The organism is Caballeronia sp. M1242, from assembly GCF_017220215.1.
Lineage (GTDB): Bacteria > Pseudomonadota > Gammaproteobacteria > Burkholderiales > Burkholderiaceae > Caballeronia.
Map to the genome: position 1 here is coordinate 1,079,396 of NZ_CP071130.1, position 57,671 is coordinate 1,137,066.

A 57,671-nucleotide genomic window follows, 5' to 3' on the forward strand; every position below is an offset into this window, starting at 1 on the left:
TTCGAACGGATTCTCCGTGCTTTCGCCGACCTGTGCCAGCGACGTGTACATCCACGACACGATCACGCTGAACGGCACGGCGAGCCAGACCATATTGCCGTGCATCGGCCCGCTCACGACGTCGTTGAGTCTGTCGAACTCCTGCAACAAGCCGAACGGAAACAACAAACAGAAAAACCGCACGAACAGCGCGCTGATTGTTGCGTACTGACGGGGGTAAGGATAGTTCTTCAGCCGTTCAGCGTTCGCCTGCAGTTCGATGAATTCCCCGATTCCGCGCTGTAGCTCGAGATAGAACGACACATTAAGCTGGCCGGCATCATGCAGCCCCTTCAGGTAATGACTCTGCATGCTGATGATCGCGGCCGTTGATGATGACGACGCAAGCGCGCAGGCCGTTTCCGACGGAGATAGATATCGTGCCAGTACCTCGTCGAGCGCTTGTTCCCATTCGGGCACATGATATCGGCGCCGGTACTCCAGATTGAAGGATCGGCTCATGCCTTCCCACATTCGGGGACTGCGCAGTTGATAGCGCAACGCGGTGAGCCAGGCGAGATGCCGGAAAATGAGATCCCTGCCGACATCTCGCTCATTCGGAAGCGTGCATGCTATTTGGCCCCACCGGCGGCTCGCTCCCACGATGCTCGTCCAGACCATCTGCGCATCCTGCGCGCGGTTATATGTCTGCACGTTCTTGAAGCCGACGATAAATGACGTCGCTGTTCCCAACAGCACGACTATGGTGAGCGGCACCGACAGCCACGTCATCGACGCATACTTGTAGAGAATCACCGGCAGCGAGCCGCACACGAGCAGCGCATAGATCTGCCTGCGCGTCCAGAAGAGGAACTCCGTTAGCCGATAGGATCTGCCTAGATGCATAGCGCGTGCTTTCGTAGGGCTCGTATGAGTCATCGGTCAAAGACCGTGTTGTCTCCTCTAAGACGTGCGACGACCGCCATCTGTGACACGGACGATAAATTTTTTTCTTCGCACGAAACCGGCGCCTGTCCTTCAACGAAGGAGCGATGCGCCGAATGGCGGGATGTCGAAGAGCGACGTCCCGCCACTTTCGCGCTTACTCAGCCGATCGGCGATAGCGCGCCACATAGTGCGCCTCGCCGATGACTTTGCCGTGCATCTGATAGGCGACGAGTGCCGGACTGGACTTCGCGTCGACGCCGAGGCTGGGCACCGCCAATGCAGACGCCGTCACGATGTAGCGATGCGATTCGCCTTGCGGCGGGCACGGGCCGCCATAAGCGGAGGCACCGAAATCGGTCAGCGTCTCGACGGCGCCTGCCGGAAGCAAATCGACATGGCCCGAAGCACCCTTCTCGATCGATGTTTGCGAAGGCGCGATGTTCACGACCTGCCAGTGTCTCCAGCCGAGGCCGCCCGTGGGCGCGTCCGGGTCGTGTAGCGTGATGACGATGCTCTTGGTTCCTGGCGGAACATGAGTCCACGAGATACGGGGCGACACGTTTTCACCGTGACAGCCGAATCCACCATACACCTGTTCGTTTTCGAACCGGCCGCGTTCGAGGCCATCGACGCGAACAGCGAACGGAGCCGCCGCTGCGACGGCGGGCAGCATGGCCAACAGTGACATGCAGCAGACGGCTCGCAGGAGAGCGTTGAGTTTCATATCGAATCCATCGTGTAGAACCGGAGGAGCAGACGCTCGTTACGAGCGCCCGAAGGTCTCGTCGTCGTTCAGCCTCAATAGTCCCACTGAACGGGCACGAAACGGAAACCGTCATTGGTCTTGGCAACGTGACCGATGGAGGGGAATGCGACATGGGCCGCAGCCAGCAGCGCGCCACTCTCGGCGGCTTCGTTCAACAGCGCGAGCCGCACATCGACGGCCGCTTCGGGATCGTGCTCGAAGCCGTTTTGCCAATCGGGATTGTCGAAATTGACTTCGAACACGGCATCGCCGACGAACGTCAGCTTCTCCCCATTCGATGCGACATCCACCACGCAATGTCCCGGCGTATGGCCACCGGTGACGCGTGCGGAGACGCCGGTTGCGACTTCCACCTCTCGGTCGAACTTCACGATGTTGTCTCCGTAAAGCTCCATGAACGTCGCTGCTGCCTTGCGCAGCGCGGGAGGCACCGCTTCGGGCATCACGGTCTTGCTGAAGTCGGGGCTTTTCCAAAACGCCACTTCGGCGGCTGACACGTGAATGCGCACGTCGCGGCGCAGCTTGGCCTTCACTCCATCCACGTTCAGCCCGCCGACGTGATCCATGTGCATGTGCGTGATGACGATATCCGTTATAGCGGCCAAGTCGATGCCCGCCGACTCCAGACGCATGACCGACTTACCGGCACGCGAGAAGTACTCGAAACCGTCGCCTACGCCCGAGTCGATGAGGATCAATCGTTCGCCGCTGCGCACGAGCGCGATGTTGAGCGCCCAATCGAACATGTCGCGCTGCAGGAAACGTCCGTCGAACCATTCGTTGCGCTGCGCTTCGCTCACATTGGTCGACATGGTCGATGTCGGCAGGGGCAAGACGCCGTCGCTGATCAGCACGACGTCGACATCGCCCACGCGCACGGCGTAACGGGAAGGCACGAGCTCACCGGAACCCCTCTTGCCGATCGCTTGAGTAACGGGCTGCACGTTGCGGATTATTGCGCTCATCTTGGATGTCCTGGTGATTGAGAGAGATTGGGCCGCGCTAAGCGGCGCGGTTCGCTAGCACCATCACGATGCCGCACGCTTCGTTCTGCTTTCGTTTTTACGACGCGTCTCGCGGATTGTAGTCAGGGCTCGAGGACACCAGTAGCGTCGCGGAGGCGTACACCGTGTTGTCTGTCTGGCGACACTCGGCGATGCAGAAGGGATGGAAATGGATGAGCGGGAACCCAGTCGAACGTGATTGGAATAGCCGATGTCTTCACGTAACGAGTCAGCTCGCCCGCCACCAACCGAGTCGAATCGCGCATACGTGGCGCGGCTCCGTCTTGTTTGGATTGATCGCGCGGCTGTTGAATTGCTGCCCCGGCGTATGAGGACAGAGAGCGCAAGCAAATTGAGCGGCTGTTAAGAAGCGGAAGGTAATCGTTCTGTATGTGGAAATGCCGGGCGGCCTCGGCAAACTCATACCGCTCTCGCCGAAAATGGTTTGCGACGTATCGCCGGCACGAGGCGCTTAGCGATACATCTTCAATGCCGATCAAGAGTCCAACGCACCAGCCCGAGCGCGGCGATCGCGATACTCGGACAGCGGCAGTCTGCCTTGTCCAATGTCATCGATCTTTGCCGATCTTGTTAGAAAGCAGGTCGGCGATCCCTTTGTACACGGCCGCCTTCTGTTTGCGAGTCGTGCGCTCTGCGCCGGGAGTGGTGCCATCACGGGTCACTAGGATGTTCACAATCGGCATACGGTGCTCTCCTGATAAGGGAGGCGCCTCACGCGCCTCCTCGCAACTCAACGCCCGGCAATGAGGCCGCCATCGACGTGAAGAATTTCGCCCGTCGAAAACACAGCGTCCTCCAGATAGAGCACCGCGCGAACAATGTCCTCCACCTCGCCCAGCTTGTTCATGGGATGGAACGCCGCTAGCTTTTCCACCATATCCGGATCGTGCATGGGCGTCCGGATGACGCCCGGAGCCACTGCGTTCACGCGGATACCGCGGGCGGCGTACTCGATCGCCATGCTCTTGGTTGCAGAGTTCATCCCGCCCTTCGTCAGCATGGCGATGAACGCTGGAGAACGCGAGCTGGCGAACTCCGCCGTAGAGGCCGTGATCTGGATAACGTGTCCGCTGCCCTGCTTCAGCATGACTGGAATGACCTGCTGTGTAGTAAAGAAGAAGCCGTCGAGGTTCGTCTTCATCTTGAGCCGATAGTCCTCTTCGGTATAGTCGGTGAACGGCTTGCCGATGAAGATGCCCGCGTTATTCACCAGCGTGTCGATGCGACCGAACTTGTCGAGGGCTGCGGCGACGAGACGCTTGCCTGTCTCCGGGTCGCCGATATCGCCGGCGATGGTCAGAACGTCCGGATCGGCTGACGGCTGAATGGAGCGCGACGTGGCAACAACGCCATAGCCCCGAGCGCGAAAACCGTTGACGATGCCCTCTCCCATGCCCTGCGAAGCGCCGGTGACAATTGCGACCTTTCTTTGACTCATGACATCTCTCCTGGCTATTGGTTGCGCCCGAGTGCCGTTGGCATCTCGTGGCATGGACAACAGGTTATCGTTGGAGAGTGGGAAAGAGGAGTCGCTTTCCTTGCACAGCGGCTGATGAAAAATGCACAGAGCGCGACTGATAGCAGATGCGGGTCTGTTCACCCGCGGCCGCCTTCTTAGCTTGCTCGGGAAGGGAACGCACAACGACTCATCGGTCAGTTCGCCGCTGTCCTTGGGAGCGATCGAGCAGACGAAGGGCCCGCTCGCGGGCGGCAGCCGCTCGTCTCGAGCAGGGGCAAACTGCAAAGCGTCGAGCGGCTGCCGCAGTGCGGTTAAGCACGAACGCCAATGCCTGATCGAGCAGTATGAGCGAGGCTCGCCTTAACCGTCGTCACTGCCGCTTTTCGCAGCCTGGCCCCGGACCCTGATAAACGTCGACAGCAGACGTCTCGTCGAATAGCTTAACCTTCTGTTCGCCCTGCACAACGCCCAAGCGGACGTTATCGCTTCTGAGCCGTTCCCGTATATATCGCAACGTCACGTTGGCGCCGGGCAGAGCAGGCAGCTTCTTCGAAAGCGGGACGAAAAAGTTGTCCCAGTGTACCGGGATAACGAGCGAGGGCCGCGTGCAGCCGATCACGTTGTCGTAGTAGCGCTGGTGATAGTCGATGCTTCGCGTGCCGATAGCCCCGATGGAGAGAAACACGACCTCGGCGTGAACGCAATGTAGCGCACCTCGCTCATAGTTCGCCGATGGCACCACTAAAATGCGATGGCCGCGATGCGTGATCAGAAGGTTATACGTTCCTCCTTCGACATACGCTCGTTCTCGCTGCGGTTGCGGTAGAGGCGCGCAGATCTTCTCGCCTAGGTTGTCATTCACGAACGGAAATGGCGGAGAATGCTTAGAAGGAATAGGCGTCACTTCGAATTCGCCCAGCTTGACCGGTTGCCGCGGTGCGAAGAGCTTGATCTGGTCGTCCCGAAGCTTCGCACCGAGGCCGATATAGCGCGTACTTTCCGTGCCGTAAAGCGGCGCTTTGGTCCACTGCGCGATGAAGCCCGCGTCGAACGCATGGTCGTAGTGCGAGTGCGTGACGAAAATACCTTTGACGCGGTCGGCCCTCGCTTCTTTCAGAATACGAATGACTTCCTTGCGGTCCGTCTTGATCCGCGCGAACCTCACTTTTGTGATCGGCAGTCGCGAAAGAAAGGCATCCACGAGAATCTGCGTAGTGCCGTCGTCGAAAAGTAGAGTCGTGGTGCCGAGATAGGTGACGGTGATCGTGCCGGGCGGGGTATCGCCAGCGAACATCGGAAGACGCTCATTCTCAAAAGCGCCGAGCGATATCGCTTGCGCACCCGCGCAATAGATCACGGACGCGAACATTCCGGTCATCAGCGGAAACTTCATCGGCGCCTCCAAGACCGTCGTCGCCAGGTCCTGTCGACGTCCTGCCGCAAGAATCGCTGTCTACATCCGCGGCGCGTGGAACTCTCGTCTAAGGCCTGGCCACCAATCCAGAAAAAGCGTAGGCACTCCCGAGAGCCCACACAAGCGTTCCTTAAGCGTAGTAGATCTATCTAAAAGTACACGCTTCGCGTTTCTACTGATTGCGAGCGGAATGCCCGGCTCTCTCTTCAGAGGTTTCATTCGATGAACGCGATGTTGAACGGGCTCTCCAGAAACTCCGCGGAATGTGGGGTATCGCACGCTTGAGCCTTTTGCCCGAGTGCCGACCATAGCGCTTAGGGGTTGAAACCAGGCTTTCCGCCTCCTATGATCTAGCAGATCACAGCGCGAGGTATCGCTGATGTCGAAAGGCCCGTCATCTGCATCCGCGTCCCAATGCGTCGGACTGCATAAGGAGTTGACATGTCGCGGTCACTACAGCATTCCTCGTTCTGCACCCTCCTCGCCATGCGATGGGTCCGCAAGCTGCGTCTGCGACAGTTCTCCCTCCCAGCCTGACTTGATCTAGCCCGGCGCCTCTCGCGCCAGCTGATTCGTTTCGACCCATTCCTCGTCTGCGAGCGGCCTCGCCGCGCGCCTCGGCGTCGACATCGACATTGAATTGAGATTCCGATGGGAGGCGCCCATGTTCGTCAAGCCGCGTCACGAGGAAAGGCCGAAGCGCGAATTCGATGCGCCGAAAGCGCTCGCGCACTGGATCAGCAAATCGCCGCGCGATCCGCTGGATGTAGTCGCATCGAAGGTCCGGGGCGCCAAGGTTCGCCACTCGAAAGCCAGGTCCGGGTTCCGGCTTCGGTATTTGTTCGTCGAATTCAGCGAAAAAATGCAACTGCGCGACGGCTGCGTGTACATCGGCAGGGGCTATGCGTTAGCCTCGAAACGGCGAGTCACCGAATTCGTCCGGCACTGCTACAAAGATGATTATCGGTCGCACCTCATCCGCGCACTGAGCAATTGGGATGCGCTTAAAGACTCAAAGACGCCAGGCGCGGCAGATCAGTTCACGGTGACGGAAACCGAATTCGGTTCTTTCCTCGAAGTTCACCTCCAGCGACTGGAGAGGTGCGTGAAGACTTGGTTCCGCCCACGCCGCAACGCACCTGGCATACAGACCAACCCCAAGATCTCGGTGTATGCAGGCCTGCCCGACGACATCAAGCTAATCGTCCTGTACCTCGCCTTTCGTCTCCAGCCGAGCTACTGGCGCGGACTGCGAGATCTGGTGTGCACGCTGGACTGGCAACATTTTGCCCGCGTGCTTAGAAATCCCGCGCACGTCCCCGCGTGCCGCCCCAACGAGAAACGCACGGTAGACGAGTTGCGGCAGGTGCTCGCACGGCCAGTTCGTATTCACGTCTGCAGATTCTTTCAGCAACAGCCGATGGTGGCACACCGCGCGCTTGCGCAGGAGTACGAATACATCACGGGCTGTAAGCTCGGCCTGAAGCCATCCGGCTCTATTCAGGATAAGATGCTGGGCCACAAGGACGGGACGGGCTCAGGCCTGAGCGCGATCTGTTTGTCCGGCGGCGGCATCCGAAGCGCATCGTTCTGTCTGGGCGCCATTCAGGCACTTTGCTGCAAAGAAAAGTTTGGCAGTTTCCATTACATGTCGACGGTATCGGGCGGTGGTTATATCGGCACCGCGCTGATCCGCTGGATGGCCGCCAAAGTACGTGACGATGGGACGACGCCTCAACGCGCAGTGGACTTCGCGCAGACGGAACTTGCGAACCTGCGCTGTGCGGACTACGTCCAGCACCGCATGACCGGGATCGACTTCGAGCAGGAAGGCCCGCTCACATGGCTTCGCATGAACAGCAACTATCTGGCGCGCCAGCTTTCGCTCTTTTCCGCCGATGCTTGGACGGTCGTGGCCACGTACCTCAGAAACCTCGTCATCGTTTGGACAATCTTCTTCCCGTGGATCGCTGTCTACGTCATGCTGCCCTGGACGGCGGTATGGCTCGGGCAGTTTCAATTGATTCAGTTCGGCCCCGTCCCTGTTGCCATTGGCGTGGTTGGCAGCGTACTAGGCGTTCTCGGCGCGAGCTATTTCTTTCAAGGGGAACCTGGCGCCGTAGAGAAAATCTACGCCAACCATATTCCCTTCCCTCGCCGCAGCGGCGACGCGCGTGCCGCCTGGGGCGCGCTACTGCTGGTCATGGCGTGCTACAGCCTATCCGTCACCTTATGGTCCGAAACCGACACGCTGAGCGAAGCTGAACGGTCGGCTGCATGGCCCTCGCTGATGCGGTACGGGTACGTGGTTACAGCCATCGTAGTCACGCAGATGACTCTGGCCGAACGCAACATCGACCACAAACGATGGAGCGGACGCGTCATGTTAGGTGCCGCTCTTGTCGGGAGCGTCGTGCAGATAGCGCTTATCGTGTGGATCCGCTGGGGCCTGCATCGCTGGCCACCGATCATTGCGGAGAAGGAGCTCGGCACGCTCATCGATTTGCCCTTATCGGCCATGAGGTGGCGCGCCGAGCGAACCGACGCTTCCTTGCCCAGCCATCTCCTGACGCTTGGCTCGACCATACGCGCGCTCGTCACGCCGCCCTTGCTGCTCGTCGCCCTGCTGCTAGGTGAAGGCATGAAAGCGGCGGTCCGCTCGTTCACTGAAACCCCCGACCGGCGTGAGCACCAGGCGCGTGCGCATGCGTTTTCCTTCATGCTGGCGACCGCATGGATCGCTGGATCGATGCTCGTGATCGGGGTGCCGGCGCTGCTTACCTACTTCGGACCATCGACGCCGGCGGTGACAGCCGCCGGCAGCGCGGTGTCCGTTGCGGCGAGCGCGTGGTTCGGCTATCGCAAGTCGAGTCCCGGCAAGCCCGAAGCGCGCACCCCGATCAGCCTCAGTCTCGTGGGTGCGGCGAGTCTGACGCTGCTTGCGATCTTCGTGTCCATCGGCGCGTGGAAAGTCTTCGAGTTCGTCTCGACCGACAAGGATTGGACCCATCCGGTCCGATGCGAATGCGCGAAACTCGATGCGACGTACAGGCTTGCCCAGACGCCGACGCGAATCAATCGCCCGGGCTTCAGCACGCCGGTCGACGAAAGCATGTGTGCGTTGACGGCCAATCAATGCATTGACCGCACCTTTACCTCGTATTTCGATGACTTTATCAGTGCGTTCAAGTGGACGCGCGTATTGAAAGTGCTTGCAAGTCTCGCGGCAGCGGGCGCGACGCTGTACGGGCTGAGCTTCATCGTCCGCATGAACGAATTCAGCCTGCACGGCTTCTATCGCGACCGATTGATACGCGCCTTTTACGGCGGATTCCGCGCATTCAAGATGCCCCGCGCGCCCGCTCTCTTTACCGGCTTCGACCCGAACGACGACCTGTCTTTCTATAAGGCGCGAGTACTCTATCCGGCATCGTCCAAGAAGATGGCGGGCACCAGTCCGGCGAAACCGCCGTTCCTCGTCGTCAACACCGCACTCAATCTCGTCAAGGGCAACGAGCTCGCCTGGCAGGAGCGCAAAGCGGACAGTTTCACGCTGACCGCCCTTCACGGCGGCAACTACCGGCTGGGCTATCGCCGGATACGCTGTTTCGCGGGCGGCGTGAAGCTCGGCACCGCGATGGCCATTTCGGGGGCGGCCTTCAATCCCAACATGGGCTACAACAGCAGCGCGCCCATGGCGTTCCTCATGTCCGTGCTCAACGTCCGCCTGGGGTGGTGGCTCGGCAATCCCAAGTTCAAGGAGTGGCAGAAGAAGGATCCCTCGTGCTCGAGTTGGCGGCTCCTTCAGGAAGCCGCCGGAGAGACCACCGACACGAGCGACTGGATCCATCTTTCCGATGGCGGCCACTTCGACAACCTGGGTCTCTGGGAAATGGTGCATCGGCGCTGCCGCCGGATCCTGGTTCTCGATGCTAGCCAGGATGGACGCTTCACCATGGAAGACTTCTATTCCGCCATTCGCAAGATTCGCATCGACATGGGTATCGTGATCGAAGAGGGCGACGCCCCGGTTCTGCTCTTCCCGCGCTCGGCTCGCGCGAGCGGCATGTACTTCGCGCGCTTCGTCATCCGGTATTCGCGAGCGAATTGCGGCGCGTCCAGCGCTGAACTGGACGGCGAACTTGTCTATATGAAGCCTTGCATCTACGGCAACGAGCCGCTCGACATCCGCCAATACGCGGAGAAGCATCCGGATTTTCCGCACGAATCGACAGCCGATCAGTTCTTCAACGAGTCCCAGTTCGAGAGCTACCGCAAGCTCGGCGAATGGGAAATGAAGAAACTGCTGTGCGAATGCCCCGACATCTGGAGCGCCCCCCAAGTCGTGAAGAAAACATGAGCGCTGTTCGTCGCTGCGCGGCCGGCATGCTGTTGCGCTTGCTGATGCTGCCACTTTCAATCGCCAGCGGTGCGGCTTGGGCGCAGGCGGCCTCCGATGTCGGCGCGACCCTGCGCTGGCCCCCTGCGTCGTCGCCTAGATGGATCTGCTGGGCCGATCCGCAAGGCCACTGTACCCACTCCGACTGCAAGCGCCGCGGTGACTGCAGGGCGCATTGCACGAGAATCGGATACTGCCGATCGCAGCCCGTTAGTACTGCGATCGATCAATGCGCGAACGGAAAGATGCCGTGCACGCCGCTCATGCTGCATCGCCGACTGAGCAGGCTAGGATGCGATTTTGATCTCGACGCGTTCTGGGTCGGCGACGACGCGAAGCCAGTGCTTGCTTCGCCCAGCGACAACTTCGCCCATACTGCCGAGCCGCTCCCGCCCGGCAGGGCGCCGCTGTCGTGGTCGACGCCCACATGCCGCCTGCACGAGCGCGGTGGCATCGAGGCCGAGGTCAAGAATCTCCCCGGGCACGAACAGTCGCTGGACGCCCGCCATGCTGCCTATGCGGCCTTGCTCGCGCGTGGCTGCAATGTCGATCCGCGAAGGATGGGGCTCGACGGCACGTACGACAGCGTAACGTTCTATTGGCCGGATAAGCCGACACAGGTCGACGAATTCGGCGTGGCGAAGCAGCCTCTGCTGACGATCGAGTTTGTGGGAGGAGAGACGGTTCCGCCCTCGGGGTCCCCACCTGTCGCACCTGTCCCACCTGTCAAACCGTTAAGCGGCGAATGGCCGGCCTGCTCGGCGCTTGCACAGCTGCGCGACGCGAAGCTGCTTGCACTTTGCATCAATGAAAACGCGGGCGGCAATGTGCGCTTTCGTTTCACCGATCCTCGCGTCGAGTCGGACCCGCCCACTCAACGCGTGCTTCTGCTCACGACGGACAACGACGGTCAGCCGCCCCCGGCCCCCGGGCCCGCCGGCCCCCTGCGCCACCGGAGCCGCCCGCGCCGGCTCTTTCCGTTCCCGCCACGGTCGGATCGGTTGGCTTCGGCGCCTTCCTCGCAGCGTTCGCAAAGTGGCTGCTCAGCCGCTTCGCCAAACGGTCGCAAGACGGCTCGGAGGCGGAGTTCGCCGCCCACGAAACGCAGGACGTGCATGTGTCCGTCGGATTCCTCGAACGCCCCAGAGTGCGCCGCCGGTCGCAGCGCCGAGACTGAACATTGGGAGAACAGGACCATGATCACGACGAAGAGTGCCCAAACCCCCGTTCTGCCGCGTCTGATTCCGCCTGAGCCGACGGTGGCGTGGTTCCTGGGTGATCTTATTCCGGACAGGCTGTGGGCGGATTTCGACATTGGCAGCGTGAAAAGCCAGCCGGTCTCCGCGATTCAGACAGCCTTGTTCGCGCACGGCGGCCGGGCCGCGTGGCTCCGCTTCATAGAAGAGACACGTGCCGCCCTGCCTCGACTCTTTCAGGTGTCGCTGTTCGACATGATCTCGCATGCTGTCTACGGAGACACCATATGGCCAAGCGAAATCATGCTGCACTGCCGCCCGGTTGTGGCCGTTCATGCGGGCGGCCGGCCGCTGCGACCTGCCATCGTGCTGAACTGCCACGCGCGCCTGTTATTCGTTTGCTCCGGCCAGACAATCAAGTCGACGAGCGGTTACGTGCTGGCAGACGCCGAATTCGTGCTTCGCCATGAACGTCGCCGCGTGATCGACATGCCGGGCAGACGCTACTACGTGCCCGTGCCGTTCGCGCATGGCCACGGCACTGCGATGCCGCGAGACGCGTTCGCGAGATTTGGCGCGCCGCGCCCCCGGCCACCCGCCGCCCAGCACGCCGCACCGCAAGCTCCAGGCTCGGCCTGAGCACGGCCGAACGCAGTAGCCTCGTGCAGACGTGCATTCTTGCATCGCGTTGAGCCGGGCCATCGAGCCCAATAAGACTGTCCAACATTCAAGCCCAAGGAGAAGTGCGATGACGCCGTCCCGCTACATACTGCTTTTGGCGCTCTTGACGCTCGGCGCCTGTAAATCCGTGGTCGGACCGCAGACCTTTCATGACACCGCAGGCGACACTCAGCTCACCGGTGCAACGGCGGACGTGCGGTTCATTCTCGCGCACCCGGGGAGCAACGTTGATCCGCAGCATGCGAACTCCGACCACGGCCCGAACGGCGGCCATTACAACGTCTGCGCCGAGCCGAGCCCGGACGTCGCCAAGGCCATTTCACAAGCCATTTCCGAGAACGCCCAAGCCACCATCCAGGGCCTGAAGACGTTGGGCGATTCGGCATCGATCACGGGCAAGCAAGCGTTTTCGCTGCAACAAAACTCCGCCGTCGCGGAACTTGGTCGACGGCTCGCAACCACGCAATTGTTGCGCGACGGACTGTATCGGCTGTGCGAAGCCTTCTCCAACGGGGCGATGAACAAGTACGAATACGCACTGGTCTTGAGCCGCTACGGCGACACAATGGTGACTTTGCTGTCGATCGAAGCCCTCTCCGGGATTTCGGCCAATCAGACCGCGGCGAAGCTAGACTGGAATCCTAATCCGCTCGTCAAGGACGTAACGCCGCCGGCCAGCGACACGGCGTCACCGGCAAAAGACGCCGCCAAAAACAGCGCCGGCGATGCGCCGAAGACGAACGCGCACGACGCGACAGATACGGTCGTTGGGAGCAAGCACGTCGGCGGACGCGCGCCGATGTGGCCTCCCGCCGATCTGTTCGCAGGCGGAGTCATGAAAGTCGCCGATCACACCGTTGTTCCAGCCGACGGCAAGCGAGCCGCGCCCGGTCGAGGCTCAAAAGCGAACACCACGGCCGGCGCGACGGCGAGCCGCTCCAACGACGGACCCGATTCGTTGAAGGACGATGCTGCCAAGGCTGTCGTGATGATCCAGCAACGGTACCTGGAACAATCGAGATTCGCGCCGTTTCTCGTGGTCTGCACGGCGGCGCTCAGTGATGCGCAGATGATGGCGATACCGGCGGATTCACAGCGTCCTTCGACCATTGCAGAAGTATGCTCCAGGAACATGGACGCATTGCTGCGGGTCGTTCTTCAGCCCCCCTCGATGTCCGGCACCGCTCGCTGAGAGGTTCAATGGTGCCCTTAGAGGGATTGACGGCCACTCGCTTGCGCTCTTGCCCCAACTCGACCATCTGGCTTTAGGGGCGGCCGAGTCCGCCCCGAGTCGACTGAATTGAGCGCTGGCGTTCAGTTGCTCTGCTTCTTCTGCACTGCTTCGATCGGCGTCAGGAAAGACTTCGAACCGACGTGGATCTTAAGCCGTCCTTCGCAGGCAGAGACGACGGCACATAATGCGCGTCGATGAATCGCGACATCTGCACGATTGCTTCTATTAAGCGCGATCCGTGTTTGAATTTCTTCGCGTCGAGAAAGGCCAGAATCATCGGCGTACTAATGTCGGCAAACTTCTCTCCGTCGGCCGTGTTCCTCATTATGTCTCTCGCTCGACGTTCAAGCGCCGAACGCAGCAGGATCGCGCGTCGAAGCCGGAGGATTTTGTGGTCGATCACGCGGTTGAATCAACCGATTCGCGCGCCTGCGCATTCGGCGGTACCGGGCTGTTGACGTCGAGTGATTCGACGTTTCTAGCGGCGCCCTCGCCTGAGTTGCCCTAGCCTATTTCATTCACACCCGCCACGTCCAGGTGCCCGCGCAACCGGCTAATGAAATCGGAGAGCTTGGCGCCTTTGGCCTCATTCATGAACCAAGCTGCATGCACGCGGCATGCAGGATATCGAGCCGTCGCGCGGCATCCGCGACATACGGATTCGTCTCGTCCCACGCATACCCGGCCAGCACCGCGCTGACCATGCGTCGGATCACGGGCGTCTGATTCGGCGCGAAGATGATGTCCTGCAACTTGCCCGAGTACCAGCGTTCAACGAATGCGCGAAACGTGTCGATGCCACGGCGCAACGGCACGTCATAGTGCGCGTGCCAGTCGATGGCTTCGCCGTTCAGTTGACGGTTCAGAGTGTGGACGGCGAGATGAGCCGAACGCAGCGCAATGGTGACGCCCGAAGAAAACACCGGATCGAGGAATTCACCGGCGTTGCCGAGCAGCGCATACCCCTCGCCGTGCAGCGCTTCGACGTTCGCGGAATAGCCGCCGATATGCCGCACCGGCATCAAGAAAGGCGCATTGCCGATCAAGCGGTTCAGCGTCGGTTCGCTCTGAATCAGCGAACGCAGCTTCTGCTCGCGCTCGGCTTCATCGATGTCGAGAAACGCCGCTTCGGCCACGCAACCCACCGACGACCGCCCATTCGCGAGCGGGATCATCCAGTACCACACGTCGCGATGCTCGGGATGCACGGCCACGGTGATCTTGTTGCGATCGTGCGCCTCGACCGGAATGCCGTCGCGGACATGCGTGAAGATGGCCGCGCGCGTGGCAAGGCGCGTCGGCGCTTCGAGGTTGAGAAGCCGTGGCAGCACGCGTCCGAAGCCGCTTGCGTCGAGCACGAAGCGCGCGTGCACTCGATACTGCGTGCCGGCTTCGTCGACGACATCAAGCACCGGCGCATCGCCCGTCTTCATGGCCAGCACCGTGTGACCAAAGCGCACGTCGGCGCCCTGCTCCATCGCACAGCGGATGAGCAGGTCGTCGAATACGGCTCGTTCGACTTGATACGTCGTGCCCCATCCGTCTGAATGCTTGTCGCGGAAGTCATAAGCCGCGGCCTGATCGCGATACACGAATTGCGCGCCGTTCTTGTACTGAAAGCCCGCTTCGACGACCGCGCGCAGCATGCCCGCCTCCTCGAGATACGCCATGCTTTGCGGCAAGAGACTTTCGCCGATCGAAAAGCGCGGGAAATGCTGGCGTTCGAGTACCAACACGGATCGACCGGCTTTACGCAGCAGCGCGGCAGCGACCGCGCCCGACGGTCCCGCGCCGATGATGGCGACATCGACTACAGCGTTCATCGAACTTTCTTTGTTCATCTTCTACTTCCTTTCGTCGCACGCGGCAACGTATTGCAAACACGACACATGTCCCGCGCATCACCGATTACAATCACGCGCGGACCATCCTTCAATAACACCAAACACTTCTTTACCGGATTCAATCGTGCAGTTGACCGAAACATCGAATGTGCCATTCGTTCCCGAGACTTCTTTCGGCGTCTGGTTTCTGCGCACGCATACGTGGGAGCATCACGTGCTGCGCGTCGCCATCAACGACCTCAAGCGCCTCATCGACTCTCCGTTGCCGGCGGCGCCCGTGATCGTCGATGTCGGCTGCGGTCAGGGCTTGTCGTTCCGTCTGCTTGCGCAGGCGTTCAAACCGCAGCGCATCGTCGGCATTGACTTCCACAAGCCGTCGCTGGCGCTTGCGGCCCAATCCGCGCAAGTGTGCGCGCAGCGCCCCGATACCGCCGCGACGGAAATCGAGTTGCTTCATGGCGATTGCGCGAATCTTCCGCTGCAGGACGCGAGCGCCGATATCGTCTTCTGTCACCAGACGTTTCATCACCTCGTCGAACAAGAACGCGCGCTCGCCGAATTCCGTCGCGTACTCAAGCCAGGCGGCGTGCTGATGTTCGCCGAATCGACCGATGCCTATATCAAGTCCTGGGTCATCCGGCTGCTCTTTCGTCATCCGATGCAAGTACAGAAAAGCGCCGACGGCTATCTCCACATGATCCGCAACGGAGGCTTTAGCTTCGAACCGCACAACGTTTCGCTGCCGTATCTGTGGTGGAGCCGCGCGAAAGACTTTGGCCTGCTCGAACGCATCGGCCTCTACACGCCGAAGCCCGGCAAGCGGCGCGAAACCCTTGTCAACGTCGTCGCAAGAAAGACCACTGATTGACGACATGACGAGCGAGCGGCGCATACATCGAGGCACGCGCCGCTTCTCGCTTTCGCCTCAGTTCTTCAGCTTGACCACTTCGCCCTTCAACGCGACGCCTGCAATCACCGCGCCCGCGCCGCATGTGAACTCCGTCGCGCTCTCGCGCTCCACGTTCTCGTAGTTGCTCTTGATATTGATGACCGCGTCGCCGCCTTCCTTGCGGGCGCGCTCCTGCAACTCCATCACGGCCGAAAGAAATACGTGCTGGCAAGCGTCCTTGTCGCTCTTGCCGAACGCGTTGGTCTTCTTGTTGGTCGCGAACACACCGAGCGATTTCACCACCGCCGGATGCCCTTGCCCCGCGAAATAGAGCGGAATGTCCTTGCCGACCTTGTCGGGTTCGCTGACCAGCGCCGGTGCGACGGGATAGATCCGGATCGTGTTGCGCGCGAACGCTTGGGACGAAAGCAGCATCGTGGCGAGTGCCGCGAAAACGAAGAGACGCTTCATGTTTTCCAAGTTATTGATGATGGCTTATTCGACGTCCAGCTTCACGAGATCGCCGCGCACGGCGAGCGTCGAGCCGTTATTGCTGGAGCCACAGATGAACTCAGTCTCCGACGTGGTCTCGGTGTGCTGGAAGCGCGTCCTCACGTTGATCACGGCGTCCGCGTGTTGCTCGCGCGCATAGTCGCGCAACTGATCCAGCGCCTTGGCGAGCGCGATGTTGCAGGTCGCATCTTGGCCGTCCATCGTGCGGGCCACGCGTACCGCGACTTCCTTCTTGCCGAGCATCGTCTTGACGTTCGCGTGCTTCTGGTCGCCGAAATACAGCGCGACGTCCTTCGCGCTTTGCGTCTGCGTCGCTTGCGGCATCGGCAGCGAGCGGACTTGCGTCGTACAGCCTGCTTGCGTGATGAACGCGCCAGCCATCATCGTCAGAACGATTATTCTTTTCATAGTGCGGTTTCGTTTTTGTGTGGTTATGAATGGGTGCCCGTTATGCGCCGACGGGCAGCGGCTGGAATCTTTCGAACACGAGGCTCGCGGAACTGCCGCCGAAACCGAAGGAGACCGACATCGCGCGCTCGATGCGCGCCTCGCATGTCTCGCGCACGAGCGGCATGCCAAGCGCGAGCGGTTCAGGCGAGCCGGCCGTTCGCGTGCACGCGATGAAACCGTCGCGCATCATCAGCAACGTGTAGATCGCCTCATGCACGCCGCTTGCGCCGAGCGGATGTCCCGTCAGTCCCTTCGTCGACGAGAATGGCGGCACGTTCGCGCCGAACACCGTCTGCAATGCGCGCAGTTCTTCGGCGTCGCCGAGCGGCGTGGAAGGCGCGTGCGTGTTGATGTAATCGGGCGATGCGCCCGCTTGGTCCAGCGCCATGCGTAGCGCCCGCGCGATGCCGTGCGAATGCGGCGACACCATGCCCGCGCCATCCGTGCTCTCGCCGAAGCCTGTCAGTTCCGCGTAGATGCGCGCGCCGCGCGCAAGCGCGTGGTCGAGCGCTTCGAGTACCAGCACGCCGGCGCCCGAGCCGATCACGAAGCCGTCGCGCGCGCTGTCGTAAGGGCGCGAGGCTTGCGAAGGCGTTTCGTTGAAGCCGCGCGACAACGCGTGCATCGCGTCGAACATCAGCGTCATGTTGTCATGCAGGGCCTCGCTGCCGCCCGCGAGCACGATCTGCTGACGTCCGGTCTGGATTAACTGCATGGCTTGTACGATGGCGAGCGCAGATGTCGTGCACGCCGACGAAGGCGAATACGCGACGCCCTCGATCCCGAACGCCTGCGCGACATTCGCGGATGCGGTGCTGCTCATCGCCTTCGGGACCGTGTACGGCGGCGTCCTTTCGATGCCGCGCGTCACCGCGATATTGAGCGCCGCGTCGTACTCGGCCATCGCGCCGACGCCTGAGCCGATCACCGCGCCGACGCTCGGCGAACGCAGCACGGCGTGATCGAGCCGCGCGTCGTCGATGGCTTTGCGCGCGGCGTGGCACGCGAAGCGCGCCGTCTCGCCCATGAAGCGTTCGAGCTTGCGATCGAAGGGCGGCTCATCTGCCACCGACGCCACCGCCGCCACCTGCGAGCCAAAGCCTCGCTCGCGCCACGCATCGATGCGCGTGATGCCGGAACGCCCTTCCCTCAAGGCGGCGCTGACCGTGTCGAGCGCATTGCCCAGACACGATACGATGCCCATGCCCGTCACGACGACGCGCTGCATGCCTCGCGCCCGGTTCATCGAACGCGCCGGAAAATGAGCGACGTATTGATGCCGCCGAACGCAAAGTTGTTGCTCATCACGTATTCGGCGTCGATCGTGCGTGCCGCGCCCGCGATGTAATCGAGCGGCGCGCAGGCGGGATCGACTTCGGTGAGATTGAGTGTCGGCGCGTACCAGTTGCGCTTCATCATTTCGATGGTCCACCACGCTTCCAGCGCACCGCACGCGCCGAGCGTGTGTCCGACGTAGCTCTTGAGCGAACTGATCGGCATGCGCTCGCCGAAGGTCTGCGCGGTCGCATGACTTTCCGCGACGTCGCCGCGATCAGTGGACGTGCCATGCGCGTTCACGTAAGCAATGGCCTGCGGATCGAGCCGCGCGTCGTGCAACGCGAGCTGCATGGCGCGCGCCATCGTGCTGGCAGTCGGCTGCGTCATGTGCGCGCCATCCGAGTTGCAGCCGAAGCCGACGATCTCCGCATGAATGGTCGCGCCGCGCGCCACGGCGTGCTCGTAGTCTTCGAGCACGAGCGTCGCCGCGCCCTCGCCGACAACCAGTCCGTCGCGTTTCGCATCGAACGGACGCGGCGTGAGATGCGGCTCGTCGTTGCGCGTGCTCGTCGCGTAGAGCGTGTCGAACACGGCGACGGCCGGACCCGACAGCTCTTCCGCGCCGCCGGCGAGCATCATCGTCTGCTTGCCCGTGGCGATGGCTTCATACGCGAAGCCGATCGCCTGACTGCCCGACGCACACGCCGACGATGTCGGCAGAATGCGGCCTTTCAGGTCCCAGAAGAGGCCGACGTTCACGGCCGTCGTGTGCGGCATCATCTGCACGTAGCTGTTCGACGTGACATCGGTCATCGAGCCGGTTCGCAGCATGGTGCCGAACGCGCGAATAGGCTCGACCGATCCCGAGGACGATCCGTATGCGACGCCCATGCGTCCGTCGCTGATCGACGCATCGCCGTCGAGGCCCGCATCCGCCAGCGCCAGTTCGCTCGCGCGCACCGCGTACATCGAGACGATGCCCATCGACCGCGTCTTCTTGCGCGGCCAGGCCGACGGCTGCTCGAACGCGGGCAGCGGACACGCGAGGCGCGTATGCAGCCCTTCGAAGAAGTCCCACTCGGGCATGCGGCGCACCGCATTGCGGCCAGTCTTCAGCGCGGCTTCAATTTCATTCCACGAACTGCCGAGCGCGGTGACGCCGCCCATGCCCGTAACAACGACGCGCTTCATCAGATCATCCCGCCATTCACGCCGATCACCTGGCGCGTCACATAAGAAGCCGCATCCGACATGAGGAAGCCGACGACAGAGGCCACTTCGTTCGGCTGCCCGACGCGATTCATCGGCACCGTCTTCAGCGCATGTTCGACGGGAACGTCGTCGAGCATGCCCGTATCGATCAGTCCCGGCGCGACGCAGTTCGCCGTGATGCTGCGCGATGCCAGTTCGACCGCGAGCGCCTTAGTCGCGCCGATGAGACCGGCTTTCGCCGCGCTGTAGTTCACCTGTCCGCGATTGCCCATCACGCCGGATACCGACGCGATCGTCACGATACGGCCGCCCTGTTTCGCGCGCACCATCGGCATGGTGAGCGGATGGATCACGTTGTAGAAGGCGTCGAGCCCCGTTTCGATCACGACGTCCCAGTCTTCGTCACTGAGCGCCGGAAACGCCGCGTCGCGCGTCACGCCCGCGCTGCATACGATGCCGTAATACGCGCCGTGCGCGGCGACGTCGGATTCGAGCGCTTCACGGCACGCGGCGCGGTCGCGCACGTCGAACTGCACGACGCGCGCCGTGCCACCCTGCGCGACGATGCCCGCCGTCACCGCTTCTGCTTCGGCGCGTCCGCTGCGGCAATGCACGGTGACGGCAAACCCGTCAGCCGCCAGTTGATACGCAATCGCCCGGCCAATGCCGCGGCTTGCGCCCGTTACGAGAACTCGCCGGCTCATGAACTGAGGCTCCCTTCGATGAATGTCTGAAAGTCGTGTGGTTGAAAGACCTTGATGACGGCTTCTGCGCAACGGTCGCCGTCATGGTCGATCGTGCATTCGTACGCGCCGTGGCCCTCTTCGCTGCGCAGCACTTCTTCCGCGCGAATAGCGAGCCGCGCATCGCGCGAGAAGGCGCTGACATGCGCACGATAACTACGCGTGCCGAGCAGCACGCCGGGACGCGCGCGGCCGCCCGCGCGCATCGCGACGAGCGCGACATGCGCGGCGACGGCCTGCGCCATCAGTTCGATGCCGATCCATGCGGGCATCGCGCCGTGTTCGTCCGCATACCAGGCGTCGGCGCGCACGGTGGCGAGCGCGGTGAGCGCGGCGTCGCTGCACGTAATCACCTCGTCCACGAGCAGCATCGTGCCGCGATGAGGAATGATCCCTTCGATCGCCGGAAACGGGCCGCCGTGTTCGTTTATTGAGATGTGTCCGGTCATCGTCAACCTGCGAGAACGAGGCTGACATTGCTGCCGCCAAACGCGAAAGAGTTACTCATGACATGGCGCGTGCCCGCTTCGCGCGAGAGGAAGCGCGTTTCCTGCACGAGATCGAGCGCGGGCAGATCCGCGTCCGCCTCGCCATCCCATCGATGCAGTGGCAAGGGCAAACCGGGGCGCGCGAGCGTGAGCCACGCGAAGCCGAGTTCCGTCGCGCCGGCCGCGCCGAGCAGATGCCCCGTCAGCGGCTTCGTGCCGCTCGTCGGCACGCCTTGCGGAAAGACGCGCGCCATCAAATGCGCTTCCATCTCGTCGTTCTTGCGCGTGGCCGTCGCGTGCAGGTTCACGTAGCCGATATCGGCGGGCGCGACGCCGGCATCAGCGAGCGCCGCGCGCAACGCAATCTCGCCGCCGACACCACGCGGGTCCGGCGCGGAAACATGATGCGCGTCGCTGGATTCCCCCACGCCCGCAAGACGCACGTCGCATTCGTCGCGCGTCATCAGAAACACGGCCGCGCCTTCGCCAATGTTGATGCCGTTGCGATTGCGGCTCATCGGATTGGTGCGTTCGATACTCGTGGACTCGAGCGATTCGAAGCCTTGCAACGTGAGCTCGCACAACGTATCGACACCGCCGACGACCACGGCATCGCAAAGCCCGAGCTGCAACAGTCTGCGCGCCGCGGCAAACGCCTTCGCGCTCGACGTGCATGCCGTCGAAATCGTGAACGCCGGGCCTTGCACGTCGAGCGCGGCGGCGGCGAACGGCGCGGCCGTACCGATCTCCATCTGCCGATAGTCGAAGCGCTCCGGCAGGCGGCCCTTTTCTGCGCGATGCAGGAACGCCTCTTCCGCCGCCGATATTCCCGACGTGCTCGTCCCCAACACGACGCCGATTCGCGCGGAGCCGTAGCGCTCGCGCGCCGCTTCGATCTCGGCGCGGATCTGTTCAAGCGCCGCGAGCAGCAGTCGGTTGTTGCGGCAGTCGAAGCGCGCAAGCGGCCCCGTCGGCGCGATGTCGAGCGAAGTCAGCACGCGGCCGACGAACGCATCGCCGCGGCGCGTCGGCATCGGTCCCATGCCCGGCGATTGCGCCGAGGTCATCGCGGACGCGATCGAATCGACGTCGCCGCCGAGCGCATTGACCATGCCGAGCGCATGCAAATAGACGGATGGCAGCGTCATGCGTGATTTCTCCTTTCGTGCGGCATGCTCATCGGCGCGAGCAGCACCGCGACCAGAATGCCGAGCGCGAGCGTCGCGCCGAAGCTCTTCAACGCAGGCATCGCGCTCATGCCGAGCAGGCCGAACGACAACAGCGTCGTCGCTGCGGAGAGCAGCACGCCCGCCCAGACCGCGCCGAGATCGGCGTCGCTGCGCAGGCATCCTTCGCGCAGGAACACGGCGTAGTTCGCGCCGACGCCGAGCACGAGCATCAGCGCGAGGCAGTTGAACAGATTGAACGGCACGCGGGCGTAGCCGAACGCCGCGAGCGTCACGCCGACGGCGAGCAGCACGGGCAGCGTCGTCGCAATGCCGCCGCGCGGACCATAGCGCATCATCATCAGCGCGAGCACGAGCAGCAGCGCGCCACCGAGCCACATGCCGCTATCGACGCGGTACGCGCCGAAGAGCTTCGAGACGCTCGCCGCCTTGTCGACGAACGTGACGCCCTCGATTGCGCGCGCAACCTCGGTCAGCGCGGGCTCGTTCTTCGGCGTCACGCGGCGCGGCATCACGATGGCAGCGTAACCGCGCTGACCGGCCGCATCGTAAGCGCCGAGCCACAGATGCCGATACGGCTGCGACCACGGCGCGGCGAGCCAGCGCTCGACCGACAGCGGCACTGCGTCCGCACGGCCGAACGAAGCCATCCACGCGTCGGCAACGTCATCGCGGAAGCCGGCGCGCGAAAGCGTCGCGCGCAACGCGGCCGGATCGGCAAACACGTGTTGCGCGATGAGCGCGCGCGCTTGCGCCTGAGCCCGGGCGGACGGCACGAATTGCGTGACCGAGCGCCAGCCGTCGACCGATTGGTCGCTCGTCAGCGCATCGAGCCTTTCGCCGAGCGCTTCCGCGCGTTCCAGCACGGCTTGCTCGGACACACCCCGCACCACGAAGAACTGCGCGGTGTCTTCGACGCCGACTGCCGTGCGCACTTCGTTCTCCTGCGCGACAAGCACGGGATCGCGTTGTATCAGCAGATGGATGTCGTCGTCGCTGGTCAGACGCAGCCAGCCCGGCAGGGCGATCGCCACGAGAACGGCCGCGACGAGCCCCGCGCGCTTGCCACCGATCGCGCCGCGCCACCGTGCAAGCAGCGTCGCGGAGGACGAAAATAGGCGTCGCCGCGCGGCTTTCGGTCCCCGCACGAGCAGCGCGGGCAACAGCGACATCACGGACGCAAACGCGACGCCGATACCGGCCATCGCGAAACACGCGATCTGCTTGAGCGCGGGAAACGGCACCCACGCGAGTATGGCGTAGCCGAGCAGACTGGTAGCGAGCGCCACGGAGAGCGCGGGCCGCACCGATCGCGCGCCCTTTCGTGCATCCCATTCGCGTTGCGCGCCAAGATAAACCACGAAATACTGAATCGAATAATCGACGGCTTCGCCGATCAAGCTCGCGCCGAACACGAGCGTCAGCAAATGAAGCTTGCCGAACACGAGCATGGCGAACGCGAGCGCGCACACGATACCGAGCGCCGTCGACAAAAAGCCGAGCAGCAAGAGCCGCGGCGAGCGGAAGACCCACAGCATGAGAAGCGCGATGCCGCATGCCGAGGCGACGCCGATCAGATGCACTTCGCGTTCTGACGCGCTGCGCGCCGCCTGCGCGTAGAACACGGCGCCGGCTCGCGCGACCGTCGCGTCGGGCCATGCGGCCTTCATGTCTGCCTGGGCCTGCGCCGCCGCCGACAGCACGGCGCGCTGCGTGCGCGATTCATAGGCCGAGCCGCGCAGCGTCGTCACGACGAGTACGCTCGTCATGTCGCCGCGATGCGCGACGAGCAGGTTGTCTTCGAGTTCGAGGCCAGAGGTGGCGAGCGGCAAGTCAGAGAGCCAGTGTTCGAGCCAACCGAAGGGATCGTCGGCGAGCTGCGTCGCGAGCGGTCCGTGCACCGGGTTATAAATGCGCTGCATCAGGGCGTCAGACAGCGCCTGCGCGCCGTTCGTCGCGCTGGCGAGCGCCTCGCGGTCATCGCGGGTCAGAAGCCCGAATCGATACGGCGCATATAGCGCCGCGATCTGCGCGACGTCGAACGGCGGGAGCTCCGCCGTCACGGACGCGAATGCGCCGCTTTCCAGCAGCGCGGCGCCGTAGCGCTTCGCCGCCGCCTTCGCATGGTCCGCATTGCGGCTCGAAATCAGGAACACGGTGCGATCGCCGAGCGCATTGGCGAGTCGATCCACCGCTTGCTCTGCGACCGGATCGGCTTCCGTGGCAGGCAGCAGCGCGAGCAGGTTCGTCTCCAGCGGCGACGGTCCCTGGAAGCGATAGACGCAATACAACGCAGCAACCAGCGCGAGCACGAACCACGCGGCTCGTATGGCGAGAAGCGTCACGCCGCTGCGATGCCCTTCCATCCGCATCACTGCGCTCCCAGCAAGGCAACCTCGGCGGCAGGCAGCCCGTCGAGCGCTTCGTTCTTCGTGAAGTCGATCTGCGTGACGTCTCCGCTTGCCAGATCGATTCTCAAACTCTGCAGGAACGCGCCGCCCTTCATTTGCAGCCCTTTGACGGCCTGCGCGAGTTGCGGCTGATTTGGCTTGAGGTCGAGCGTCCACTGCGACGGCGAGCCTTGCGCGTCCACATCGAATTGCGAGTACAGCGCGGACAGGTCGCCGCCGAGCATGGCGCGCATCATCTTCGACACTTGCGCGACGCCTTGCACGCCTCGGGCGGTCTTGCTGCCGATGCGCTTGCCGTTCGCATCGACTTCGGCGACGCCTGCGTCCGTGATGACGAACGTGGCCTTGTAAGGCGTCAGCACGCGCCAGATCACGCCGCGTTCGCGATAGAACACGAACGTGCCCGTGCTCACGAGCGGTTGCTTCATGGCCGAAAGCGTCTGCGTCTGCGTGAATTGAGCGCGCACGCCCTTGATCTGGCCGAGCCGCGAAGCGACTTGCGAGACCAGCGCCGCATTCTGGCTTGCGCTTTGCGCGGGCGTGGCTGCGTGAAGCGCGCCTGCGTTCGCTGTCAGCAGCAAGGCGATGAGCGTGGCACGCGCACAGCGAAGTTTCATCGACGCGACCATACACGCTCCAGCTTATCGAACACGACGGGCGGCGACACGAACTGCAGCTCCTGCGTGGCCGCGTCGACGGCGACCTGAATCGTATAGCCCTTGGTCAGCCGATCGCCCGTCACGCAATCCACCAGTTCATACGCGATCTTCAGGCGATTCTCGTATTCGAGCAGTTCCGTGCGCACGTCGATGCGCTGCCCGTACCGCGCCGGACGCACGTACTTCAGATGCGCCTCGACGATTGGCCACGCATAGCCGGACGCCAGCATGGCGCCGTAGTCGTATTGGAATGCGCGCAGCAACGCCGCACGCCCGACTTCGAAGTACTTCAGGTAGTGGCCGTGCCAGCACACGTGCATTGCGTCGACATCATGAAACGGCACTTCGACCATCGCGCTCGCGGTGAGCGTCTTCTTGTTATTCAGTTGATCCATGACGCCTGCTTTCGGTGAAACCGGACCCGGGCATCGGTGCGGCTTTGCCGGCACGCGCCCAGAAATCGAAGAAATTGAACCATTGGTACGGCGCCTTGCGGCAATAGTGTTCGAGTCGCGACGCATAGCGCTGCGCCCAAGCCGCGATGTGTTGCGCGCGCTCGCGACGCGGCAACTCGATTCGCTCGGCAAATGTTTCGAAGTACATACGATATCGGCCCGCTTTCTCTCTCAGGCAAAAGAAGAGATACACGGGGCACCCGAGCGCGTGCGCGAGCACATACGGCCCTTGCGCGAACGGCGCGGGCGCGCCGAGGAAATGCGCCTCCGTCGTGCGGCCGGACTCATGCGCCGGCACCCGGTCGCCGACGATCACCAGCAGTTCGCCCGCGTCGATGCGCGCCTGCATCATCATCGCGGTATCGGGGCCGAAGTCGCTCACGTGGATCAGATGCTTCGCGAAGTCGCCATTCGCCGACGACAAGACGCTGTTGAAGCGTCTTGCGTGCTCCGTATAGACGATGGCCGTCACCTTCGCGCGGCCATTGCGCGCGGCGAGCGCGCGCGTCATCTCCAGGTTGCCGAGATGCGCGCCAAGGACGAGCGCGCCACGCCCGCTCGCAATGAGCGCTTCGAAAGGCGCGGGGTCGTCGAAGACGGCGTCGTGATCGGCTATCCGGCCCGACCATGCCGCGAGCTTGTCGAGCCCCGACTGCGCGAACGCGAGCATCTGGCGATACGCAGAGCGCCAGCCGGCACGCGGCGTGCGTTCGCCCGGCGCTGCTTCGGCAAGACGCGTGAAATACTGATGCGAAGCCGCGCGCGCGTCGCGTCCCGTCAGCAGAAAATAGCCGACGACAGGATGCAGCCACAGCCCCGTAAATCGCATGCCGAACACGCGGCAACTGAGCGCGAGCAAGGACATGCCGATGCGGCTGCCGCGCTCCGCGACGCGCCACCAGCCCGGCCCGGCGTGGTCCGCAGTGGTGATGCGCGGCATCAGCTTGTGCGCGAGCAGCATCGGCGAGCGCAGCACCATGCCGCACGCGAGCCGCGTATGGCTCGCGCTGATGCGCACGTTGTCCCACAGCACGTCGAAGTGCGATACGCCGTCGGTCGCATAGACGACACGCGTCGGGATCGAGCGAAACGCAAGGCGTCGCCAGTAGAGACGCACGAGGATCTCAATGTCGAAGTCCATGCGCGTGCCGAGCCGCACCCTGTCGATCAGCGCGCACGCGGCGTCGAGCGGATACAGGCGAAAGCCGCACATCGAATCGCGTATGGTGAACGACAGCGTCTCGATCCACACCCAGACATGCGTCAGATAGCGGCCGTACAAGCGGGATTTCGGGACGCTTTCGTCATAGACCGGGCGGCCCAGAATGACCGCGCCCGGCTCGGCGCGCGCCGCGTCGAGAAAGAGCGGCACGTCGTTCGCGTCGTGCTGGCCGTCGGCGTCGATCTGCAACGCGTGCGTGAAGCCCGCGCGTTTCGCCGCGCGCAGGCCCGCCATCACGGCAGCGCCCTTGCCGCCGTTCACCGGCAGACGCACGAGCGTCATCTCCTTGCGATACCGGCACGCGAGCTTGACGAGCACGGCTTGCGTGGCGGCGTCGCTGCCGTCGTCGACGACGAACATCGGCAAGCCGTGAACGCTCAGGCGCGCGACCGTATCGCCGATGGCGTCCTTGTGGTTGTAGATCGGAATGACGATGCACGCCGCGATATTCGCACCGCTCATGCGTTCTCCCGATACACGATCGCGCCGGACGCGCATTCGCGCCCGTTCATTCGATAAGCGAACTGCACGCGCCGCCGCGTGGCATCGTGCGCGAGCCGCAGTTCGAGCACCGCGCCGGGCGGCACGGGCGCCATGAACTTCAGTCGATCGACGCTCTCCATTGCACGCGCCGCCGCGATATGTTCCGACGCGAGCCGGATCGCCCAGTCGACCTGCACGACGCCGGGCAAAATCGGCAGGCCCGGAAAGTGGCCGGCGAAATGATCGAGCGAAGGCGGCACGCGGAGTTCATAGCGCAACGTATCGCCATCGCGCGATTCCGCGAGCAGCTCGAAGCCTTCTGCGCGCGGGCCGAAGGCCGCCGCGACCGCCTTCACCGGCAGCTTGCCGCGCGCATCGAACGGCAACGCGATGCGAAAGCGCCAGAAACGCGGCAACAGCACGACGTCGAAATAGGCGGCGAGATGACGGCGCAGGATTTTCGCGAGCGCCACGCGACCGATGTCATCGAGCGCGGCGCGGCCTGCGTCGGTTAGCGCGATCACCGCGCCGATGCGCTCACGCGTCGCACCCGCGAGCGGGACTACGCTCGCCGCTGCCACATAGGCATGCAGCGTGAGGCGGGCTTCGAGCTCGGGCAGCGAGACGCGCTTGCCGTCGAGCTTCACGACGCGATCGAGCCGGCCCTCCAGCGTGAAGCGGCCGTTGGCGTCCAGGGCGATGGCGTCGTCCGTGCGATGCCAGTCATCGTGGCCCAGATGCGGCGAGCGCACTTCCAGCGCGCCGTCATCGGCACGCCGCACTGCCACGCTGCTCACAGGACGCCACGCTGGCGTTTCGTTCTGCCTGCGCCATGCGATGCCGCCCGTCTCCGTGCTCCCGTAGATCTCGACAGGCGCATGGCCGAACACGTCAGCGTATCGCAGCGCCGTGTCCGTCGCGAGCGGCCCGCCCGACGAGAAGAACGCACGCGGGGCAGGCGTGAGCGATGCGAAGCCAGCGAGCTCGGTCCAGCGCGCGAGTTGCGCCGGCGACGAGACCATGACCGTCGCGCCGCATCGCTCGATGCGCGTCTGAATGTGCTGCGGCTCGACGCACAGCGCGCGGTCGAAAGCGCGGCCCGCCGCGAGCGGCCACAAGATGCGAAACAGAAGACCGTAGATATGGCGATGCGGCACGCTCGCAAGCATCGTCGCATCGCCGATCAGCGCGCCCCAGTCGCGCTCGAGCGTATGAACTTCGGCGTCGAACTGAGCGAGGGTCTTGTGGATCGGCTTCGGCGCGCCGCTGCTGCCCGACGTGTAGAGCGTGAGCGGGGCACGCGGGTCCACCCGCAGCGCAAGTGCGTCGAGTCCGCGCGTGTCGACCGTTGCAGCGGCTATGTCGGTATCGGTCAGCACGGCGTCGTAGGCGTCGGCGAGATCGGCCAGATAGCCAGGAGCGGAACTCGCGGGAATCACCGGCGTCTTGCCGCATGCGAAGAGCGCGAACAGTGCGCACGCGAAATCGAACGGATCGTCGATCAAGAGCGCATAACGGCGCGCCGGCTCTTCGCGCAATTGCAGCGCGAGCGACGCCACCCGCGCGCGAAATGCGGCATGCGTGATGACCACGTCGGTCGTGTCGTCGCGAGAGACGGGCGTTCGCGCATCGCGTCTTGTCGAGAACAGTTCGTGCAGCGGGATCATGACGCCTCCGCTTCCATGCGCCGCGCGCGCGGAAGAATCACGAGATAACGCCACGCGATCTCAGCTACGAGCAGCACGCCGATCAAGCCATAGGCGATCGCGCCGTTGTACAGCGACCACGCCTCGCGCGACCAGCACAGTGCCGTGTAGAGCGAGAACAAACCGTTGGCCGCGAAGAACGCGCACCAGATCTGCGTGACGCGTCGCGTGTGACGCACGGCTGGTTCGCTCAGATCGGGCGTGCGGATGCGCGCGAATTTTTCGATCATCGACGGACCGCGCACGAGCGTCGAAGCAAATGCAATCAGCAAGCCGAGATTCACGAGAGACGGATAGATATGGAGCAACTGCTCGCTGTCGGTCCAGACGATCGCGGCCGATGCGGCGCTCAACATGAACCCGACCGCCCATTCGACGCGCGTAAGCGTGCGCAGCGAGGCGCCAAGAACGCCCGTGCCCGCGCAGCGCTGCAGCCAGACCAGCACGAACAGCAGGCAGCCGAGATAGCGCGGCGCGTTCCAGAACCAGCCGCACAGAATAGCGGCGGGATACGCGAGCTTGAACGCGACGTTCAGCGCAAGGCCGATATGGCCGCGATGCGCGTCGTCGCCAGTCCGGGCGGTCTGCGGCTGCATCAGTCCTGCGCTGCCAGAAGCGACTCGACAGCGGCGATCACATCGCCCACCGTGCGCACGGACTTGAACTCCTCGGGCTTGATGCGGCGGCCCGTCATCTCCTGCAGCTTGATCGCGAGATCCACGGCATCGATGCTGTCCAGGTCGAGTTCTTCGAACAAATGCGCGGTCGGCGTCACGCGCTCGGGCGCGATGCCGAAGTTCTCTTTGAAGATCGCGCGGATGCGCTCAAGGATTTCGGTGTCGGTCACAATCATTCCCCTCTTGTTGCAGTGTCGTCCGATGCACGCGCAGTCTCGCGCTGGCTTGCGACCAGTTCGGCGAGCGTGTCGATCGAGCGGAAGTGCTCGCGCGTGCGCTCGTCGTTGGCGGCGATCGTCAATTGATAGTGTTTGCGCAGCACGATGCCGATCTCGAGCGCGTCGATGGAGTCGAGACCGACGCCATCGGTGGAAAAGAGCGGCGCATCGTCGGCGATATCGTCGGGCGTCAGGTCTTCGAGATCGAGTGCTTCAATCAGAAGCCGTTTGATTTCAAGCTTTAAAGAATCCATGGTCGATCAGATGCCGGGTAATGTGGGCTTGCAGCGTGTTCGTGAGGGTGCGGGCGGCGAGCGCGGGCGGTTCGTCGCGAGTGACGAGCGTGTCGGCTCCAAGCGGGTCGAGCACGCTCACGCGCATATGGAACGCGCGCTCCGGCACGTCGTGCCAGCGCATGGTTTTGGTGAACGCGGGTGGGTCGCAGTCGATCAGGACGGGCAGGATCGGCGCGCGCGATTGGAGCGCCATGTGCGCGAAACCGCGCGAAAACTCATGCAGCCGATTGCGCGCGGGACTGCGCGTGCCTTCGGGGAAGACGATCATCGTGTAGCCGCGCGCAAGTTGCCGCGCGCCTTCTTCCACGAGTTCGATTGGATCGGCGTTGCTCACGTAGTCCGCCGCCCGCATGACGCCCCAGAAGAAAGGATTGCTCCAGTGCGCGCTCTTCACGACGCAGCATGCGCGCGGCGTGAGTGACAAAAGCACCATGACGTCGAGCCAGGTCGGATGATTGGCGACCACGATCGCGGCGCCCTTCTCTTTGCGATTGAGCGCGTGCGCGCCGCTCACGTCGAGCTTCATCACGCGAACACCGACGAGCACTGCGACGAGCGCGCGAAAGAACGCGTGAATGATCGCGGCGATGATGCGCTGCTTCGACGCGCGATGCGGCCACACCGAAGCAATTGGGAAAACGATCAGTGAGAAGCCGAGTCCGCAGATGCCGAAGGTAGTGAACGCAAGGGCCGTCGCGACAAGGCGCCAGTAATAGTCACACGCCTTCATGCCAATTCCATTGCCAAGTCGACGTCGCGCCGCGCCATTGAACGGGCGCTTTCGCGTCCAGACACTGCCTGACCGCTTCGCTTTGCGTGACGTACTGGGCGCTCGCGAACGCCTTGGTCTGGTCATCGGCGAACCCAGTGCGCACGCATTCGAGCCGCCCGGTTTGCGCGGACGCATCGAGCAAGATCGCGAGCGCGCCGCCCTCCACTTCGTCTTCGATCGTTCCATAGGCCGGATCGGCAGGCTCGTCGGCGTAGACGAGCAGCACCGGCGACGAAGCATCCGTCGCATATTGCGCATGGGCTTCCAGCAACGCGTAGCCGAGCGTCTGCGCACCCGCCGACACCGCACTCGCCGGCGCGCGGTCGCCGCGCTCGATGCCGAATACGCCGGTCATCGCGTTGAGAACGGAAAGGCTGAAGGAAGTCGGCGAGACGGGTTCGCCTGCGCTGATATCGCAGAGGATGCTTGTGGTGCGCCGCAGTTCGCCGTGACGCGACGCGAATACGACACGCACCGTCGGCAGCGCCGATGCGCAATCGAAGGCAACCTTGAGCGCAGCCCGCGATAGCGCACTGAGCCGGCGCCGCGCCATCGGCGCGACAAAGCTCACGTCAGGAGCGACGGTCGCGTTGGCAGGCCAAAAGGACCAGCGCGCAACCGGAATAGTCCAGTGCAGATCGGGCATATCGGTATTTGCGCGTTGAGAACAATCAGCATCGGGGCGAAATAGCCGACCCGATCATTCGTTAGTAAGCGAGTGAAGTAATTAAGTGATCCGTCCAATTAACGGCACGACGCAGCGACTATTTAGCGTCTCGACGCAGAAATCTTGCGGGCGCGCGCGGTATCGCTGGCGTGGGGCGCAAATGATACCGACGTTATGGTCGACGGGAAAAGGGAAAGTGCGCAGTTCTTGCCGGTTCGTCTCATCGACGCGACGGACATTCGACGAGACTTGCACCGCGCGCGACACATCTATCTTCAGAGGCGGTAAGGGATGCCTTCGCGCAGGAATTCGTCGACAATTTCTCTGTTCTGTGCGTCACCGAGTGCAGGCGCGCGTGATATCGTTCGCCGCTTGACTGAATTTGACACCTCGGCCAGACGGACCTCTGACCGACGTGCCGCAGGCTGCATACAAGATGAGGCAAATGATTTCGCGGCCGCCTGCCGGCGCGCCAAGACGCTGGCCGCGCACAGGCTATCCACCGTTGTACGTCGCGACCTTCGCCTGGCACGGCGTCGCGCTGGCCGGATGGCTGCTGCGGCCTTCGGCGTGGCTCTGGTGGCTCGCGGGCGTGCTCGCGAGTCATATCGTCGTGGTTTCGATTGGGCTGTGGCCGCGCTCGACCCTGCTCGGCCGGAACTGGACCCGCCTGCCCAACACGCCCTCCAACGCAGATGCCGTCGCCCTCACGATCGACGACGGTCCCGATCCGGTCGTGACGCCGAAGATTCTGGACATCCTGGAACGGCATTGCGTGCGCGCGACGTTCTTCTGCATCGGAAGACGCGCGGCGGAGCATCCGGCACTCGTGCGCGAGATCGTCGCGCGAGGCCACGCGGTCGAGAATCACACGCATAGGCACGTGCACACGTTCTCGGTCACGTGGCCGTTCTGGCTCACGAAGGAAATCGCCGCCGCGCAACGGACGCTCGAGGCGCTGACGGGCGAGCGGCCCATGTTCTTTCGCGCGCCAGCCGGGCTACGGAATCTCTTTCTCGACCCGGTGCTGCAACGGCTGGACCTTCAACTCGCGGCATGGACACGGCGAGGGTTTGATACGCGCGAATGCGACGCTGATCGCGTGTTCGAGCGACTGGTGGATGGACTCGCCGCGCGCGACATTCTCCTGATCCACGACGCCGGCGCGGCGTTGACATCGACGGGCGAACCGGTGGTGCTGGCGGTGCTGCCTCGGCTCATTGAAAGCGTTCGGTCGTCGGGACTGCGCTTCGTGACCTTGCGCGATGCGCGCGACGAACGGGCACCGTCTTCCTCCGGGGGTCGAACGCTCAGTGGGCATCACGACGGCGTTTGACTGGTCGTCATGCAGCATGGCAGACCGTGTCGACAACTGCATAGATGTCGGCTTGACTCGCAACGCCTGCATCTCTACCCGCCACGCTTGAAACAGAAGGGATAAGATGAGCCGCCCACTGCTCTTAATTGGGTTTGAGCCGGCTCGACTGATCGAGCGCCTCCCAGAACAACTGGTCGGCCCATCGGCAAACGCCATACCGGAGCGATCAACCGACGCGCTCGAGAAGTGATGACTCCGCCGGTTATGTAGATGTTGTCCTGGACCACCGCGGCATATGCCCCGACGCGAACGGTCGTCGATGCGTCGACTGATACGCGGCATCCAGCACCTGCGCCTGCGGTTACTGCAGGTCGCAGCACTACTGCATGAGCATGCTACGAAGCTGCGCGAGCTTGGCCTCGCTCACGTTCGCGATCAACATCGCTCGTTTCAGGAAGCCTAAGGTGTTCGACCTTGCGGAGATACGACGTGTGGGTACGATCGACGATGCACCAAGCAACCCGTGCCCGGATCTCTTGCAGCGGTAGAGCAGAATCTCCACCCATACACCGATCGCAGATCGCAGCGAGCGAGGTTGCATTGCCGCTAGAGCGCTAGGCTGCGAAGACACAAGCACGTCGCTTCGCCAAGTCAGCCTGCCATGGCAGCATTTTAGCTAACCTCGCTAAATTGGACGTCAACGTAGGCGTCGCCGCCTGAATGGACTACCTGATCGCAGAACTGACGAGCCGGTGCCCGGTGCAAGGCTAACTCGCGTTTCACCAGGCTCGACGTGTGAAGGAAAGATTGCATGAACCAATCGATCGATGAACTCGAAAAATTTGTCTGATGCGTATCCCGCAATGAATGCAATGGCGAGAGGAGAAATGTCGGTTCCCGCCTGCAGGAGATTGCTGAACAAGCCTATGGAAATCCCAACGATAACCGCTGTGGTCACATGCGATCGATTGTCAACTTTCGAATATTCAGGATGAAACAGAGAGGCCGTTGTATCTGCTCTCAGCCGACGCAGAATGGACGCGCATGCGCCAAGCCATGCATAAAGAATGGGAAGAATAAAGCCAGTAACGGAAGCAACCGTCACGAGAATGATATCCCTGGCATATGTCGCCATTGCCCTCACATCTTGGTATACGGCGATTTTCTGGAAACCATGGTTGATTGCGTCCTGCGGGATCATCTTTTTTTTGTTCGCCGTTTCCCCTAGAGCGAAGATCGGCAGATCAATCTCTAACGCGTGACGGATTGAGACTGCCGAGCATTGCCAGCCTCCTGAAGGCGGTAGAGCGAAGCCGTATGTGGGGCTTACGAATTGGACCCCAACCGCCCGCACCGGCCGTTCCACCATCTGCACCGGCAGTCCGGCCGTCTGCACCGGCACTTCACTCGCTGGACAATTCTCGCCGTAGCGACTATCGACACCGCCCCAGTCTTCGCCCCAATGTTTCCCAAGCAATAAACGTCCGACGCCGTTCGGTATGCGGAAAATGAAATGTGTGATCGCTCGCGTTCTCGTGACATCGGAAAACAGTTGGCGGTTGTTTGTCGCGAAAGTTTGCAGGCTTTCTTTGATTACGACAGCGTCCGGGGAATTTTGCATTTGGACCAAGGCATCCACAGTGGCGGTCTCGTTAGCCTTGTCGATCGCCGCCGCGTAGATCTGAAGCTGATTATGCATCGACACGGCCAGAGGATCGTTTCTTTTTATCACTTCAGAAATGTCGTCTGATATCTGCTTAATGATGAACATCAAGCAGGAAACGAGCAATACGGCGAATGTCAGAACCAAGGCAGCGATTGAATAGTTGCGGATCGCAATCCTCGCTCCTTGTCTTGCTTCCGAGCTTGCTGTCTCGGCTGCTACGGGTGCAACGGACTTGGAGATTCTTGCCATTGAATCATAAAAGCGAGTTTCGACGCCATGGTGCCACTCGAGCGTGCGCTGGGCAGCCCGGGCCTGTGTGAAAGCCTCCAGGTCGCTCTTGTCTAGCGTCTTACCCGTCCGGGCAGCATGCGACACCACCTCCGAACATAGCTGAACGTCGTTGGACACCCGCTGACTTGGGTAGGGAACGACCGACACGATCCTCGCCATCGCGCAATAAAACTCGGCTTGCGCTGCCACCGTCAACCGTCCGGCCCTGAGTTGACTCTGTACATTCTGTATGGCCTGCAAGTCGCCGGCAGCTAGCTCGATTCCGGCACTTGCTCCTAGAGATATTAGTTGCTCGCACTTAGCAAAGTCTTTTTCGACACGTGAGGAATCCCTTACAATCTTCCCCTCGTCGCCGCTTGCGTCTTCAGGGTTTCCCTCGCCATCGTTCGTTTCAACGTTCACGATCGCTCTCCACGTCTTATCCGTACACCGGTTAAGGTGCATCGCACCAACTGCGACCAGTTGGAGCCTTCCAAGCGTTTCGGGGACCTATTGAATTAAGAGAAGCATAGGGGGGTTGCAAAAAATCGCAAGCCATTTCACAGCGGCGCCCTGCCGGCAGGGCATCACCCGGACCCTTCGCTTATCGGCGATCTCTCCGTGCGGCGTTGGAATTTGCAAAACTCGCTTTCCCCAGAGCAGGGAATTGATTCAGCATGATGGGCGCACGCCTTGGGGCACCCGTGCTTGCGCGCACGCTTGGCATACCCATTGAACTTCTGCGGACTGCCACAGCCTGTGGCCGACCATTTTTTTGCGGGACCCGGCGCTCGTTTCACGAGCCCGATGAAGTCGGAAGTTCCCCATGCTGGGCAGATTCACAGCAATTGGCGGAAGGCAGCAGGAGTCGAACCTACATGGGAGTGTCTGACACCCCCAACTGGGTTTGAAGCCCAGCCGCACCACCGGATACGAATGCCTTCCCCGGCTGACAGAAACGAAGGCCACGATTATAGCGGTGGAACGAAAAACGCACGCGTCAGCGCGCATCGTCGCCGGACTGCCCCGGCGTGCGTCTTCGCAGCAGACGATACGCGCAGTACAGCAACGCGACGAGCGCAAGCAGATCGATGACGGTCGCGCCATGCATCTGCAATTCCACCAGCGCGACGTGCAATTGCCGCTGGAACAACGCGCCGCCCAGCACCCAGAACGCGGACCACGCGACAATGCCCGCCGCATCCCAGAGAAGGAAAACGAGCGCGGCAATGCGCGTCGTGCCCATCAGCGGCGGCGTGACGAGTCCGAGCCCCGGCACGAACTTCGATACCGCGATGATCGGCGCGCCGTACCGCTCGAAAAGCTCGCTCGTCGTGCGCATGCCGGAATCGATCGCGTACGAGCGGCGCGCGAGCGCGGCCACGAGCCGCCGTCCGTAGATGCGCCCCGCCGAAAACCACGCACTGTCGCCGAGCAGCGCGCCGCAAACCGCCGCGATCAGCACATGCGTGAGCGACAGCCGCCCGCTCGCGATCATCGACCCCGCGAAGACTAGCAGCGGCGCCGACGGCAGCGGCACGCCCAGCCGCGTCAGCAGCACGTTGCCGAAAACCGCGGCCGCGCCCCACTGCGCAATCGCCGACGGCGGAATCTGGATCAACTGCCACCTCCGCGGCGCGCGCGTCGGCATTCGCTTCGAAAGATCATCGGGGCCTCGACTGGACCAGCATCACCGGCACGCTGCCGCACCCGGCGCTGTTCGCAATTTCGATGCCGTGCCATGACGACGCATCGCCACGGTCCAGCGCCATCGCGTCGACGCGCCGGTCCGGGCGCAGCACGTTGAACGGCCACGACGGACGGCGCAGCCGCTCATGGACGATCGAGCCGAGCCAGATAGGCGTCGGCGTGGCATCGGCGCGTTCCTTCAGCACATAGCGCGTCGGCCAGAAACGCAACACGTCGCGCTCGTCGGCGCCGCGACGCGAGCGCGTGAACATGAGTTTCGACGGCTCGCCGTTGTTCAGGCGCGGCAGCACCGGCAGCGCGGTCGCAGCCGCGTTCGGCGACACCACCGACATCACGCTCTTCATCGTCAGTCCGGTCGCTTGCGTCCAGCCGCGGCTCGACAGCTGCGCGCGAATCTCCGCGGGCGTCGCGGCCCATTGCACGGTGATCGGCTCGCGGCGGTCGCCGTCCATGCTCGATCGGTAGCATGAAAAGGTGCGCCACACGGTGTCCATCCACTGGATCGGCGTGATGACGACAGTCGGCGGCGCGGCGCTGTGCGCCTGCGTGTCGTCGCTCAACTGCAAGCCGACGCTCGCGCAGATCACGGCGAGGATCGCGAACGGCATCAGCGGACGGCGTCTGGGCTTGCCCGGATGCCGCCACACGGCCGTCAGCGCGATGAGAAACACCCACATGGCCGCGAGCGCCGCGCTGCCGAGCGCGTCCGAGATGGTGAAGCGTCCGAAGTAGAGGCCCGCGAGCGCGATGGCCGTCACGATGCCCGACGTCGCCGTGGCGATGCACACGCCGGTCAGCATGCCCACGCGGCGCAGCAGCAGAAACGCCAGAAAGCCGTAGATGATGACGGCCGCCGCGAGATGCGGGCTCGGAAACGTGTGCTCCACCGGCGCGAACGACAGCGGCAAGCGGTGATGCGCCGTCACGCGAATCGCGGCGACGAGCAGTTGCGAGAACACGACCGCGACGACCCAGTACGCGACCGTGCGCCAGCGCCGCTCGAAAATCATCCAGACGATGACGGTCGCCGCGACCGCAAGCAAGGTCGGCGTGCTGCCGAGCGCGGCGGCGCCGTCGAGGATCGAATCGGCCCACGTCGAGCGAAACGACTGCAACAGGCGGTACGTCGAGACATCCACCTGCACGAGCGACGAGCCGCGCGCCACGTTCGACATCACGTAGAAAAACGCCATCGCCGATGCGAGCAGCAACACGGAAATGGCAACGATGAGCGAAGTCGCGGGATTCGCCGGATCGAGGGCGCGCGACACGACTCGCGCCGGCGCGCCGTCTTTGCGCTGCGCCCAAGCGAGCAGCCTGGCGCGCGAAGCGACCGTCCAGCCCTTCGCATGTCCGACGATCACGCGCGCCAGATTGAAGACGAGCCAGCCGATCGCCGTCACGGCCACGAGTATGACGACGAGCCGGATCGACACCGCGCCCGCGAGTTCGATGGACGCGCCGAACACCACGCCCGGCAGGATATGCAGCGGCGCCCAGATGAGCGCGCTCAGGACGTTGACGGCCAGAAAGCGCGCGGGCGTCATGCCCGACAGGCCCGCGACGACCGGCACCACGGCGCGCATCGGCGCCACGAAGCGCGCGAGCACCACGCTCTTCGCGCCGTGCGCGTGGAAGTACCGCTTGCCGGCGGCGAGCGCGCCCGGATGGCGGCGGAACGGCCACATCTGCGCGATGACATGGGCATAGCGCGCGCCGAAGCAGAAGCTCGCGGCGTCGCCGGCGATCGCACCCGCGATCGCGCAGACGAATACCCAGCCTAAGTTCAGCGCGCCCGCGCCGACGAGCGCGCCCGCGATGAACATCGCGGTGCTGCCGGGCACGAAGGTGCCGATGAATGCAACCGATTCGAGAAACGACGCGAGCAGCACGACCGCGAGCGTCCATTCGGGATGGCCCGACAGCAGATGCAGCAGCGCGTAGTAGGAATGCTCCATCGGTTCGCCTGGCGCAAAAAGCGCAGAGGGCGTGGCGGGAGCCGCTCAGACCGGCTCGTGCCAGCGGCTGTCGGTGCGCAACAGGTGCAGGTCGCGATGAAAGCGAGTGTAACCAACCCGGTCGAAGAACTCCAAAACCTGAATCGCGCGTTTGCGGCCGAGGCCGCTTGCATCGCGAAACTCCGCTGCGCCTATGCCGCTCGCCGCACCGTTGCGCGTGCGGGCGTGTTCGGCGGCGAGCCGCGCGAGCTCGGCGATGGCAGCGCACGAATAGAAGAGATCGCGCACTACTTGGAACACGTCGCCACGCCGCGCGAGCTTGCGCAGGAGGCGCCGCATGTCGTCTTCCTGCGCGCCGTGTTCACGCGCGAGGTCGCGCACCCACGGCGGATCGAAACGTCCGCGTTCGATCGACGCGAGCACCGCCTGCGCGAGCGATTCTTCGGCGGCATCGAGCGCGACCGTATGCGACGGCAGATGCAGCCACGGCCCGCTGCGCGCGACGGTTCCGCGCGCCACGGCGTCGTCGATCAGGGCGCGCCACAGCGCATCCGATGCGAGGGGCGCGCCCATGCGGCGCAGACGCGCGGCGTCGGGACCTTGCTCGTCGGGAAAGCGTTCGTGGAAAGCGGCGAGCGCGTTCGTGAGACGCGTGGCGAGCGCGTCCCAATGCGCGGCGGCAATGAAGAGCGTGTCGTCGGGCAGAGGCACGCGGCGCAAGCCGTCCGGGAGCGCGACCGTTTCCGCCGGCCGCCCGCACAGATGCTCCACGAGCGAGCGCGGCAGGCCGTGCGTCGACTGGTCGAAAAGCGCATCGGCGCGATGCGTATCGAGCCAGGCGGCCAGCGCGTCGAGCCACGCGCGGCGCTGCGGCGTGCGCCGCTTGCGGGCGGGCGCGAATGGATCGAGCACGCGGCCGCCGCCTACCGTGCGGCTCGCCTGCGCATTGCGCACGATGAAGCGATCGCCCGGCAGCGCGCATACTGGTTGATCGAAGACGAGCTGCACGCGCGCCGATTGTCCCGCCGCGAGCGTGTCCGCTTCCAGCAACGCGACGTGCGCCACGCGATGCGTCGTGCCCAGATGCACATGCAGCGGCGTCCAGTGCGCGAGCGTGAGTCCGGCATCGGCGAGCAACGTCAGTTCGACGTCGAGCCGCTCCGACGCCTTCGCGATGCGCGCATCCACGATCCAGTCGCCGCGTGCGACCGCATCTTTCTCGATGCCGGCGAGATTCAGCGCGCAACGCTCGCCCGCGTGGCCCGCCTCCGCTGGGCGATTCTGCGCGTGAATGCTGCGCACGCGCACGTCGCTCGCCGATTCGCGCGGGGCGAGCGCGAGCACGTCGCCGACGCTCACGCGGCCCGCGAACGCCGTGCCCGTCGCGATCGTGCCTTGCCCCGACAGCATGAACACGCGATCGACCGCGAGGCGGAAGAAGCCATCGTCGCGCCGCGCGCGCCAGTGCGCGGCGGCATCGCGAAGATGCGCGTTGAGCGCGGCCACGCCGGGATCGTCGGGGGCGGTGGCGTTAGTGTCGAAGATTGGCGCGTCGCACAGCGGCGTCGGCGCGAGCAACGTTCTGATCTGCGCGTGAACGTCGCGCACGCGGCTTTCGTCGACGCGATCGGTTTTGGTGAGGGCCACCGCGCCCGTCGTCACGCCGAGCAGTTCGAGAATCGCCAGATGCTCGCGCGTCTGCGGCATCACGCCGTCGTCGGCCGCGATCACGACGAGCGCGAAGTCGATGCCGCTCGCCCCCGCCGCCATCGTATGCACGAGCTTTTCGTGGCCCGGCACGTCGATGAAGCCGAGCATGCCGCCATCCGCGAGCGGCACGTACGCGTAGCCGAGTTCGATGGAAATGCCGCGTGCCTTTTCTTCCTTCAGACGGTCGGTATCCACGCCCGACAGCGCGCGCACGAGCGTCGTCTTGCCGTGATCGATATGCCCCGCCGTGCCGACGATCATGCGTCTTCGCTCCGGCCCTGGCCGTCGAGTTGCGCGATGAACGCGGCTTCGTCGGCTTCTTCGAGGCAACGAAGATCGAGCCAGAGCGCCCCGTCCGCGATGCGCCCGATCACCGGACGCGGCAACGCGCGCAGCTTGCGCTCGATGCGGTTCAGTTGCCCGCCGCCGCGCTTGCCGCTCGCGAGCCGCACGGCGAGGCCGTAACTCGGCAGCACGTCCACCGGCAATGCGCCGCTGCCGATCTGGCTGAACATCGGCTCGGTCGTCACGGCGAACGCGTCGCCTGTCAGGCGCTGCAACGCGGGCTGAATGCGCTCGGCGGCGAGGCGCATCGCGTCGGCGGGACGCGTGAGCAGGCGCAGCGTCGTGAGGCGCGCTTGCAGCGTCTCCGGCGTGCGATACAGGCGCAGCACCGCTTCGAGCGCCGCGAGCGTGAGCTTGCCGACGCGCAGCGCGCGCTTGAGCGGATGCTTCTTGATCTTCGCGATCAGATCCTTGGCGCCGACGATGAGGCCGGCCTGCGGTCCGCCGAGCAGCTTGTCTCCGCTGAACGTAACGAGATCCGCCCCCGCTTCCACCGTCTCGCGCACGGTCGCCTCGCGCGGCAGGCCCCATTGCGTGAGATCGACGAGCGTGCCGCTGCCGAGATCGACGACGACCGGCAAGCCGCGTTCATGCGCGAGCGGCGCGAGTTCGGCTGTCGTCACTTCCTTCGTGAAGCCGGTCACGGCGTAATTGCTGCAATGCACCTTCATCAGAAGCGCGGTCTTCGCGTTGATCGCTTCGTCGTAGTCCTTCAGATGCGTGCGGTTGGTCGTGCCGACTTCGCGCAGCTTCGCGCCCGCACGGCTCATGATGTCCGGAATGCGAAACGCGCCGCCGATTTCCACCAGCTCGCCGCGCGACACAATCACTTCCTTGCGCGGCGCGAGCGCGGACAACGTCAGCAGCACGGCCGCCGCGTTGTTGTTCACGACCGTCGCCGCTTCCGCGCCCGTCAGTTCGCAGATGAGCCCGTTGATCAGATCGTCGCGATCGCCGCGCGCGCCGGTATCCAGATCGAATTCGAGATTGGCGGGACGCGTGAGCACGTCGGCCACGGCGCGCACGGCTTCATCCGGCAGCAACGCGCGGCCGAGATTCGTGTGCAGCACCGTGCCCGTCAGGTTGAACACGGTTCGCACGCGGCTTTGCGCGCGGCTCGCGAGCCGCAGACTCACGGCGTGGCCGAGCATCGTTTCCGTGAGCGCTTCGACGGATGCGCGGCCCGCCTGCGCGTCGGCGCGCCATGCGTCGAGCGTCGCGCGCAGGGCGGCGAGCGTCTGCGTGCGGCCGTATTCGTCGATGAGCGGCTCGAACAGCGCCGATGCGAGCACGCGCTCCACCGACGGCACGCGGGCCATCAGCGCGCGAAGTTCGCTGCCGTCGCCGCCGGTCACGTCGCTCATCGTGCTTCGTCCGCTTGGCTCGCTTCGTCCGATGCGCTCTGTTCAGGCCACAGCCACGGATTCGGCGCGGGGCGTCGGAAGCCCGCATCGCCCATCAGGAGATCGAGCGTCAGGCTCGCGAGATCGTCCGCGAACGGCTCGAAGTCGTACGCTTTCTCCTGGTAACCGATCTTGCGATACGTGCCGCATTCATCGCACGACTCCGCTTTCAGCGGCGCGTTGCGGGCGCGTTCGGCGCGGGCTTGCTCGTCTTCAGCGGTCTGAGCGGTGCTGGCTTCGGCGCCGTCCATTGCGTGATACGCGATGCCCTTGGTCGAATCGCAATTCGAGCACTTCGCGCGCACGACGTGCCACTCCGTCGAGCACAGGCCGCACTGCACGTAGCGATAGCCTTCGTGCACGCCGCCCACGCGCACGACGCTCGCCACCGGCATCGTGCCGCAGACGGGGCACACGCCCGACGTGTCCATATACGGCACTTCCGCGCTGCCGATGCGGCTCGCGATGTCCGTCCACACCACTTGCAGCGCCGCGACGATGAACGGCGCGGCGGCGGGCTCGATCTCCGCGAAACGCAAAGCGAGAATGGCGTCGGCCTGCGCGTCGAGCGCGTCGGCGGACATCGACCGCAGATGCGCGACGAGTTGCGCGAGCGGCGGCGTCAGCGCGCCCGCGGCCTCGATGCGATCGAGCAGCATGAACAGCACGTCGCGCCATGCGGGATCGCGCTCGTTCGCGCCAAGCGCAGGAACGATAGGCATCGAATGCTGCTGGTTCAGCGCGATGGATTCGCGCGATGGCATCGGCGCGGTGAAGTCCGCGAGCACGTGTTGTTGCGCGTCGGCGAGCGCCGCCATGAGGCGCAAATAGCCCGCGATGGGATGGCTCGCGTCCGCAAGCTGGCGCAGGCGCGTGGCGCGCGCGCTGAAGACCGTTGCGCGTTCAGGCATGCGCAGCCGTGGAATGGCCGACTGATCGAGTGCTTCGATCGATGCAGCGGATTCGAGTATGCGTTGGACCACTTGAGTTCGTCCTTGGAATGCTTCGGTGCTTTGAGTGCGGCGCAAAAGCGTCGCATTGAAAAGAAGAATAACAGCTTGTCGGATAGCGTTCAGACGGCGCACGTCGGGGCGCGCGCCGCATTGCGCTTAATCGCGCTGCGCAAAGAAGAACCGCCCGGCCTGAACGAGGCACGAGCGGTTCGGATCACTGCCGGCGTTTCGCGAGAAAGCCGCGACGCCTACTTCCCGATGATTTCCTTGAACCAGCGCGGATGGTGCTTGCGCGCCCATCCATACGTCACGGTTCCGCGCACCATCGCGCTAATCGATCCCTTGATCCACAGTCCCGCATAGATGTGGATGATGATCGACATGATCAACACGAAAGCCGTCGCCGCGTGCACAACCGCAGCCAGCCGGATGACCGTGATCGGAAAGTAGAACGCGAAGTACGCGCGCCAGATCACCACGCCGGATGCGAGCAGTAACAGCAGACTTGCCACCATCACGTAGAACACGAGCTTCTGACCGGCGTTGTACTTGCCGATCTCGGGCAGGCGGTCTTCGTGGTTGGCGAGCACGTCGTCGATCTGCTTCATCCACTGGATGTCGCTCTTGTCCAGATGGTTGTGATGCCACACGCGCAACGCGAGGACCATGAACGACAGGAACATCACGCAGCCGACGAACGGATGCAGGATGCGCGTCCATTGCCCGCCGCCGAAGATCGCATAGAGCCACGACATCGACGGATGAAACATCGCGAGCCCGGACAACGCGAGCAGCACGAAGCTGATCGCGGTGATCCAGTGGTTCGTGCGCTCGTTCGGCGTGTAGCGCACGATCAGGCGGTTGCCTCGCACGTCGCGCAATTCGCTATCGTGTTTCATTCGAACGCTCCCTTTCGTTGCGTGCGGCTTCGACCTCGCGCTGCGCCTCGGCTTCCTCTTCCGCGCTCACTTCGTTCGGACCGACACGCGTGTAGTGGAAGAATCCGGCGAGCGCGGCGAGCGCCATGCCCGCGACCGCGAGCGGCTTCGTGACGCCCTTCCAGACCGACACGAGCGGACTGATGCGAGGATTTTCCGCGAGCCCGTGATACAGCCCCGGCTGATCCGCGTGATGCAGCACGTACATGACGTGCGTGCCGCCCACGCCGGCCGGGTTGTACAGACCGGCGTTCTCGAAACCGCGCTCCTTCAGGTCTTCCACGCGATCTTCCGCCTGCTGGATCATGTCGGTCTTGGTGCCGAACATGATCGCGCCGGTCGGACACGTCTTCACGCACGCCGGTTCCTGCCCGACCGCGACGCGATCGGAACAGAGCGTGCACTTGTACGCGCGGTTGTCTTCCTTCGAGATGCGCGGAATGTTGAACGGGCAGCCCGTCACGCAATAGCCGCAGCCGATGCAGTTTTCCTCGTGAAAATCCACGATGCCGTTCGTGTACTGAACGATCGCGCCCGGCGACGGACACGCCTTCAGACAGCCCGGGTCCTCGCAGTGCATGCAGCCGTCCTTGCGGATCAGCCATTCGAGGTCGCCCTTCGGGTTCTCGTATTCCGTGAAGCGCATCACCGTCCACGAATGTTCGGTGAGATCGCGCGGGTTGTCGTAGACGCCGGTCGTGTGTCCCACGTCGTCGCGCAGGTCGTTCCACTCCATGCACGCCGTCTGGCAGGCTTTGCAGCCGATGCACTTGGACACGTCGATGAGCTTCGCGACGGTGCCCGTGACCGGCTCGCGGACTTGCGGCGGCGGCGTGGTGGTGGCGGAAACGCGCTTGATATCGAGCGATTGCAGAGCCATTCTCGTCTCCTTATGCCTTTTCGACCTTGACGAGGAACGACTTGAACTCCGGTGTCTGCGAGTTCCCGTCGCCCACGGAAGGCGTCAGCGTGTTGACGAGATAGCCCGGCTGCGTCAGGCCCTTGAAGCCCCAGTGCAGCGGCAGGCCGACGGTTTGCACCTTCTTGCCCTCCACGGTCAGCGGTTTGATGCGTTTGGTGACGAGCGCCACCGCGATGATGTGTCCGCGATTGCTCGACACCTTCACGCGATCGCCCGCGACGACGCCCACTTCCTTCGCCAGATCCTCGCCGATTTCCACGAACTGCTGCGGCTGCACGATCGCGTTGAGCTTCACGTGCTTCGTCCAGTAGTGGAAGTGCTCGGTCAGGCGATAGGTCGTCGCCGTATGCGGGAACTGATCGGCGGTGCCGAAGGCCGCGCGGTCGTCCGGGAACACGCGCGCCGCAGGATTGCTCGTGACGTTCTTCTCATTCGGGAAGAACGGGTTGTAGCCGAGCGGCGTCTCGAACGGTTCGTAGTGAACGGGGAACGGACCTTCGTTCATGCCGTCGCGAGCGAAGAAACGCGCCACGCCTTCCGGGTTCATGATGAACGGATTCATGCCGTTTTCCGGCGGTTCGTCCGCCTTGAAGTCCGGAATGTCCGCGCCGGTCCAGGCCTTACCGTTCCAGCCGATCAGCTTGCGCGACGGATCGAACGGCTTGCCGCTCACATCGCACGATGCGCGGTTGTACAGCACGCGGCGATTCACCGGCCACGCCCACGCCCAGTTCAGCGTCTGGCCGATGCCGGTCGGATCGCTGTTGTCGCGGCGGCCCATCTGGTTGCCCGCCTGCGTCCACGCGCCGCAGTAGATCCAGCATCCGCTCGCCGTGGAACCGTCGTCGCGCAGCAAGGCGAAGCTCGAAAGCTGTTCGCCCTTCTTCGCGAGCACCTTGGTCTTGTCGGTCGGATCGGTGACGTCGGCGAGCGCGCGGCCGTTGAACTCCATCGCGAGCTCTTCGGGCGTCGGGCTTTCCGGGTCCGCGTACGGCCACGACATCTTCAGGATCGGGTCGGGATACTTGCCGCCCTGCTCCTGATACGCCTTGCGAATACGCAGCCACAGTCCCGACATGATCTCGATGTCGCTCCTCGCCTCGCCCGGCGGCTGCGCGCCCTGCCAGTGCCATTGCAGCACGCGCGACGAAGACACGAGCGAGCCGCGCTCTTCCGCGAAGCAGGTGGTTGGCAGACGGAACACTTCGGTCTGGATCTTCGACGAATCCACGTCGTTGAACTCGCCGTGGTTCTTCCAGAACTCCGACGTTTCGGTCGCGAGCGGGTCCATGATGGCGAGCCACTTCAGCTTGGACAAACCGAGGCCGATCTTCGCCTTGTTGGGCGCGGCGGCGAGCGGATTGAAGCCCTGCGCGATGTAGCCGTTCATCTTGCCCTGCGCCATCAGCTCGAAGACCTGGAGCATGTCGTAGGACTTGTCGAGCTTCGGCAGGAAGTCGAAGCCGAAGTTGTTCTCGGCGGTGGCGTTGTCGCCCCACCACGACTTCATGAAGCTCACGTGGAACGCGCGATAGTTCTTCCAGTAGCTCAGCTGGTTAGGCCGCAGCGGCTGCGTCGCGCGCTTCGTGATGTATTGCTCGTAGTCCTGCTCACCTTCCATCGGCAGGGTCATGTAGCCCGGCAGAAGGTTGGACATCAGGCCGAGGTCGGTCAGCCCCTGGATGTTCGAGTGACCGCGCAGCGCGTTCATGCCGCCGCCCGCAATGCCGATGTTGCCGAGCAGAAGCTGCACCATCGCGCCGGTGCGGATCATCTGCGCGCCGACGGAGTGATGCGTCCAGCCGAGCGCATACAGAATGGTGCCCGCGCGGTTCGTCGCCGCCGTCGACGCGAGCATCTCGCAGACCTTCAGGAACTTGTCGGTCGGCGTGCCGCACACCTTCGTCACCATTTCGGGCGTGTAGGCGGCGTAATGCTGCTTCATCAGGTTGTAGACGCAGCGCGGATGCTGCAGCGTCGGGTCCACCTTCACGAAGCCATCTTCGCCGCGCTCGTAGTCCCAGCTCGTCTTGTCGTACTTGCGATGCTCGGCGTCATAGCCCGAGAACGTGCCGTCCTTGAACGCGAAGTCTTCGCGCACGATGAACGACATGTCCGTGTAGTTCTTCACGTACTCGTGCTGGATCTTGTCGTGCGTCAACAGATAGTTGATGACGCCGCCAAGGAAGGCGATGTCCGTGCCGGTGCGAATCGGCGCGTAGAAATCCGCGACCGATGCAGTACGCGTGAAGCGCGGATCGACCACGATCAGGCGCGCCTTTCTGTGCGCCTTCGCCTCGGTCACCCATTTGAAACCGCACGGGTGTGCCTCGGCCGAATTGCCGCCCATCACCAGAATTACGTCCGCGTTCTTGATGTCGACCCAATGGTTCGTCATCGCTCCACGGCCAAACGTCGGGGCAAGACCTGCCACCGTCGGGCCATGTCAGACACGCGCCTGATTGTCGAATGCGAGCATGCCAAGACTGCGGACAGTCTTGTGCGTCAGATAGCCCACTTCGTTGCTACCCGCCGACGCCGCGAGCATGCCCGTCGTGAGCCAGCGGTTGACCTTCTTGCCGTCCGCCGTCGTCTCGACGAAGTTCGCGTCGCGGTCTTCCTTCATCAGCTTCGCGATGCGGTCGAGCGCGTCGTCCCACGAAATGCGCTTCCATTCCGACGAACCCGGCGCGCGATACTCCGGATACATCAGCCGGCTCGGGCTATGGATGAAGTCGATGAGCGAGGCGCCCTTCGGGCACAGCGTGCCGCGATTGACCGGATGGTCGGGATCGCCTTCGATATGGATGATGCTGGCCTTCGCGTTCTTGGCGTTGTCGCCGAGACCGTACATCAGAATGCCGCACCCGACCGAACAGTACGGACAGGTGTTGCGCGTTTCAGTGGTGCGCGACAGTTTGTATTGTCGGACTTCGGCCAGCGCGGGTGCCGGAGAGAAGCCCAGTGCAGCCAGGCTCGATCCGGCGAGCGTGCTCGCGGAAACCTTGAGGAACTGTCGCCGTGACATTTGAAGCATGATGTCCTCGGCGCGTCGTGAAGTGGGGTGCTCTAAAAGTATAGAAGCGCGCGTTCGGCTTAAGGTCCTGCCGCTCGCACGCAGCGTCGATTTTTCGAACCGCCGGCGCTGCAGCCGTCGTGGCTGGCGCGCGACGTAGCGGTTGCGCCGCGCGAAACGAACGAGCGTCCCGTCGCGGCAGGCGCGATCATAGCAATGTTCTTATATATGCGCTTCGCCCGTTCGCGCGTGTCTTGGAACGGAACCTGCTCGATCGGTTGCATTTACCGCCCGCGGGCCCGCGCAACGCGCTCAGAGCCCGCGCCGCCACTGTTTGATCGCACCGAGAGATTCGTCATGAGCTCCGTTTCCACGCAAAAAATAGGTTCCGTGGTCAAAAAAGATGCGTCGTGGGCGCTCGGCGCGCTCAAGCAGTTCTCGGAAAACCGCTGCGCCGCGATGGCCGCGAGCATCGCGTTCTATTCGGCTTTCTCGCTCGCGCCGACGCTCGTCATGGTGATCGCTGTCGCGGGCTGGGTGTTCGGCCCGGAAGCGGCGCGCGGCCAGCTCTTCCACCAGGTCAACGGGCTGATCGGCGACCAGGCGGCCGCGGGCGTGCAGAGCATCGTGGAGAACGCGCATCGCAGCGGCGGAACCGGGATCGCCGCGATCATCTCCTTCGTGCTGCTGGCCGTGGGCGCGTCGGCGACGTTCTCCTCGCTCAACACGGCGCTCAATATCGTGTGGCCGCTCACCGGCGAGCAGCGTTCCAGCGTGCTCGCGATGGTGCGCGTGCGGCTCGTGTCGTTCGGGCTCGTGCTGGGCGTCGCGTTTCTGCTCATCGTCTCGCTCGTGCTCGATACCGCGATTCAGGCGGTCGGCCTGTGGCTGTGGGGCGATTCGCCGTTCGTCGTCATCGGCGATGTCGTGCAACTGGTGGCCGGGCTCGCGATTCTCTCCGTCGCGTTCGGCGCGCTCCTCAAGTTTCTGCCCGATGCGCCGGTGCAATGGCGCGATGCGCTCGTCGGCGGCGTCGTGGCGGCGATCTTCTTCTCCGTCGGGAAGAAGCTGTTCGCGTTCTATCTGACGCACGCGGGCACCGCGAGCGCATTCGGCGCGGCCGGATCGCTCGCGGTGCTGCTGATGTGGCTGTACTTCTCCGCGGCGGTGCTCCTACTGGGCGCGGAATTCTCGGCGGCGCGCGCGCGCATGCACGATCCGCGCGGCGCGTGGGGCGTGCAGGACAACCGCAGCGTGCCGCCGGGAAGTCGCGCCAAGATCGGTTCGATGCTCGCGGCGTCCACGCGCGTCGACATGGCGGCGGATATTGAACCTGTCGCGCAGCCGCCGATCGATGTCCGAAGCGCGCGCCCGCAAGCCGCGCGGATCTCCAACGGCGGCCGCACGCGCCAGGCCGCGCTCGCGCTCAAGCGGACGATCGAACTCTCGCGCAAGGTGGCGCGCGCCGAATCGACGGCCACGCGCGCCACCGCCGTCGCCATGGTCGGCGCCGGGCGCAAGGCGTCGCAGGCGAACGCCGCCGTGAAGCGCCACCCGTGGCGCGCGGTGCTCGTCGCGGCGACGGCGGGCGTGGCCGTGGCGCTGCTTTCGCGGCGCGACGGCGGCGGTTCTTCGCGCGACGTCTGAACGACCGACTGCGGCTGCTTGCGCAAAACGAAAATCCGGTTTCTTATCCGCTCGAGCATTAATCGTTATTAGCCCGCGAGTTACGCTGCGTGCGTCAGACTGCGCGCGGAACTTTTGCGGCGCGAGTTTGTCACGTCTCAGATTTCACAAGAGACAGCCGCAAACCGAGTATGGACGGGCGTCTCGTGGCACTGTGTCTTTTTGGAGACAGTCATTTTTTTTCGTTTCTAACGTAACGAAACGTTGCGTTATTCTCTGCGCCGGTAACAACGATTTTAATCATTCGCGTGGAGAATTCGATGAAACGATTCGCACTGACGTCCCTCTCGCTGGCCCTGCTCGGCGCAGCTGGCGCGGCACAGGCACAAACGAGCGTGACGCTGTATGGCGTGATCGATACGGGCCTTGCCTATGTCAGCCATGCCAACCCGGCAGGCGACCATCTGTTCGGCATGGTCAACGGCACGCTGTCCGGCCCGCGTTGGGGCTTGAAGGGTCAGGAAGACCTCGGCGGCGGCCTTAAGGCACTGTTCCAGTTGGAAAGCGGCTTCGATCCGGGCACGGGTCGTCTGAATCAGGGTGGACGCGAGTTCGGTCGTCAGGCATTCGTCGGTTTGAGCGGCAACCAGTGGGGTACGGTCACGCTGGGTCGTCAATATGACCCGTCGGTCGACATGGTCCAGGGCCTCACGGCCGACAACTACTGGGGCGCAGCGTTCGCCACGCCGGGTGACGTCGACAACTACGACAACAGCCTGCGCGTGAGCAACGCGGTCAAGTACGTTTCGCCGGTGTTCTCGGGCTTCCAGTTCGAAGGCATCTACGGCTTCAGCAACCTGGCGGGCGCGACCGGCCAGGGCCAGACCTGGGGCGGCGCGGCGACCTACGCCAACGGTCCGTTCTCCATCGCAGCCAGCTACCTGTCGGTGAACAACCCGAGCGCAGGCCGCGCGCCGTTGACCACGACGAACACCGGCTGGAACAGCCCGTCGTCGGATTCGCTGTTCAACAGCGTCATCAACGGCGGCTACTCGACGGCTCACTCCATCAACATCGCACGCGGCGCAGGCCAGTACGTGTTCGGTCCGTTCACGGTCGGCGCGTCGTACAGCTTCGCGCAGTACAAGAACGACGGCAACTCGCTGTTCCCGCAGCAAGAGAAGTTCAACGTCGGCAACGGCTATGTGAACTTCCAGCTGACGCCGGCTACGCTGCTCGGCCTGGGCTACACGTACACGCACGGCAGCGGCGACACGTCGGCGACGTATCACCAGGCTTCGATCGGTGCGGATTACTCGCTGTCGAAGCGCACGGACGTCTACGCAGTCGGCGCATATCAGCACGCAAGCGGCACGCAACGTGTGAACAACCCGGACGGCGTGTCGACCTCGACGACCAACGCAACCGCTTCGATCAGCGACTTCGGTTTCGACAGCGGCCGCAGCCACCAGGAACTGGTCCTGATCGGCCTGCGTCACAAGTTCTAAGAACAACCGATTGGCGTGGCACGCGAGTGCCGCGTCTGCGGAGAAGCGGTATCTCGAACAGCCATCGGTTTTCCGATGGCTGTTTTTTTATGCGCCGCTAGATGGCGTTCTCGATACCGCCGCCACGGAGTCCATTCGATGCTCGCCCTTTTCCGCCGGATCGCTCTCGCTTCGCTATTAGCGGGCGGCCTCGCGCGTGCGTTCGCGGACGAGCCGCCCGCGCTGCCGATGATCGTCGCGCATCGCGCCGGCACGGCCGACTTCCCGGAGAACACGCTGCTCGCCATCGCGGGCGCGCTGGCCCATCGCGCGGATGCCATCTGGCTTTCGGTACAGCTCACGCGTGACGGCGTGCCGGTGCTGTATCGACCGGCGGACTTGTCCGCGAATACCGACGGCAAAGGCGCCGTCGCGAGCCTGAACCTCACCGCGCTGCAACGCCTGAACGCAAGCTGGAACTTCGCGCACGCCGATGCGCGCGGCGCGAGGACGTATCCGTATCGCGCGCATCCGTTGCGCATTCCGACGCTCGAAGACGCGCTCTCCGCGATTCCGGCGTCCGTGCCCGTGATGCTCGACATGAAGGCGCTGCCCGCCGAGCCGCAGGCCGCGGCCGTCGCCCGCGTGCTCGACCGCGCGAATGCGTGGTCGCGCGTGCTCATCTATTCCACCGACGCGGCCTATCAGACCGCGTTCGCTGCGTACCCGCAGGCGCGGCTTTTCGAACCGCGCGATGCGACGCGTGGACGGCTCGCGGGCGTCGCGTTGGTGCGCACATGCGCCGAGCCGCCGCAGCCCGGCACATGGGCTGCATTCGAGTGGAAAAGGCAGATGGAAGTGGTCGAGACCTTCACGCTCGGCGAAGCGCGCTCGCCCGTGGAGGCCAAGATGTGGACGCGCGAGTCGCTCGCGTGCTTCCGGACGCGGGGCTACGCGCATGTGCTCGCCATCGGCATCGACAGCGCCGAGGATTATCGCGCGGCCGCGTGTCTCGGCATCGACGCCGTGCTGGCAGATTCGCCGCGCAAAATGCAGGCGATCAAGGCGAGCCTCGCGATGCCGCTGCAATGCGCGGCCGACGCCCGTTGAAGGCTCATTCCGGCGGCAGGTTGCCCGCGCCGTCGACATCCTCCGCGAGCGTCTGCGCAGGCGCATCCGAACCGGCGGGCAGATCGCCGATCACGAGCCGCGGCACCGTGTTGTCGGCCTCGCGCCGGCGCAGCGGCACGTCGGCGAGATCGGTCCACGTCGGGTTCGGAATCTCGCCGAACAACTGCCGCAGCCGCTCGCCCCACGTGCGGTTGATCATCTGGTAATACGCGCTGTTGTTGTCGAGCGTGGCAAAGCGCGTGACGCGCAGCGCGTCCTTCTCGTAGACCAGCAGATCGAGCGGCAGACCGACCGAAAGATTCGAGCGCAGCGTCGAATCCATGGAAATGAGCGCGCATTTCGCGGCTTCGTCGAGCGGCGAGGCCGGTGTAATCACGCGGTCGATGATCGGCTTGCCGTACTTCGATTCGCCGATCTGAAAGTACGGCGACACGCGCGTCGATTCAATGAAATTGCCGGCCGCGTACACCATGAAAAGGCGCGGACCCTGCCCGTGAATCTGGCCGCCGAGAATGAAGCTGCAATTGAAGTCGACGCTGAACTCAGCGAGCGACAGCGCATCGCGCCGATGCACTTCGCGCACCGCATCCCCCACGATGCGCGCGGCTTCCGCCATCGTGGTGCAGCTATAGAGCGTCGGCGCGTGATGGTCGGCGGGCTCCGCGAGCAACTGCGTCACCGCTTGCGTGAGCGCCAGGTTGCCGGCCGCGAGCAACACGATCACGCGCTCGCCCGGCTGCTCGAAAACAGCCATCTTGCGAGCGGCGCTGACGTGGTCAACGCCAGCGTTGGTGCGCGTGTCGGACAAGAAGACGAGACCCTCGTCCACGCACATGCCCACGCAGTAAGTCATGTCGAAAGTTCCGAAAACAAAAAACCAAACCACTATTGTACTGATCTGTATGCGCATCGCATGGCGCATGCACGTTTTTGCTTAACGGCAACGGTGCGCCGTGGCTTGAGCGCGAATGCGGATGCGCGTTTCGCGATAGACTCGGCGCACTGCGCCTCCTTTCGTCCCCGCTGCCTTCATGCAAGAAGATTCCCTCGCCGACGCCCTCCTCGCCGGGCTTGCGCGTCCCATCGTGTTCGTCGATCTCGAAACCACCGGCAGCGATGCCACCGTGGACCGCATCACCGAAATCGGCGTGGTCGAGGCGAGCACGGCGGGCATCGAGCGATGGAGCGTGCTCGTCGATCCGGGCGTGCCGGTGCCGCCGTTCATCTCGCGCCTCACGGGTATCGACGACGCCATGCTGCGCGGCCAGCCGACGTTCGAATCGCTCGCGCCGGCGCTGGCCGAGCGGCTGCACGGCAAGCTCTTCGTCGCGCACAACGCGCGCTTCGATTACGGCTTCCTGAAGAACGAATTCCGTCGCGCGGGCATCGCATTTCGCGCCGATACGCTGTGCACCGTGCGGCTGTCGCGCGCGCTCTTTCCATCGGTCGAGCGGCATGGTCTCGATGCGCTCATCGCGCGGCTCGATCTCGCGCCGCAAGGACGCCACCGCGCGCTCGCCGATGCCGACCTGCTCTGGCAGTTCTGGCTGAAGATTCACGCGCTCTATTCGCAAGACCTCGTCGATGCGGCCATCAAGACGCTCGTGAAGCGCGCGAGTCTGCCCGCTGCGCTGCCCGAAGGCGCGCTCGACGCGCTGCCTTCCACGCCCGGCGTCTATCTCTTTCACGGCGACGACGACGTGACGCTCTACGTCGGCAAGAGCATCAACCTGAAGCAGCGCGTGACGGCGCATTTCTCGGGCGATCATCGGCTCGCGAAGGACTTGTCCATCTCGCAGGCGATACGGCGTATCGAACATCGCGAGACCGTCGGCGAGCTCGGCGCGCTGCTGCTGGAAGCGAAGCTCGTCAAAGACTTGCGGCCCATTCACAATCGCCTGCTCAAGCGCGTGTCGCCGGCATGCGCGTGGCAATGGCTGCCGGGCGCGCCCGCGCCGGTGCTGCTGCGCGCCGACAAACGCGATCTCTCGCGCGAGCCGCATCTCTTCGGCGTGTTCGCGTCGCGCGGCAAGGCGCATGCGTTCATGCGCCATCTCGCCGATGAACACAATCTCTGCGCGACGACGCTCGGTCTGGAAAAAGCGCCGCCCGGACGAATGCGCGGCTGCTTCGGCTTTCAGGTGAAGCGCTGCCTCGGCGCGTGCGCGGGCGTCGAATCGCTCGCGGATCATGCGGCGCGCGCGCTCGTCGCACTCGATGCGTCGCGCATCGTGCGCTGGCCTCACGACGGCGCCGTCGCGATCGCGGAGCGCGACGAGCAGACCGCGAGCGAAGCCTGGCACGTGATCGATCGCTGGTGCTATGTGGGCACGTGCGCGTCGCGCGACGCTATCCCCGCGCTGCTCGCGAGCGCGCCGGAGCTTCGCCCGTTCGATGCCGACGTGTACAGCCTGATCGCGAAACGCCTCGCAGCGGGACAACTCGAATGGATCGCGTGCGACGCGCGTCCCGCATTCAGCCTCGTCATGCAGCAAGCACTGGCGTTGCCGGCCGTATCGCACGACAAGCGGACGGCGCCGCGCCGCCGCGCCCTCACTTCACCGACTGGCAGCGCGGGGCAACTCGCGTTGTCTGTCTAGGCGACGCCGCCGTTCGCGCGCAGCACTTGCCCGTTGACCCAGCCCGCATCCTCGCCGACGAGAAACGCCACGACCGACGCGATATCGTCCGGCTGACCGAGACGTTCCAGCGGCGGCATCTTCGCGAAGTTCGCAACCTGCTCGTCGGTCTTGCCGTCGAGAAAGAGCGCAGTGGCAACCGGTCCCGGCGCGACCGCGTTCACCGTGATGCGCCGCCCGCGCAACTCCTTCGCGAAGACATGCGTGAACGCTTCGACGGCCGCCTTCGTCGCGTTATAGACGGCGTAGCCCGGCATATTGAGCGCGAGCGTTGTGCTCGAAAAGTTCACGATGCGCCCGCCGTCGTTCATGCGCGACGCCGCTTCGCGCAGCGTATTGAAGGTGCCGCGCACGTTGATGTCAAACGTGTGGTCGTAGAGCGCGTCGCTCGTATCGGCGAGCGGCGTCGGCTTCAGCACGCCCGCGTTATTGATGAGCGCATCGACCTTGCCGAGTTCGGCTTCGACCGTATCGAACATGCGCCGCACGTCATCGGCCGATGCAACGTTGGCCTTCACCGCGATGGCCGCGCCCCCCGCCGCGCGCAGTTCATCGACGAGCGCGTTCGCTTCCGTCGCACTCGTTGCATAGTTCACCGCGACCGCGAAGCCCTCGCGCGCGAGCCTTCGCGCAATCGCCGCGCCGATGCCGCGCGACGCACCCGTGACGATCACCACACGTTTTGCTTGTGCCTGACTCATGACTCGCTCCTTGAAAGTGGCTGCTGAATGCGATGCATCATGAATCATTCGGCATGAGCGATCATCGGGCGCGGCTTAGTATCATCGTTCCAGTTGCTTTAACAATTCAACGCACAACAAAAGGCCCGGAAACATGGATCGCTTTCAGGAGATGCAGGTGTTCGTGCGCATTGCGGAGCGCCACAGCTTCACGCAAGCCGCCGACGATTTGCAGATGCCGCGCGCCACCGTCACGAATCTGATGAAGCGTCTCGAAGAACGCCTCGGCGCGCGTCTGCTCGAACGCACGACGCGCACCGTGCGCCTCACGCCCGATGGCGAAGCGCATTACCGGCGTTGCGTGCGCCTCATACAAGATCTGGAAGAAGCGGAGGGTTCCTTTCGGCATGCTGAACCGAAGGGCCTGCTGCGCGTAAATCTGCAGGGCACGCTCGCGCGACGCTTCATCGTGCCAGCGCTGCCCGCGTTTCTCGAACGCTATCCGCAGATCGAATTGCATGTCGGCGAAGACGACCGGCTCGTGGATCTCGTGCGCGAAGGCGTCGATTGCGTGCTGCGCGCGGGCACGCTGCAAGATTCGTCGATGATCGCGCGGCGCGTCGCGTTGCTCGAACAAGTGACGGTGGCGAGTCCGGCGTACCTCGCGCGACACGGCGCGCCGGATGACTTGCGCGCGCTCGAATCGCATCGCGCGGTCAACTACGTATCGAGCGCGACGGGGCGCGCCGTGCCGCTGGAATTCGGTGTCGACGGGACCATCGAATCGGTCGAGCTTCCATCGGCTATCTCCGTCACGGGCGTCGAGCTTTACACGCAGGCGGCGCTCGCGGGCCTCGGTATCGTGCAAGTGCCGCGTTATCACATCGACGATGCGCTCACGGACGGTCGCCTGCAATGCGTGCTGCCGGCGTTTCCTCCACCGCCGATGCCGGTGTCGCTGCTGTATCCGCATAGCCGTCAATTGTCGGCGCGCGTCAGGGTTTTCGTGGATTGGGTAGCGTCCGTCTTCGACGGAGCGAACGCACGCGACAGCTAACGCGGCGCAATGCAAAAGAGGCCAGCTTTCCGCGAGGAAAGCTGGCCTCTTCAGGCACCGACGGATACGTCGAGCGCGAATTTGGAGCTTAGGCTGCTGCGTCCTTCAGCTTCTTCAGCGCGCGTGCCTTGATGCGCACGCTTGCGGGCTTGGCCGGGAACCAGCGCTCTTCGCCGGTGAACGGGTCTTTGCCGAAGCGCTTCTTCTTCGCCGGAACGGCTTGCGCGGAGATCTTCAAGAGACCCGACAGCGTGAATTCGCCCGAACCCTTCTTGTGAACGGAACCGAGAATGGTGTCTTCCAGCGCGACCAGCACGGCCTTGACTGCCTTCACATCCACCTCGGCGCGCTCTGCCAGATGCGCGGCGAGCGATGCCTTTGTGAACGTGTCCTTGACCGGTGCGAAGGTGCCCGGCGTCTTCTTGGCGGCAACCGTCTTGCTGGCTACTTTCTTCGCGGCAACCTTCGTGGCTGCTTTCTTGGCCGGTGCGGCGGTCTTTGCCGTGGCCTTCTTGGCCGTGGCTTTCTTAGCAGCGGTTTTAGCGGAAGTCGGCATGTTTCTCCTACCTGTTTGGTCGTTGATATCGAATACGTCCGCACCGATGCGTGCGTATCACGCCGGATTCTACATACGCCGGACGCGTTCGTGCGAGTCTTTTGCGTTTTTATATCGTTTTTTCAGGGCTTTTCGTGACATGCGTGGCTTGCTGCTGACACGTACATGCCTCACAACAGCATCGCTTCCGCTTGCACATGCATCAGCCGCCGTTGGTCGAAGCGTTCGCGATATGCGCGATGAGCGGATAGTGATCCGATGCGATGCGCGAAAGCCGCGTGCGATGCACGTCGACGCGCATGAGCCGCTCGCCGGGATGTACCCAGATGCGATCGAGCGCGAAGAGCGGCCAGCGCGTCGGAAACGTGCGCAGCGCGCTCGCACGATGAAAGTGCGTGACGAGGCGCCGCAGCGTGCGGCCATAGACGAACCATTCGTTCAGATCGCCCAGCAGGATCACGGGAAGCGCGGGCGTGTCGAAGCTCTGAAGCACCTGTTCGACCTGCGCGCGACGCTCGCTCGATGCGAGTCCCAGATGCGTCGCCACGACGCGCCATGTTTCGCCGCCGCAGTCGATGTCCGCATCGAGCGCGCCGCGCGGCTCGCGGCTGCCGAACGAAAGATCGAGCGTGCGTACCGCCTGCACCGGATAGCGCGTGAGCACGGCGTTGCCATAGCGGCGCTCGGGGGTATCGAGCGTCGGACCGGGCACCGCATACAGGTTCGTCATGCGTTGCAGCAAGTCCAGCACGTTGGGCGAACTGCGGCCGCCTAGCGGCACTTCCTGAAGCGCGAAGATGTCCGCGTCGATTTCGGCGAGCACTTCGCCGATGCGCTCAGGCGCGAACTTGCCGTCGATGCCCACTGCGCCATGCACGTTGTACGTCGCGATGCGCAGCTCCTTGGCGCGCGCCGCGGTCGCGCTTTCGATGTCGATTCCGGCGTCGTGCATCAACGTCATGAGCTGACCTCGTCGTGGCTTCGGGGCGTTGCATTCGGCGCTGCGTTCGGCGCT

Annotated in this window: 48 protein-coding genes and 1 tRNA gene (2 of these 49 running past the window's edge); 10 read left to right on the plus strand and 39 right to left on the minus strand. The window is 63.8% G+C overall.

The annotated features are described in order from the left end of the window. From JYK05_RS18445 to JYK05_RS18470, 6 genes are all read right to left on the minus strand, one after another. Positions 1-885: the 5' portion of a bestrophin family protein gene (locus tag JYK05_RS18445; RefSeq protein WP_206468735.1), read on the minus strand. It extends 114 nt beyond the left edge of the window; the window shows 885 of its 999 coding nt (coding positions 1-885); it begins with the start codon at positions 883-885; the stop codon falls past the left edge of the window. Positions 886-1,081: 196 nt separating this feature from the next. Continuing rightward, on the minus strand, positions 1,082-1,651 hold the full coding sequence (locus JYK05_RS18450) for a YbhB/YbcL family Raf kinase inhibitor-like protein (RefSeq protein WP_206468736.1): 570 nt from the start codon (positions 1,649-1,651) through the stop codon (positions 1,082-1,084). A gap of 74 nt (positions 1,652-1,725) precedes the next feature. Beyond that, the gene (locus JYK05_RS18455; RefSeq protein WP_206468737.1) at positions 1,726-2,658 is read right to left on the minus strand and encodes an MBL fold metallo-hydrolase; all 933 of its coding nucleotides are present in this window, start codon (positions 2,656-2,658) and stop codon (positions 1,726-1,728) included. Between the two features lie 608 nt (positions 2,659-3,266). Then, positions 3,267-3,401 carry a hypothetical protein gene (locus tag JYK05_RS26530; RefSeq protein WP_256443406.1) on the minus strand — a complete coding sequence of 45 codons (135 nt, stop codon included), beginning with the start codon at positions 3,399-3,401 and terminating at the stop codon, positions 3,267-3,269. A 47-nt stretch (positions 3,402-3,448) separates the two neighbouring features. Further along, positions 3,449-4,156, minus strand: coding sequence for an SDR family NAD(P)-dependent oxidoreductase (locus JYK05_RS18465; RefSeq protein WP_175942200.1), 708 nt, complete (start codon positions 4,154-4,156; stop codon positions 3,449-3,451). 391 nt (positions 4,157-4,547) lie between these two features. Continuing rightward, positions 4,548-5,570 (minus strand): MBL fold metallo-hydrolase, encoded by a 1,023-nt coding sequence (locus JYK05_RS18470; protein ID WP_206468739.1) that lies wholly within the window; start codon positions 5,568-5,570, stop codon positions 4,548-4,550. A gap of 685 nt (positions 5,571-6,255) precedes the next feature. On the opposite strand from JYK05_RS18470, the gene JYK05_RS18475 reads away from it, so the two are divergent. From JYK05_RS18475 to JYK05_RS18485, 3 genes are all read left to right on the plus strand, one after another. Further along, positions 6,256-9,951, plus strand: coding sequence for a patatin-like phospholipase family protein (locus JYK05_RS18475; RefSeq protein WP_241269947.1), 3,696 nt, complete (start codon positions 6,256-6,258; stop codon positions 9,949-9,951). Next, positions 9,948-11,825 (plus strand): hypothetical protein, encoded by a 1,878-nt coding sequence (locus tag JYK05_RS18480; RefSeq protein WP_206468741.1) that lies wholly within the window; start codon positions 9,948-9,950, stop codon positions 11,823-11,825. The genes JYK05_RS18475 and JYK05_RS18480 overlap by 4 nt, the downstream gene beginning before the upstream one ends. A 109-nt stretch (positions 11,826-11,934) precedes the next feature. Next, on the plus strand, positions 11,935-13,059 hold the full coding sequence (locus JYK05_RS18485; protein ID WP_206468742.1) for a hypothetical protein: 1,125 nt from the start codon (positions 11,935-11,937) through the stop codon (positions 13,057-13,059). A gap of 632 nt (positions 13,060-13,691) precedes the next feature. On the opposite strand, the gene JYK05_RS18490 is transcribed toward JYK05_RS18485, so the two are convergent. After that, a complete protein-coding gene (locus JYK05_RS18490; protein WP_206468744.1) occupies positions 13,692-14,942 on the minus strand; it encodes an NAD(P)/FAD-dependent oxidoreductase in 1,251 nt (416 codons plus the stop codon). Positions 14,943-15,069: 127 nt separating this feature from the next. Here JYK05_RS18490 and JYK05_RS18495 point away from each other — a divergent pair, with 127 nt between their 5' ends. Then, on the plus strand, positions 15,070-15,813 hold the full coding sequence (locus JYK05_RS18495) for a class I SAM-dependent methyltransferase (RefSeq protein ID WP_206468746.1): 744 nt from the start codon (positions 15,070-15,072) through the stop codon (positions 15,811-15,813). A gap of 57 nt (positions 15,814-15,870) precedes the next feature. On the opposite strand, the gene JYK05_RS18500 is transcribed toward JYK05_RS18495, so the two are convergent. Genes JYK05_RS18500 through JYK05_RS18580 form a run of 17 tightly spaced genes read right to left on the minus strand, consistent with a single transcriptional unit; the run spans position 15,871 to position 31,250 of the window. Continuing rightward, entirely contained in the window at positions 15,871-16,305 is a 435-nt protein-coding gene (locus JYK05_RS18500) for an excinuclease ABC subunit A (RefSeq protein WP_175942209.1), read from the minus strand. A 24-nt stretch (positions 16,306-16,329) separates the two neighbouring features. After that, positions 16,330-16,755: a hypothetical protein gene (locus tag JYK05_RS18505; protein WP_206468747.1), complete on the minus strand. Its 426-nt coding sequence runs from the start codon at positions 16,753-16,755 to the stop codon at positions 16,330-16,332. A gap of 40 nt (positions 16,756-16,795) precedes the next feature. Further along, positions 16,796-18,043, minus strand: coding sequence for a beta-ketoacyl synthase (locus tag JYK05_RS18510; protein WP_206468748.1), 1,248 nt, complete (start codon positions 18,041-18,043; stop codon positions 16,796-16,798). Next, positions 18,040-19,266, minus strand: coding sequence for a beta-ketoacyl-ACP synthase (locus JYK05_RS18515; RefSeq protein ID WP_206468749.1), 1,227 nt, complete (start codon positions 19,264-19,266; stop codon positions 18,040-18,042). Before JYK05_RS18515 ends, JYK05_RS18510 begins: the two co-directional genes overlap by 4 nt. Next, the gene (locus tag JYK05_RS18520) at positions 19,266-19,991 is read right to left on the minus strand and encodes a 3-ketoacyl-ACP reductase FabG2 (RefSeq protein ID WP_206468751.1); all 726 of its coding nucleotides are present in this window, start codon (positions 19,989-19,991) and stop codon (positions 19,266-19,268) included. Before JYK05_RS18520 ends, JYK05_RS18515 begins: the two co-directional genes overlap by 1 nt. Further along, entirely contained in the window at positions 19,988-20,479 is a 492-nt protein-coding gene (locus tag JYK05_RS18525) for a beta-hydroxyacyl-ACP dehydratase (protein ID WP_206468753.1), read from the minus strand. The genes JYK05_RS18520 and JYK05_RS18525 overlap by 4 nt, the downstream gene beginning before the upstream one ends. A 2-nt stretch (positions 20,480-20,481) precedes the next feature. Continuing rightward, a complete protein-coding gene (locus JYK05_RS18530) occupies positions 20,482-21,666 on the minus strand; it encodes a beta-ketoacyl-[acyl-carrier-protein] synthase family protein (protein WP_206468755.1) in 1,185 nt (394 codons plus the stop codon). Further along, positions 21,663-24,077 carry an MMPL family transporter gene (locus tag JYK05_RS18535; protein WP_206469658.1) on the minus strand — a complete coding sequence of 805 codons (2,415 nt, stop codon included), beginning with the start codon at positions 24,075-24,077 and terminating at the stop codon, positions 21,663-21,665. The genes JYK05_RS18530 and JYK05_RS18535 overlap by 4 nt, the downstream gene beginning before the upstream one ends. After that, positions 24,077-24,733 carry an outer membrane lipoprotein carrier protein LolA gene (locus JYK05_RS18540; RefSeq protein WP_206468757.1) on the minus strand — a complete coding sequence of 219 codons (657 nt, stop codon included), beginning with the start codon at positions 24,731-24,733 and terminating at the stop codon, positions 24,077-24,079. Before JYK05_RS18540 ends, JYK05_RS18535 begins: the two co-directional genes overlap by 1 nt. Next, entirely contained in the window at positions 24,730-25,170 is a 441-nt protein-coding gene (locus JYK05_RS18545) for a thioesterase family protein (protein WP_206468759.1), read from the minus strand. The genes JYK05_RS18540 and JYK05_RS18545 overlap by 4 nt, the downstream gene beginning before the upstream one ends. After that, positions 25,154-26,914 carry a glycosyltransferase gene (locus JYK05_RS18550; RefSeq protein WP_206468761.1) on the minus strand — a complete coding sequence of 587 codons (1,761 nt, stop codon included), beginning with the start codon at positions 26,912-26,914 and terminating at the stop codon, positions 25,154-25,156. The genes JYK05_RS18545 and JYK05_RS18550 overlap by 17 nt, the downstream gene beginning before the upstream one ends. Further along, positions 26,911-28,602 (minus strand): AMP-binding protein, encoded by a 1,692-nt coding sequence (locus JYK05_RS18555; RefSeq protein ID WP_206468763.1) that lies wholly within the window; start codon positions 28,600-28,602, stop codon positions 26,911-26,913. The genes JYK05_RS18550 and JYK05_RS18555 overlap by 4 nt, the downstream gene beginning before the upstream one ends. Next, positions 28,599-29,237, minus strand: coding sequence for a hypothetical protein (locus JYK05_RS18560; RefSeq protein WP_206468765.1), 639 nt, complete (start codon positions 29,235-29,237; stop codon positions 28,599-28,601). Before JYK05_RS18560 ends, JYK05_RS18555 begins: the two co-directional genes overlap by 4 nt. Further along, positions 29,237-29,488 carry an acyl carrier protein gene (locus JYK05_RS18565; RefSeq protein WP_175942480.1) on the minus strand — a complete coding sequence of 84 codons (252 nt, stop codon included), beginning with the start codon at positions 29,486-29,488 and terminating at the stop codon, positions 29,237-29,239. Before JYK05_RS18565 ends, JYK05_RS18560 begins: the two co-directional genes overlap by 1 nt. A 2-nt stretch (positions 29,489-29,490) precedes the next feature. Continuing rightward, a complete protein-coding gene (locus JYK05_RS18570) occupies positions 29,491-29,790 on the minus strand; it encodes a phosphopantetheine-binding protein (protein ID WP_206468767.1) in 300 nt (99 codons plus the stop codon). Next, positions 29,771-30,562 carry a 1-acyl-sn-glycerol-3-phosphate acyltransferase gene (locus tag JYK05_RS18575; protein WP_206468769.1) on the minus strand — a complete coding sequence of 264 codons (792 nt, stop codon included), beginning with the start codon at positions 30,560-30,562 and terminating at the stop codon, positions 29,771-29,773. The genes JYK05_RS18570 and JYK05_RS18575 overlap by 20 nt, the downstream gene beginning before the upstream one ends. Continuing rightward, a complete protein-coding gene (locus tag JYK05_RS18580; RefSeq protein ID WP_206468770.1) occupies positions 30,549-31,250 on the minus strand; it encodes a beta-ketoacyl synthase chain length factor in 702 nt (233 codons plus the stop codon). The genes JYK05_RS18575 and JYK05_RS18580 overlap by 14 nt, the downstream gene beginning before the upstream one ends. 457 nt (positions 31,251-31,707) lie before the next feature. On the opposite strand from JYK05_RS18580, the gene JYK05_RS18585 reads away from it, so the two are divergent. Beyond that, positions 31,708-32,607: a polysaccharide deacetylase family protein gene (locus tag JYK05_RS18585; protein ID WP_206468771.1), complete on the plus strand. Its 900-nt coding sequence runs from the start codon at positions 31,708-31,710 to the stop codon at positions 32,605-32,607. 679 nt (positions 32,608-33,286) lie between these two features. On the opposite strand, the gene JYK05_RS18590 is transcribed toward JYK05_RS18585, so the two are convergent. The 10 genes from JYK05_RS18590 to fdnG all read right to left on the minus strand — a co-directional run bounded on the left by JYK05_RS18590 (position 33,287) and on the right by fdnG (position 47,501). Further along, positions 33,287-34,948 (minus strand): hypothetical protein, encoded by a 1,662-nt coding sequence (locus JYK05_RS18590; RefSeq protein WP_206468772.1) that lies wholly within the window; start codon positions 34,946-34,948, stop codon positions 33,287-33,289. A 426-nt stretch (positions 34,949-35,374) separates the two neighbouring features. Beyond that, positions 35,375-35,470 (minus strand) — tRNA-Sec (locus tag JYK05_RS18595). Positions 35,471-35,525: 55 nt separating this feature from the next. Next, positions 35,526-36,146, minus strand: coding sequence for a DedA family protein (locus JYK05_RS18600; protein WP_175942244.1), 621 nt, complete (start codon positions 36,144-36,146; stop codon positions 35,526-35,528). Between the two features lie 43 nt (positions 36,147-36,189). Further along, positions 36,190-38,193, minus strand: a complete 2,004-nt coding sequence (locus tag JYK05_RS18605; protein WP_206468773.1) for a VTT domain-containing protein — start codon at positions 38,191-38,193, stop codon at positions 36,190-36,192. 45 nt (positions 38,194-38,238) lie between these two features. Further along, positions 38,239-40,164, minus strand: a complete 1,926-nt coding sequence (gene selB, locus JYK05_RS18610) for a selenocysteine-specific translation elongation factor (RefSeq protein WP_206468775.1) — start codon at positions 40,162-40,164, stop codon at positions 38,239-38,241. After that, a complete protein-coding gene (gene selA, locus JYK05_RS18615) occupies positions 40,161-41,612 on the minus strand; it encodes an L-seryl-tRNA(Sec) selenium transferase (protein ID WP_206468777.1) in 1,452 nt (483 codons plus the stop codon). The genes selB and selA overlap by 4 nt, the downstream gene beginning before the upstream one ends. Further along, positions 41,609-42,634 (minus strand): formate dehydrogenase accessory protein FdhE, encoded by a 1,026-nt coding sequence (fdhE, locus tag JYK05_RS18620; protein ID WP_206468778.1) that lies wholly within the window; start codon positions 42,632-42,634, stop codon positions 41,609-41,611. Before fdhE ends, selA begins: the two co-directional genes overlap by 4 nt. A gap of 218 nt (positions 42,635-42,852) precedes the next feature. Then, positions 42,853-43,503 (minus strand): formate dehydrogenase subunit gamma, encoded by a 651-nt coding sequence (locus JYK05_RS18625; RefSeq protein WP_206468780.1) that lies wholly within the window; start codon positions 43,501-43,503, stop codon positions 42,853-42,855. Continuing rightward, positions 43,490-44,422: a formate dehydrogenase subunit beta gene (gene fdxH, locus JYK05_RS18630; protein WP_175942255.1), complete on the minus strand. Its 933-nt coding sequence runs from the start codon at positions 44,420-44,422 to the stop codon at positions 43,490-43,492. The genes JYK05_RS18625 and fdxH overlap by 14 nt, the downstream gene beginning before the upstream one ends. 10 nt (positions 44,423-44,432) lie before the next feature. Next, the gene (gene fdnG, locus JYK05_RS18635) at positions 44,433-47,501 is read right to left on the minus strand and encodes a formate dehydrogenase-N subunit alpha (RefSeq protein WP_206468782.1); all 3,069 of its coding nucleotides are present in this window, start codon (positions 47,499-47,501) and stop codon (positions 44,433-44,435) included. Positions 47,502-47,837: 336 nt separating this feature from the next. Between fdnG and JYK05_RS18640 the strand changes: the two genes are divergently transcribed. From JYK05_RS18640 to JYK05_RS18650, 3 genes are all read left to right on the plus strand, one after another. Next, the gene (locus JYK05_RS18640) at positions 47,838-49,127 is read left to right on the plus strand and encodes a YihY/virulence factor BrkB family protein (protein ID WP_206468784.1); all 1,290 of its coding nucleotides are present in this window, start codon (positions 47,838-47,840) and stop codon (positions 49,125-49,127) included. A 299-nt stretch (positions 49,128-49,426) separates the two neighbouring features. Next, the gene (locus JYK05_RS18645; RefSeq protein WP_206468786.1) at positions 49,427-50,614 is read left to right on the plus strand and encodes a porin; all 1,188 of its coding nucleotides are present in this window, start codon (positions 49,427-49,429) and stop codon (positions 50,612-50,614) included. A gap of 138 nt (positions 50,615-50,752) precedes the next feature. Continuing rightward, entirely contained in the window at positions 50,753-51,703 is a 951-nt protein-coding gene (locus JYK05_RS18650) for a glycerophosphodiester phosphodiesterase family protein (RefSeq protein WP_206468788.1), read from the plus strand. 4 nt (positions 51,704-51,707) lie between these two features. On the opposite strand, the gene JYK05_RS18655 is transcribed toward JYK05_RS18650, so the two are convergent. Beyond that, positions 51,708-52,577: a proteasome-type protease gene (locus JYK05_RS18655; protein ID WP_206468790.1), complete on the minus strand. Its 870-nt coding sequence runs from the start codon at positions 52,575-52,577 to the stop codon at positions 51,708-51,710. Between the two features lie 178 nt (positions 52,578-52,755). Between JYK05_RS18655 and JYK05_RS18660 the strand changes: the two genes are divergently transcribed. Beyond that, a complete protein-coding gene (locus tag JYK05_RS18660; protein ID WP_206468792.1) occupies positions 52,756-54,324 on the plus strand; it encodes a 3'-5' exonuclease family protein in 1,569 nt (522 codons plus the stop codon). Here JYK05_RS18660 and JYK05_RS18665 read toward each other — a convergent pair. Continuing rightward, on the minus strand, positions 54,321-55,064 hold the full coding sequence (locus tag JYK05_RS18665; protein ID WP_206468794.1) for an SDR family oxidoreductase: 744 nt from the start codon (positions 55,062-55,064) through the stop codon (positions 54,321-54,323). The two genes, JYK05_RS18660 and JYK05_RS18665, sit on opposite strands and share 4 nt — an antisense overlap. A 133-nt stretch (positions 55,065-55,197) precedes the next feature. Between JYK05_RS18665 and JYK05_RS18670 the strand changes: the two genes are divergently transcribed. Beyond that, a complete protein-coding gene (locus JYK05_RS18670; RefSeq protein WP_206468796.1) occupies positions 55,198-56,100 on the plus strand; it encodes a LysR family transcriptional regulator in 903 nt (300 codons plus the stop codon). 88 nt (positions 56,101-56,188) lie between these two features. Here the strand turns inward: JYK05_RS18670 and JYK05_RS18675 are convergent, their stop codons facing one another. The 3 genes from JYK05_RS18675 to JYK05_RS18685 form a co-directional block, all read right to left on the minus strand. Then, entirely contained in the window at positions 56,189-56,656 is a 468-nt protein-coding gene (locus JYK05_RS18675; protein ID WP_175942273.1) for an HU family DNA-binding protein, read from the minus strand. A 202-nt stretch (positions 56,657-56,858) separates the two neighbouring features. Beyond that, positions 56,859-57,617, minus strand: a complete 759-nt coding sequence (locus tag JYK05_RS18680; RefSeq protein WP_206468798.1) for an endonuclease/exonuclease/phosphatase family protein — start codon at positions 57,615-57,617, stop codon at positions 56,859-56,861. Further along, positions 57,614-57,671, minus strand: the 3' end of a protein-coding gene (locus JYK05_RS18685; protein ID WP_206468800.1) for a VTT domain-containing protein. Its footprint extends 2,318 nt past the window's final position; the window shows 58 of its 2,376 coding nt (coding positions 2,319-2,376); the start codon falls outside the window, past its right edge; its stop codon occupies positions 57,614-57,616. The genes JYK05_RS18680 and JYK05_RS18685 overlap by 4 nt, the downstream gene beginning before the upstream one ends.

What these genes read in the sequence shown, in the direction of transcription:
- JYK05_RS18450 (WP_206468736.1), bottom strand. Translation starts at nt 1,651, where the DNA reads ATGAAACTCAACGCTCTCCTGCGAGCCGTCTGCTGCATGTCACTGTTG.
- JYK05_RS18455 (WP_206468737.1), bottom strand. Translation starts at nt 2,658, where the DNA reads ATGAGCGCAATAATCCGCAACGTGCAGCCCGTTACTCAAGCGATCGGC.
- JYK05_RS26530 (WP_256443406.1), bottom strand. Translation starts at nt 3,401, where the DNA reads ATGCCGATTGTGAACATCCTAGTGACCCGTGATGGCACCACTCCCGGC.
- JYK05_RS18465 (WP_175942200.1), bottom strand. Translation starts at nt 4,156, where the DNA reads ATGAGTCAAAGAAAGGTCGCAATTGTCACCGGCGCTTCGCAGGGCATG.
- JYK05_RS18470 (WP_206468739.1), bottom strand. Translation starts at nt 5,570, where the DNA reads ATGAAGTTTCCGCTGATGACCGGAATGTTCGCGTCCGTGATCTATTGC.
- JYK05_RS18475 (WP_241269947.1), top strand. Translation starts at nt 6,256, where the DNA reads ATGTTCGTCAAGCCGCGTCACGAGGAAAGGCCGAAGCGCGAATTCGAT.
- JYK05_RS18480 (WP_206468741.1), top strand. Translation starts at nt 9,948, where the DNA reads ATGAGCGCTGTTCGTCGCTGCGCGGCCGGCATGCTGTTGCGCTTGCTG.
- JYK05_RS18485 (WP_206468742.1), top strand. Translation starts at nt 11,935, where the DNA reads ATGACGCCGTCCCGCTACATACTGCTTTTGGCGCTCTTGACGCTCGGC.
- JYK05_RS18490 (WP_206468744.1), bottom strand. Translation starts at nt 14,942, where the DNA reads ATGAACAAAGAAAGTTCGATGAACGCTGTAGTCGATGTCGCCATCATC.
- JYK05_RS18500 (WP_175942209.1), bottom strand. Translation starts at nt 16,305, where the DNA reads ATGAAGCGTCTCTTCGTTTTCGCGGCACTCGCCACGATGCTGCTTTCG.
- JYK05_RS18505 (WP_206468747.1), bottom strand. Translation starts at nt 16,755, where the DNA reads ATGAAAAGAATAATCGTTCTGACGATGATGGCTGGCGCGTTCATCACG.
- JYK05_RS18510 (WP_206468748.1), bottom strand. Translation starts at nt 18,043, where the DNA reads ATGAACCGGGCGCGAGGCATGCAGCGCGTCGTCGTGACGGGCATGGGC.
- JYK05_RS18515 (WP_206468749.1), bottom strand. Translation starts at nt 19,266, where the DNA reads ATGAAGCGCGTCGTTGTTACGGGCATGGGCGGCGTCACCGCGCTCGGC.
- JYK05_RS18520 (WP_206468751.1), bottom strand. Translation starts at nt 19,991, where the DNA reads ATGAGCCGGCGAGTTCTCGTAACGGGCGCAAGCCGCGGCATTGGCCGG.
- JYK05_RS18525 (WP_206468753.1), bottom strand. Translation starts at nt 20,479, where the DNA reads ATGACCGGACACATCTCAATAAACGAACACGGCGGCCCGTTTCCGGCG.
- JYK05_RS18530 (WP_206468755.1), bottom strand. Translation starts at nt 21,666, where the DNA reads ATGACGCTGCCATCCGTCTATTTGCATGCGCTCGGCATGGTCAATGCG.
- JYK05_RS18535 (WP_206469658.1), bottom strand. Translation starts at nt 24,077, where the DNA reads ATGCGGATGGAAGGGCATCGCAGCGGCGTGACGCTTCTCGCCATACGA.
- JYK05_RS18540 (WP_206468757.1), bottom strand. Translation starts at nt 24,733, where the DNA reads ATGAAACTTCGCTGTGCGCGTGCCACGCTCATCGCCTTGCTGCTGACA.
- JYK05_RS18545 (WP_206468759.1), bottom strand. Translation starts at nt 25,170, where the DNA reads ATGGATCAACTGAATAACAAGAAGACGCTCACCGCGAGCGCGATGGTC.
- JYK05_RS18550 (WP_206468761.1), bottom strand. Translation starts at nt 26,914, where the DNA reads ATGAGCGGTGCGAATATCGCGGCGTGCATCGTCATTCCGATCTACAAC.
- JYK05_RS18555 (WP_206468763.1), bottom strand. Translation starts at nt 28,602, where the DNA reads ATGATCCCGCTGCACGAACTGTTCTCGACAAGACGCGATGCGCGAACG.
- JYK05_RS18560 (WP_206468765.1), bottom strand. Translation starts at nt 29,237, where the DNA reads ATGCAGCCGCAGACCGCCCGGACTGGCGACGACGCGCATCGCGGCCAT.
- JYK05_RS18570 (WP_206468767.1), bottom strand. Translation starts at nt 29,790, where the DNA reads ATGGATTCTTTAAAGCTTGAAATCAAACGGCTTCTGATTGAAGCACTC.
- JYK05_RS18575 (WP_206468769.1), bottom strand. Translation starts at nt 30,562, where the DNA reads ATGAAGGCGTGTGACTATTACTGGCGCCTTGTCGCGACGGCCCTTGCG.
- JYK05_RS18580 (WP_206468770.1), bottom strand. Translation starts at nt 31,250, where the DNA reads ATGCCCGATCTGCACTGGACTATTCCGGTTGCGCGCTGGTCCTTTTGG.
- JYK05_RS18585 (WP_206468771.1), top strand. Translation starts at nt 31,708, where the DNA reads ATGAGGCAAATGATTTCGCGGCCGCCTGCCGGCGCGCCAAGACGCTGG.
- JYK05_RS18605 (WP_206468773.1), bottom strand. Translation starts at nt 38,193, where the DNA reads ATGGAGCATTCCTACTACGCGCTGCTGCATCTGCTGTCGGGCCATCCC.
- selB (WP_206468775.1), bottom strand. Translation starts at nt 40,164, where the DNA reads ATGATCGTCGGCACGGCGGGGCATATCGATCACGGCAAGACGACGCTC.
- selA (WP_206468777.1), bottom strand. Translation starts at nt 41,612, where the DNA reads ATGAGCGACGTGACCGGCGGCGACGGCAGCGAACTTCGCGCGCTGATG.
- JYK05_RS18625 (WP_206468780.1), bottom strand. Translation starts at nt 43,503, where the DNA reads ATGAAACACGATAGCGAATTGCGCGACGTGCGAGGCAACCGCCTGATC.
- fdxH (WP_175942255.1), bottom strand. Translation starts at nt 44,422, where the DNA reads ATGGCTCTGCAATCGCTCGATATCAAGCGCGTTTCCGCCACCACCACG.
- JYK05_RS18640 (WP_206468784.1), top strand. Translation starts at nt 47,838, where the DNA reads ATGAGCTCCGTTTCCACGCAAAAAATAGGTTCCGTGGTCAAAAAAGAT.
- JYK05_RS18645 (WP_206468786.1), top strand. Translation starts at nt 49,427, where the DNA reads ATGAAACGATTCGCACTGACGTCCCTCTCGCTGGCCCTGCTCGGCGCA.
- JYK05_RS18650 (WP_206468788.1), top strand. Translation starts at nt 50,753, where the DNA reads ATGCTCGCCCTTTTCCGCCGGATCGCTCTCGCTTCGCTATTAGCGGGC.
- JYK05_RS18655 (WP_206468790.1), bottom strand. Translation starts at nt 52,577, where the DNA reads ATGACTTACTGCGTGGGCATGTGCGTGGACGAGGGTCTCGTCTTCTTG.
- JYK05_RS18660 (WP_206468792.1), top strand. Translation starts at nt 52,756, where the DNA reads ATGCAAGAAGATTCCCTCGCCGACGCCCTCCTCGCCGGGCTTGCGCGT.
- JYK05_RS18665 (WP_206468794.1), bottom strand. Translation starts at nt 55,064, where the DNA reads ATGAGTCAGGCACAAGCAAAACGTGTGGTGATCGTCACGGGTGCGTCG.
- JYK05_RS18670 (WP_206468796.1), top strand. Translation starts at nt 55,198, where the DNA reads ATGGATCGCTTTCAGGAGATGCAGGTGTTCGTGCGCATTGCGGAGCGC.
- JYK05_RS18675 (WP_175942273.1), bottom strand. Translation starts at nt 56,656, where the DNA reads ATGCCGACTTCCGCTAAAACCGCTGCTAAGAAAGCCACGGCCAAGAAG.
- JYK05_RS18680 (WP_206468798.1), bottom strand. Translation starts at nt 57,617, where the DNA reads ATGACGTTGATGCACGACGCCGGAATCGACATCGAAAGCGCGACCGCG.